Below are 55,155 nucleotides of genomic sequence, written 5' to 3'. Positions count from 1 at the left end.
AACGCCGCCCGCCTTGACGGTCGAACTCGGTTCAATTTCCTGACAGCCTGCAAGGAGTAAGATACTCGACAGGACTACGGTGGCGAGTTTGGCAATCTTCAATTGTGAATTCCTTGTCCGGTCATGGTTCTGAGAGTGGGTTAAAGGTTCCGCTCCTCAACGATAATCGGGCCTAACGAGCAGACACGGCAAGAGGATTTTTGGCTGTTGCTCCTTGCTGCCTCGCTTTGGTCGGCCGTTGTTATGCTGTTGAGCTGCCCGCCGCTTCCTGACAAGGCCGAGCGCCGACCTCGACCTTGTATGCACCTTCGCGGGTGTTGATCCCGAGGCGGTCAGGGAGAGGAGGCGGGCACGGTCCGACGTGCCCGCTGCACTAAATTCTACTTCCCAATAACCTTCTTAAACTGCTCGGCAAGTCCAAGGAATTTTTCTAGAACCTTGAAGTCACCATTCTCAAGAATCGTTTTATCGTGCTCCGGATCGTCGGGGCCGAAAATGCGCACGCTTAAAGATTTTTTCATTTCGTGTTGAGTGTCTTCTGGGAGACTAGCGATAAACGGATCAAAAGCTTGCACCTGCAAGAAGAACGACCTGGCTTTTCGTTCGTTGATCCGGTGAAGCGCGGCTTGCTTTGACGCATAAACCGCGAAGGACAAAAGCAATGCTGTCAGGGAAAGAGATTTTGCGATTTGAAGCCAGAAAAGAGGTGCGGGCGTGAGTGTTGGGGTGAAGCAAAAAATACTGAAAAGTATCCAAGTAATGGTTGCCGCGATACTGCCGATAGTGACTCTTCGCCAAAGCTGTGCTGCCTTGAACTCTCGATCTGCAATGTTCTTGTGTCCGCCGGTAACGCTATCCAGAGCAACCAATTCATAAAGTTTGATGATGCTAAGGTGTTTATCGTTCGAGTCTTCAATGATCTCTTGTAGAATCGCGCGAGTTTCTTCGTTCCTCCTGTCCGCCTTGGCTGTCTGATCCGATTGGAAATCATCCAGCCATTCTTTGGCGGTCTCTTTGATGAGATTGATGGTTTCTAAGAATTGGCTGTCGTTGCTATGTTGTCGAGTCGTGAACTCTGTTTTTTGTGCAGTAATAAGTGCGGAAATTTCTTCTTTCCAAGACTTGATGTTTTCTTCAAATTGGTCTGCGGATGTCTTCGCTGTTTCTTTAAGGCTTAATGCTTCATTGGTTGATTCTTTTATGTTTTCTTCAGTCTTCCAATAGAATTCTTCAAGTCGAGTTTGCTCAGCCCTTAGTGATCTCACGAATTTCTCATATCCGATTAAAGCTGACTCTCGGTCCGCAAGGCCTGATTGTGGGCTGATTGTGCTCGCTCGAAGTTGATTAATATAACTTAGGCTTGGGGTGATCTGGGTGTTTAGATCTCGAAAAATATTGGCGTCTTTAGTGCGGATGAGGTTCGTCATTGTTTGAATGACGCCCTGATTTTGGAACTGGCTTTGAATTTGATTAAGGATATCGAATGGCGCTATATCAGCATCTAGAGATGCGATTGTATCCCTTAGTAGATAAACGACCTTTGAAAATCTAGCTCGCTCGACTTCAATTACTGGATCTGTAATTGAAACTTCTAAGTCAATGCCTTCGATAAGCTTTTGGAGGGAAGTGTTGATTGGGTGCTTTGTAAGATCGTCTTGCCAGCGCTGCATGTTGTTAGGTGCCTCGTTAGTGATGCGGCATACTTACTGAAGGTTGTTCCGGAGACAACCGAATTCAATTTAGAGTGTGGGCCGGATGTTGGAGAAGCGGGGGGGGGGGCACCTTCGGACTTCCTGCCCCAGACAGGACCGGCGGGGTGAGGTTCGCGCAAGATCTGCGCTAAATAACTTTTCGAAGCCCGGTTAGCCCTATTCAGTCAAGCCCTGCCTCGTCGATCTTACCGTTCTCGACCCAGGAAAAGATGAAACCTTTGATCGGGTCCAGCAGGATCGTATTGAAGTTTGTCTGGTCCCAAAGTGGGTGGGCGGTAGGCTCACCGATTGTATTGACGACCCATCGCCTTTCCTGCGGGACGACGATGACGCGGCCCAAAAAATGGGTCATTAGGCTTCCGACGCATACCCCGTTATCCCAGCGCATCCCCTTTACATGGATGACGAGCACAACGTTCTTGTCGAGCGACAAATTCGGAGAATCCTCTGTTCTCTTCGGTCGCTCAATGACATTGAAACCGGCAAGCTCCAACTGATCAGCTGCATAAGCCTTCACTTCGCCGATGTTAGTCCAGCAGCCATTTTGGCTGTCGTCCAACACCTCCACCCAGGCTCCGCTGAAATCAGACGGTGCCCATAGCGTATTCAGCGCCATGCTGGGGGTGGCCACAGATACGAAGAGCGCACTCATCAGCGCAGGAACGGAATTCCACTTCAATGTTAGCCTCTTAGAAAACTGATTACTTGAACTATACCTCGCGACTCCGTGAGGGCAATCGGTTCTGCAAGAGCCGTAGGACGGGTCACAGTTTCGTCAGGCCCACGTGAACGATACAGATACGCACCCGGCGACCGCTCGCGCCCTGAATGTTTGTCCCTTCCCGGTCCGATCACGATGATCTAGAGGATGCGAGCCAGACAGATTTGCCTCGTTCGTAGAGCCCGAAGCGGTCGGATTGCTGTGACCCCCGACATTCATCCAGCTGATGCCGGAGTCCGGGGATCAGATCAGGATGCCGTTCCAACTTTCAATCTATGTTACATCGACCTCGTTCAAGGTAACATTTCTTGGCTTTGATGTCGCATTTCGGGCGTCGCATGTAACATTTCACGCCCAAAACACGCTGCAGATGGCTCGGATAGGGCTCGAAATGTTACATCGATCAGGCCAAGGGGAGCCACGAAATCCCTTATTTTGTTAAGTGCTATGTGCCTCACTTAACGCAGATGAAACATGAAACGCCTGATTTCGGGTTTTCTCCTGGGTAGGCGACGGCAACGGTCGAGTTGTCGTTCATCTGGAACGACCTCCTCGCAGAGAGGCCAAGGTTCACGGGCGGCGGAAACTGGGTTGCCGGAACCCCGCAAGCATCGCTGCGACCCGTTCTCTCGCCAGGAGAGAAGAGCAAATGAACCAACAACTGAACGGGCCAAAATCTAGGGCCCTCATTTGTCCGCATCTCATGTGGAGTTCTGGGGCGCTCGCTGGCAGGTCTCTTATGAGAAGTCCTACTCATCACCAAAGATGTCACGGACCGCAGCAGGCGCGCGCCCCGGAGCGCCTGCGACGTGCTCGGGCGCATGTGCGGGGCCGGCTGTGTCGGAGGGCTGTCGCGAAGGTTGAGGTCCGATCCCGAATCGAAGGCGTGGAGGGTTAGCTCGCTCGACTTGCTGGGCGCGGATCTGCCATATGTGGCCTATCCTCCAGAAGCAGATTTCGCAGAGATGGCGTTGGGGAAATCTACAAGCGTTTCCTGCCTGTAGGCCGCGCCATGAACGCGAACCCGTAGATCCCGCCACCTGTTACAGAACGAGTGGACCCTCTCTTCGATGATAGGGTCGGGGTTGAGTATGAAGAATGTTCGCGGACTGTAAGCCGTCGCTCGCACTGCGAGAGCGGGCATTCCAAACTCTTGAAGCCAGTATTCTACTTCGGCGTCATGGCCACCACGACGGCGTGTGTTGTGGTGGTAAATCACTGCGCAACGACCCTGAGCCAATGCCCTGACCTCGCCGATGGGTATCTGTTTTCCGAACTTGACGCTGCCCTTGCGCCGTTCACTGTTGTCAACAATGCCATTGTCCGGATCGGCGAATACGAGGTCACACCCGGACAAATCTGCCAAGACGCGCGCGAACCATTCCCGTCTCCAGGGACGCCTCTGATTTGCGGAAATTCCCGCGACGTCTAGGCACTCGTCCGATGAGACTGCATCACCAAGCAAGGGCAACAGTGACGAGATAGAGCGCGCATCGACCACTACCTCCTTAAGGTAATCAAAGAGGAGGCGATCAAGTGATCCGTATCGAGCTGGACTGGCGAGATAAGATACATGCCGTCCATCCTTGTTATGATCTTCGTCGGGAAAGCGATACCAAGCCACACCAAGCCTGCGTCCGAGTGAGAGTGCCCGCAGCAGCCCAAGCTTGACGAAATCGCCAACATCCCCTGCGTAACGATCTTGCATTAACTCCTCCCGTCGAGGTGGCCATCCGACTGTTCAATGCTTATGCGAGAACAAGAAGCTTTTCATCCGTCAGCGCTCTCTCTCCGTCCCAACAGTAGACACAAGGCGTATCAGGGTAGTCGAGACAGGCAGCTTGCGGGGTCTCGATCTGGGGCGCGCCGCGCATCTTGTAATGGCCGACCAGGACTGGCGGGTTCTCCTCGCCATAGAGGTCGAGGCCCAGTTCATTGGTGATCTCAGTCTCCGGTAGGCATTCGGGGTTCGGGACCGAAAGCGCGGCGGCTCGCCAGGTCGGGGCATCAGCACGCCACCACGCGATCCGAACTTGGGTTCGGTAATGCCCGCTGTTGTCGTGAAAGCCGATGCCCGCTGGTAGCGCAGTCTCAGGCCCGCTCAGGAGCAGATCAACGGCTCGCGCGAAGGGCGTCTCCTTTCGGGCGACCTCTTCGAGATCGTCCGGACGCAGCCGCCCGTCTGGACGGCGGGCGGCGATCGTTGAGATGGCCGTGTCGCTCCAGCGAGCGTGCACCAGTCGTAGTCCGCCGAGATCGCGCCAGAGGGGCAGGGTAAGGAACCATTCGGTCCAGTCCAGCGCGTCGTTACTGCCGATTCCAAAGCGCTCGATGAAGCTGCTGTGCTGCGCCCGGTTCTTGTCATCGCGCGCCCTGAGAGGCTGCCCGTTACTGTCGAGGCGGTGAAACAGGATCGCGTTGAGTTCGTGGTTGCCCATCACGGCGACGGCGTCATCGTCTTCGATGAGCCGACGCACTCGCGCCAGAACCTCAGCGTCGTCAGGGCGCGACACGGACTTCCCGGCGTCGATGAAGTCGCCCAAGAAAGCGAGGCGCTCGCTGGAGGCCCCTGTCGCCAAGCTGCGCGAGAGCCGCTCTGGGTCGGCGTGGATGTCGGGGATCACGGTGTAGTTCGACATGCAGATCTCCTTGTCGCAAACAGGAATAAGCACGGCCGCAGGACGCGTCCATGGCCGGGGGGATGATGTCAGTGAGAACTGGAGGTTAGGATTGGCGCGCGATGGCGGTTGGTCCTAACTAATGATCTATGCGCTAATCGGCCGCCGATCAAGGAAAGCCAAGCCAATGTGCGGACGTTTCGTCGATCCGAACCTGCGCGGGACCGAATTTGAGCATTCGGAGATCAAGATCGCGCCCTTCCCGCGGCGCTTCAACGTGAAGCCGACCGAGGACGTGCTGATCTTCGCCAAGGAACCGCTTGAGGCGATGTTGGCGCGGTGGGGATTGATCCCGTCCTGGCACAAGGGCGAGCTGCGGGACTGGAAGGCTAGGACCTTCAATGCCCGGATCGAGGAGGCGAAGGACAAACCAACCTTTCGTCAGGTCTGGCGCCATGGGCGCTGCCTGATCCCGGCAGCAGGCTACTACGAATGGTCAGGCGCGCCAGGCGCGAAGCAGCCGCATTTCATCAGCTCGGCCGGAAATGAAGAGACCCTCTGGTTCGCCGGGCTTGCCTCGCGCTGGCAGGGGCTTCTGACCTGCACGATGATGACCCGCGCCGCGACGCCCGAGATGACCTGGCTACACCCACGGATGCCAGTGATCCTGAACGCAGAGGAACGAGATGCATGGCTCGCTGGGACCGACGACACCGAGCTTGGTGGGCATGTTCAGCTTCACCAGCACGAGGTCGCCCGCTTTAGTCTTCATGACGATGGCCCTCAGCTAATTGAGGGGATCGGGTAGGTATGGCTTCGGTGGCTGAGTAGATCAGTCTCTCATAGTCGATCCTTGAGCGCTCTAAGTTGACCCCTTCTAGCTTTCACTTGATGGAGCCATACCCGCTCTTTCGCGATGGAGGACGAAGCCCGCACTGTGCGCGGCAGGATGGTTGGAAGGCGAAGTCTAGGGGTTGATCGACCGCAAGATTCTTGCGAAGTATGCTAATCGTATGATATGGTGTTATTAGCAAAGTGCAGAATTTCTGCAATCCAACCCCCCGTAAATCATCACCCCTGAAAAGACATCTATCAACATGACGAATAGCAAGGATTATCCTTCCAGAGCCGTAGGTTACATCCGCCTCTCAACGGACAAGCAGGCTTCAGACGACAACGAGTTTGAGAAGCAGGCAAAGAGCATACGAAACGCCTGTGAGCGCCGCGGGTTCAACCTCCTCACCATCTACGAGGATATCGCTTCAGGTGCCGATCCTCTTGGCGCTGTTCGTCGTGAAGGTCTGATGGACGCTGTTGCTCGCGCCAAAGCAGACGGAGCTGTGCTAGTCATTTCAGAGCCGACCCGCCTTTTTAGGAACGTCGAGGCTGCGCGGAGCTTTCTTGCGACACTCGACGTTCCGGTCTTTTGCGCCCGCGTTGGTCGCTTCATGAAGGCGCCAGCTCTTATTCGTGCTGTCGCCCGGGGTGAGGCATCCGTCCGGTCGATCCGGCAAGGCACGGTTGATGCAATGGCGCGCAAGAAGAGTGAGGGCGTCGAGTTCTCGAACAGCGACGTTCGGAAGAAGGCGGCGCAGGCATCTGCAAAGGCGAGGGCGCTGAAGTCCGACGAGATTGCTATGCAGGTTGCGAACATCTTGCAGTCCGACGCTGCATATCGTGATCTGTCGCACAGGGCTCTGGCTGACCTCCTGAACCGCCGTCGTATCCTGACCGGGTGGAAGCGTCCCTGGACGCAGAACAGCGTCAGAGACGTGCGTAAGAAAGCCGAAGCGTTGATCCTGGAGATGGGCCAAGATTACGACGACGACGGGCTGAATGATACTCCGGTCGCCGATAAGCCTATCCGTGCCGACGAGGTGACGAAGCCCCTGTCGAAGGTGCATGAAGTTGACGACGAACAGGCTAAACTGGCGAAGCTCCCCACCTATGGCCTCTTTTGATCTTTGGTCATCGCGTCAACGTGCGCGATCGACGGCGAAGAGATCGGCGGCCGAACAGGCTCTTCGCCGCGTTCCCCACTCGAACAAGATCCTGTTGCGGGGGCGGCGGCGGGGAACGGCAGCGAAGCGGGAGCCGTCGTCGGTCGTTGGCGTATTTGCATTTTCGTTGCCGACGATTCGGATGGGTGAGCCTTCTCTGCCCTCAGATCCCGAATACGTCTCGCTGTGAATGCGAACTAAAGAGGGGCAACAGGCTGAGTGGCCTCTAGTTTAGGCATCTCCGACACCAGTCTCGGCTTCGTTTCCTAGGTCCGCCGTTGGGCACGCCGATGCCGGTAGCCTCGTTTGGGGTATGATAGAGATCGAAGGCTCTCTAACGGCGAGGAGGACGCGAGGGCGCTGGTCAAGGCGAACTGAAGCGAAATCCCAATTTGGGCATATTTTGAACACCTTGCTCTTCCAGGGTCTCTCTCCGTTGACGAGCGCATCTTTGCGACGCAGCATCAAGCCATTGAAAAGGGGATGTTGATGCGACACTTCGCACTTGGTCTTCTGGTCGTCCTGTCGCTCAACACGGCTGCGCGGGCTTGGACCAGCGATGAGCTGATGGATACCTTCGACGCGAGAGACCTCACGTCGACAGAGATCCGGTTTCTTCAGGCGGCAATGGCGATCAAGAACACCTACGTTGGGATGATCGACGGCAAGTGGGGGGCGCGCAGCACACAATCGTTGCAGGCCTATATCCGCAAACGTGACTTGGATCTCGATCTCGAGAACCTGCCCAACATCGCGCCGGTCGCGCTCGCTCTCGATACAATCACCATCTTCGCTGACGAAGGTTGGTCGAGATACCATTTCGACTTTGCGGATCTGTCTTTTCTTTCGCCGAGGGAGACGATGTCATCGAGCGTCAGTTCCAACGGGCTCAGCTTGGATTTCAACGATTCCGTTTCGTCGCTCGCTATTTCACTGACATCTGGCGATGTAGACAGGACGGTGGCTTTCCATCGATATGCCCTCGATAACGCGGTCTCCGCTCCTTACACTGTCCGCAAAGACGCTGTTTTGATCACTTCCGCGCAGGTGACGGAGGGCAAGACGCTCTATGTGCGGTCCGACAAGATTACGAGCAGCGAGTGGTCCACCATCCTAGTCTCGGCCTTGGACCGTGATGCTGGGCGGATGGCCTTGGTCACGGGCTCGATCCTGCCGCATCGAGGTGGTGATCTGGATTTACCCAAAGGGGGTGAGCTCTACACCGGTGTGATGGCGTTCCTTGAGGACATGAAGAACTCGGATCCCACCTCCGAAGGGCCCGCGCCTGGCCAGGGAACTGTGGCGGCCCGTCCGCCCTCGGCGCCAGAGGAGAGCACGCAGGGAACTGGAACAGGGTTCGCGGTCGCGCCAAACGGAATGATCCTGACGAACAACCACGTCGCGGGGAATTGTCGCAACATCACGGTCGACGGCTCACCAGCGACCCTGATCGGAAAAGATGAAGCGTTCGATCTTGCACTGGTGCAGGTCGCAGGCGTGACCGATCTGCCGAGCGCTACGTTTGCCGAGCGTCCTGCACCGTTGAATGCGGATGTAACGATCGCGGGCTATCCGCTGACAGGGCTCCTCGGTGGTCTGAATGTGACGCGCGGGTCTGTCACGAGTGTGAAGGGGCTCGGCGGTGATGGTAGCCGGATGCAGATCTCTGCGCCGGTTCAGCCTGGGAATTCCGGTGGTCCTGTCGTCGATGCGCATGGTCAGGTGATCGGTGTCGTGGTCTCGAAACTCGACGCGAAATTCGTGCAGGACGAGGTCGGCGACATCCCGCAAAACGTCAACTTTGCCATCCGCGGTGAGATCGCGAAGCTGTTTCTCTACCAGAATGGGGTGACCCCGACGATCAGCGATCTTACTGACCAGGTCGCCCCAGAGAGCCTCGGGACACAACTCAAGAGTGTGACTCATCTGGTCTCTTGTGACTGAGGATGTTTCGGAAATCAGCGTTACACCAAGTGGTCGTTCGGGATCGAATTGCTGTTGCGCCCCCTGTGCTCACGGCGCATCCTACCGCCGTATTTCGAGGGTTCCATGAGCAACAACGACATCAAGAGCTTAGGCAGTTTCGTCTGGTCTATCGCAGAGCTTCTACGTGGCGATTTCAAGCAATCTGAATACGGCAAGCACGCACAACGATAAGCTCGGGAGGGGTAGTCGCGCTTAACGTTGAGATGATGAGATTTGTGAAGGCACTTTTGCCGTTGGAGATTCGAAATGAGCGATTTGAAAACTTTGTTCAAGCGAGTGGAATACGATCTGGAGGGGCTCCTCCACTTCATCGATCTAGGCGACATCGCACTGCCCGACATCCAGCGACCGTTCGTCTGGACCAACGCCAAGGTGCGCGACCTCTTCGACTCGATGTATCGCGGTTTCCCTGTTGGCTACTTCTTGTTCTGGGAAAGCTCGACAGAAACCGGAACCAAGCAGATCGGTATAGGCACGAAGCAGTATCAACAGGCGTCCCGTCTGGTGGTCGACGGTCAGCAACGTCTGACCTCGCTCTACGCGGTGTTCCGGGGCCAGAAGGTTCTCGACGCAAACTACAAGGAGCGTCAGATCGAAATCGCTTTTCGGCCACGTGACGGCAAGTTCGACGTCACTGACGCTGCGATCCGTCGGGACGTGGAGTGGATTCCGAATATCTCGGTGCTCTGGTCAAGCGGTAGGGCGTCATACAGCCTGGTTAGGGACTACCTGAAGCAGTTGAAGGTGAAGGTGGATCTGACCGAGGAAGAGGAGGAAGTGATTGCCCACAACCTCGATCGCCTTTTCGATCTGCGCAAATACCCGTTCACTGCGCTCGAGATCGCCTCGTCGGTAGACGAAGAGCAGGTCGCCGACATCTTCGTCCGCATCAATAGCAAGGGCGTGCCACTCAACCAGGCAGATTTCATTCTGACGCTGCTTTCGGTGTTCTGGGAAGAAGGTCGGCGCGAACTCGAAACCTTCTGCCATTCGGCGCGGACGAAGTCGACGATCGGTGGCAAGGCGTCTCCCTTCAACCACCTCATAAACCCGGACCCGGATCAGTTGCTACGCGTGTCTGTCGCTTTTGGGTTCGGTCGCGGTCGTCTCAAGAGTGTGTATCAAATTCTGCGTGGTAAGGACGCCGAAACCGGAGACTTTACGTCCGATAAGCGCGACGCTCAGTTCGAGGTGCTCAAGGCCGCGCAGGCAGAAGTCCTCGACCTGACTAACTGGCATCAGTTTCTGAGCGCGATCGTGGGCGCTGGATTCAGAAGCGCGGAGATGATCTCGTCGAACAACGCCCTTCTTTATGCATATGCGTTCTACCTCTTCGGTCGTAAGCGCTACGGCGTGCCTGAGCACGTCCTGCAGAAGCTGATCGGTCGCTGGTTCTTTTCGACCTCGCTCACCGGGCGCTACACCAGTTCCCCCGAGTCGGTGATGGATGCCGATCTGGCTAGACTACGGTCGATCACAACCTCCGAAGAGTTCTGTGATGTGCTCGACGGCATCATCGAGGGCAACCTGACCAGCGACTACTGGCAGATCACGTTGCCCGCGAACCTCGACAGCTCATCCGCCCGTAACCCCGAGTTGTTCTGTTACATCGCCTCGCAAAACCTGCTCGGCACGCGGGTTCTGTTTTCGCACAAGACGATCCGGGACCTGATAGACCCGGCGCTCCAGACCAAGAAGAAGCCTCTCGAACGTCACCACCTCTTCCCTCGGGCCTACCTTGAGGCGAACGGTATTGTCGATCTGCGCCACATCAACCAGATGGCGAATTTCGCGCTGCTAGAGTGGCCCGAAAACATCGACATAAGCGACGACGCTCCGAGCATCTACGCACCGAAAGTGCTCGCGCGTTTCGATGAAGATGCGCGCGGAAAGATGATGGAGGATCATGCTCTACATGCGGGATGGGAGAGCATGTCCTATGACGACTTTCTGGCCGCGCGACGTAGTCGGATGGCATCGATCATCAAGCAGGGCTTCGCAGCCTTGGCGTAGCGCGCAGTCGATGTGGCTAACCGTCCAGGGGCGGTGAACCTGGGTGGAGGATAGCGTTATCTCGGGGCGACTGCATCGACGCGGCCGCCGAGCCCGGCAATGCCTCTCAGCCTCGCGGAGAGCCGATTTGCCGCGGGGTGAGCTGCTGATGGGTGGGGCTGGCGCCTGTGAGGTGCGTAGGGGCGTCAGGCGGCCTTCCAGTCGCTCGTGGCGTGCCGCCAATCTCAATCGAACCTTGCTTGATCTTGGATTAGGCTATGGCATCGGATCTGCCGTGTGGCACAAAGATCGGTAGATCAAATTTCACCTTGTTCAGAGCCTCTGCCATCAGCGTGATAGGGGACGCGTGGATGTAGACTGACGCCACCTCTTGTGGCGCATGGCCGGAGATCATCTTGGACAGCTCGCGGGGAACGCCAGCGCGAGCCAGTTCAGTCGCTAGAGTATGGCGGAAGCTGTAGAAGACCTTCTTCCTGCTCTTAAGGCCGAGGTTTACAAGATAGGTGTTGTTGAACCAGTCATTGACCTTGTCGGTTCGTTCCGCCCACTCTGGAAACAAGAGCTTTTCGCCGCTCCTTCGCAACCCCTCGACGTATTCGAGGAAGCCGAATTTCACGAGGTCGTCGTGGATCGGGACGAGACGCTTGCTGCGCTGGTTCTTCGACGCTTCAGCGAGAAAGAAAACGGGGACACCCTGTTCTTCGTAGATGTTCTCGAGCTTCATGCGAGCCATTTCGGATGAGTTGCGAACGCCGGTGAAGAGCATGACCAGGAGTGCCCACTGGTTGAGGCCGTAATGCCTTGGTTCGGCGAAGATCTGGTCGCCGAAGATCTTCTTGAGCTCATCTTTCGTGAAGGGCAGGTAAGATGGCTCTAGGTGGACCTTGCTGCCGGTATCGACGCGGATGCCTTGGGCGGGGTTCGTCTCGATGTGGCCGTTGTTCGACGCCCACTGAAGTATGCTGGAAAGATGCGATAGCCACTTCATGTTGATGGTTTTCGGCGCCAGCGGCGGGAAGGGCTCCTTAAGCTTAGCATTGGCTTTGATCGCCTGCGGCAGCGTCAATCCTGGAAAACGCATGGTGTAGCGGTTCGGCGTCTTCAGTAGAGCCTGCTTGTAGTCGATCACGTTTTTCTTGGTTATTGAGGAAACCGCTAAATCGCTGCCCATGAACTCGTTGAACATACGCACCGAGTTCCGGTGCTCTGCCATTGTCTTTGGGGCGAGCGTGCTCCCGCCTGCCGAGCGTTCGTTGTGGAACGCAGTCAGCGCTTCGGAGAGGGTAATCCCGCCGCGTGAGCCGGGACCTTCCTGAGAGGAAGGGAAGGGGTCAGGTGCAGTCAGAAGAGGGTCTCTTGGCTGGCCGCCATAGTCGCCTCTGTCACGTTCGAGCGTGCGCTCTAGGGCCTCGATCTCAGTGCGCAGCAAGGCTTTGGACAAGTCATGCCACTCGGGGCTGTGCGGTTGCACCTCGAGCCTATGATCGGCAACGTATGCACGCACTGCATCTTCGATCCAGCGCGTTTCACCTGTGGTAAAGCTGGAACGGAGGGCCGCGAGGCGTTGCTTGCGAAGGTTGGCATAGTGGTCGCGAGCGCCAAGCATCAGCTCGTAATTTGTTGTTGAATTGATCATGGCGACCTCACCATGGCCGATGCCAATCTCACCTCTGCCGATCTTCTCGAGGAGTAGAGCATGTTCCGCAAGCATCTCAGACATAGTAGGCATGGCATCGCGCTGCTGCTGATCTGCCTGAAGTATGCGGTTGTAGTGATCTTTCGCAGCCGCCGAGAGTGGTAGCGCCCGTGCGTTGCCGCGGTTTTCGTGGATATCGCGCGCTGCGTCGATTCTTGCGAGGAAGCCGTCTATAATTCCATGAGCAATGCGCTCACGCTTACGTGTGTCTGATGGCAGGTCCTTCTCCACAAGTTCTCGCGCGCCGATAATGTCGCGAAGTTCCTCAGGCACGGTGATACGAACGATCCACTTTCCTCGAACATGTTGGACGTATTTCATGCCTGCCTCGGAGCCCTGTTTGTAGCGCATGTTGTAGCAGAACTTGTAGCGCATGTCCTTGGAACGCAAGGGTTCCATGGGAATTCAATGGGATATGTGAGGGTGGGGTGAGAGGCTGGACATCGACCCAAGCGGGGCTCGTTGCGGCTGCTTCCTTCCGGACCTGACCGGGTTGGCGAGGCGCTCGCCCGCGCCAACCTCTCGCGGGTCGATATAGGGGCATGTCACCGGATTCGCAAGCCTTCGACTGTGAAGCAGGGCAATCTCGGTTGGGAAGAAAGGGGGCGCTGCCCCCTCGGCGCCTTGCGCCTCACCCCCGAGGTATTTTGACAAGGAGAAATGCTGCGTTCTTCTTGGTGAAAATACCTCGCGGGGGTCCGGGGGTGCGAAACCCCCGGCCGCAAGGTCAGATCCCGAGGAGCGATGGGACTTCGCGCATGGCGGCGAAGATCTCTGCACCTTCGGCAGCCAACCTCGGATTGGGGCCATGCGGCGCAAAGCCCAGGCAACGCATGCCCGCAGCGCGGGCAGCGCGGGCGCCCGTCGGGCTGTCTTCGATAACGACGCTGCGAGAGGGATCAGCGCCCAGGCTGCGGGCTGCGATCAGATATAGATCGGGCGCAGGCTTCGGGCAGCCCAGATCCTGCCCCGAGAATAGGCGTCCCTCAAGCCTGGCCCTGATATCGGGGTGCTGCCCCAGGGTCGCCTCCATCTTGGCCATCCGGCCGTTGGAGCCTACTGCGTAGGGAATGCCATTTGCATCGAGCGTATCGAGGAGTTCGCGCATCCCCGGCATCAGTTTGGTTCCCATGCGCAGGCGCGCATAGAGCCGGTCGTAATAGCTTTCGACCCAATTTTCGGGGAGCGCAGCACCCAAGGCGCGGCCCTGACGGGCAACGCCTTCGATGGTGCCGCCTATGAACATCTGCTCGAGCTCAGGGATGCTGAGGTTGAGGCCGTGGGCAGCAAAATCCTCTTGAATCAGTGCGAAGGTCGCAGGCTCGCTGTCAACAATGACACCGTCGCAATCAAAGAGAACGGCCGAGGGCTTCATGCGGGCATCCGTGCTAGGGTGACAAGTGTGTCGCCATATTTGCGTTGGTCGATCTGTTCGAGCGGCGCGGGGACAGTGGGCGGCAGGTTCTCCTCCCAGACAATCATCGCACCCGGCGCGATCCAGCCGTTTTCAAGGCAGGAAGCCAGGGCGTTCTCGCCCAACCCCTTGCCATAGGGCGGGTCAAGGAAGATCAGGTCATAGCCTGCACCTCGGCAGGGGCCCATGTTCGTTGCATCGCGGCGCCACACATCGGTGACGCCCATGGCCCGCATCAGCTCGATATTGCGGCGCAACAGCGCGCGCGATGCCGTGCCGTCATCGACGAAAGCCACCCGTGCTGCGCCACGCGAAAGCGCCTCGAGCCCGAGCGCGCCGGTGCCGGCGAACAGATCGAGCACGCGCGCGCCGGGGACCGGGTTGCCATGGGTGCCGTTGATCAGCAGGTTGAAGATCGACTCGCGCACGCGATCCGTCGTCGGTCGCAGATGGGCGCGCGCGTCGCCTTCGCCCACCTCGGCCAGTTTCAGGCCGCGCTTCTCGCCTCCGATGATCCTCATTTCATCAGCGCCTTCAAGTCGGCCGCCGCGGCGATCGCATCTGGCGAGACCTGCTTGCCCCCCTCGATCAGTCGCTTGCCGATCATATAGGCGCGTGCATCGTTCAGCGCATCGACGGCGATCAGTTGCCCCGCGCGGAAGTACCAGAAGCTTTGGCCGTCACCGCCTCGCGCCACGACCTGATCGTAACCCGCGTTGAGGCCGGCGATCTGCAGCTTGGCGTCGAACTGGTCCGACCAGAACCACGCTTTCGGCGCGTAGGCACGGCCTGCGCCCAGCATGTTCTCGGCGACGGTTTCGGCCATGTCGATGGCATTGCCCACAGATTCCAGCCGGATGCGCCCGTTCCCTGTCGGGAAAGAGGCGCAATCCCCCGCCGCCCAGATCGCGGGGTCGGACGTGCGGCACTGGTTATCCACCTTGATTCCGTTTTCGACCTCCAGACCTGCCGCCTCGGCCAAGGCGCTGGTCGGGGTGACGCCGATCCCGACGATGGCGAAATCGGCCTCGATCAGGCGGCCATCGGCCAGCTCGGCGCCGGTCACGCGGTCGGTTCCAGTCAGGCGCGCGAGGCCGGTACCCTCGATGATCTCAACGCCATGAGAGATGTGTAACGCGCGGATCGCGTCGGCGGTCTCGGCGCAGGCCACGCGCCCGAGGATGCGCGGAGCGGCCTCGACCACGGTGACGGTCAGCCCAAGCTTTCGGGCGACGGCGGCGGCCTCAAGCCCGATATATCCCCCGCCGATCACCACAAGACGCCGCCCCGCGACGAACTCGGGCGCCATCGCGTCCACATCTGCCAAGGTGCGCACGACATGTACCGAGGGCAGGCGCCCGCCGATGCCTTCGGGCAGCCAGCGCGGCGCGGCGCCGGTGCAGAGCGCAAGCTGGTCATAGCCAAGCACCTCGTCACCCATCCGCACCTGCCGTGCGGCGCGGTCGATCGAGGTCACCCGCGTGCCGGTCATCAGGCGGATGTTGTTGGCCGCCCACCAGTCGTCAGCGCGCAGGGCCAGGCGCTCCAGCGGCATGTTGCCCAGCAGATAGGCTTTCGATAGCGGCGGGCGCTGATAAGGCGGCACGGGCTCATCGCCGATGATCGTCACATCCCCCGTGTACCCAAGCGCGCGCAGCTTCGCCGCCATCGAGGCCGCCGCCTGCCCGCCCCCCACAATCACGATGCCTGCCATACCATCACCTCTGGTCACTTTCCACGCCGACCCTATATCCTCCGGGCAAACCTGTGCAACGCGAAGGGAGAAACACATGGGTATTACGGTGGGGGACAAGCTTCCCGGCGCCACGCTGTTGAAAATGGGAGAGAACGGACCGGAGGCCGTGGATCTGGGCGCCAAGCTGGCAGGCCGCCGCGTTGTGCTCTTCGGTCTGCCGGGGGCTTACACCGGGCCTTGCACGACCGCCCATGTTCCCTCGTTCATCCGCACCAAGGACAAGCTGATGGCCAAAGGTGTGGATGAGATCATCTGCCTCGCGGTCAACGACCCCTTCGTGCTCAAGGCCTGGGGCGAGTCGACCGGCGCGACGGCGGCGGGAATCACCATGCTTGGCGATTCGGAATGTGCCTTCACCAAGGCGATCGGGATGGATTTCACCGCGCCGCCGATCGGCCTGATCAACCGCTCGTCGCGTTACGCGATGCTGGTCGAGGACGGTGTCGTCAAGGTTCTCAACAAGGAAGAGAACGGCGGCGTGTGCGAGACCTCTTCGGGCGAGACGATGCTCGAGTCGTTTTGACAAGGGCTGGCGGGGGCGGCGCGCGCCGCCCCCGGGCGCCTGCGCGAGCAGGCGCAATTCCCTCAGGCTTGGCCGCAAAGACAGGCGATGGGCTGTGAATGGTCGCGCTCGATCACCGCCTCGGACGGCAGTGCATCCAGCGCGCGGGCCAGTTCGACGTCGAGAATGCTCATCCCGCCGCAGCTATGCGTGCTGAGCGTGACATCCACGACATTGAACACATTACGCCAGTCTGGGTGGTGATTCATCTTCTCGGCGATCAGGGCCGCGCGGGACATGAACCCCCAAGCCTGCGAGAAATTCCGGAATTTCCAGACCTTGCGGATCGCATCCGCCTCCGGGTCGGCGCGCCAGCCGGTCTCTTCCAGCGCGGGCAGCAGGGCCTGCCGCTCGTCTTGAGAAAGAAGTTCAACCTTCGCCATGGCATCCTCCTTTTTTCATCACATAGCGCGCGCATGCTGCGCGCCAAGCCGCGCCTAACCGCTGCGAAAAGGGCCCAGATCGGTGAGCGCGGCTATATCCTCGTCCACCGCCGCGCGCTCGGCCTCTAGATAATCCGCGACGGCGCGGCGCAGGCCGGGATGCCCGATCCAGTGCAGCGAGTGGGTCTGCACCGGCAGGTATCCGCGCGCCAGCTTGTGGTCGCCCTGCGCCCCGGCCTCGACCCGCGCCAGCCCCTGCGCGATGGCCCAGTCCACCGCCTGATGATAGCAAAGCTCGAAATGCAGGAAGGCGTGGTCTTCTACGCAGCCCCAGTAACGGCCGAAAAGCGCCTCGCGTCCGATCAGGTTCAGCGCCCCGGCGACCGGCTCTCCGTCGCGCTCGGCGATCACCAGCAGCACATCGTCGCGCATCTCGTGCAGCAGATCGAAGAAGGCGCGCGTCAGGTAGGGGCGGCCCCATTTGCGGCTGCCGGTGTCCTGATAGAACGCCCACATCGCCTGCCAATGCCGAGGCTCGATCGCGTCGCCAGTCAGTGCCCGGATTGTGCCGCCGAAGCCCTGCGCCCGTGCGCGTTCCTTGCGGATCGCCTTGCGCTTTCGCGAGGACAGATCGGCCAGGAAATCCTCGAACGAACCATAGCCGCGGTTGAACCAGTGGAACTGCTGCCCAAGCCGGTGCAGGTAGTCCGCGCCGGGACCGAAGGCAGTCTCCTCCTCGGTGCAAAAGGTGACATGGGCTGAGGAGATCCCGGCATTCGCGGTGATCTGCGCCATCCCCGCCAGCAGCGCCGCGCGCCCCTCGGCCTCGTGACCCGGGCGGGTCAGCAGGCGCCGCCCGGTGACGGGTGTGAAGGGCACCGCGCATTGCAGCTTGGGATAATAGCGCCCGCCCGCGCGCTCGAAGGCATCGGCCCAGGAATGGTCAAAGACATATTCGCCCTGGCTGTGCGACTTGAGGTAAAGCGGCGCCACGGCGATGATCTCGCTGCCTTTCGAGGCAATCATCGGGCGCGGCTCCCATCCGGTGCCCGGCCCGACCGAGCCAGAGGTTTCAAGCGCGCTCAGGAAACGGTGGGTGGTGAACGGCTCGCGCGCGCGCCCGTCCACGGCCTCGGGACAGGCGCAAGCGTCCCAAACCTCTGCCGGGAGTTCGCGGACCCCGGATAAAAGCGTGATTTCAACTGCTTCGCTCATGCCTTTTCCTTTCGCCAAAGGTGGCATGACGTAGCGTTGCGTCAAGGGATCGGCGCGGCATATCCCTCGAAAGTAACATTCTGGGCAACCGTGCGCGCGCGGGCCTCAGCCTCGGATGAGCGGATGGTCCAGCACAGGATCGCGGCGCCTTGCGCTTTCAGTTCGGCCACGCGCGCGGCGCCCAGATCGGCCGCCTCGTGCGAGATGAAGCAGGCGCCAACGGCATCATAATCGGGGATCAGCGCCAGCCGCTCGCGCACAGCGGTGGGCAGCAGCGGCCAGTCCTCGGCGCGATAGGCCGAGGTGGTCAGGCCGACCGGAACCTCGGGCGCCGCCGCGTGGAAGGCCGCAACCGAATGCGGGTTGAAGGACATCACCGCAACCAGCCCCTTGTGGCCGCGCAGGGCCTCGGCCACGGCGCACTCCATCGCGCCGACATCGGTCCCCATCGCGCCGTCCTGATCCTTGAGCTCGATCAGCAGCGGCACGGCGCCGCCGACGATCTCAAGCACCTCGGCAAGGGTCGGGATGCCGTCGTCGGCATCGATCAGGCGTGTCGCGCCAAGCTCGCGCGCGGTGAAGGCCCGAACGCGTCCCGGCACGCCGGTCAGGCGGCGCAGGTCGTAGTCGTGGAACACCATCGGCACCCCTTCGGCCGAGGGCTGGATGTCGATCTCGATCCCGTAGCCCGCCGCGACCGCCGCGCGCACGGCGGCGCGGCTGTTCTCGGGGCGGCCCGCTGCTCGGTCATGCAGCGCGCGATGCGCGATCGGCGCGCGCAGGAATGCCTCTGGCAGCATCATGCGACCTCGAAGATCGCCTCGATCTCGACGGCGACGCCAAGCGGCAGCGACACCGCCGACACGGCCGAGCGCGCGTGGCGCCCTGCCTCACCGAAGACCTCGACCATCAGGTCCGAGCAGCCGTTGATCACCTTGGGTTGGTCGATGAAATCGGCGGTCGAGTTCACGAAGCCCACCAGTTTGACCACCCGTTTGATCCGGTCGAGATCGCCAAGCGCGGCCTTCGCCTGCGCGATCAGCGCCAGCCCGCAGAAACGCGCCGCCAGCGCGCCCTCGCTCACATCCATATCGGCGCCGAGGCGCCCCTTGATTAGCCCCTCGGGGCCGTTCGAAATCTGGCCCGAGACAAAAAGCTGGTTTCCGCTGCGCACGAAGGGCACGTAATTGGCCGCAGGCGCAGGCGCGCCGGGCAGTGTGATACCGAGTTCGCTCAGGCGGGTGTCGATGCGGGACATGAAAAACCTCCGTGCTGGTGTTGCACGGAGGTTAGGCGCAGGCGCAAGGGGCCTCAAGTGCCGTTATGCACGGCAATGGTTTGCGGGATCGCCGGGCCAGCCAGAACCTGCGAGAGTTTCGCGGTGGCGACGCGGAAGGCCTTGGTGATCGGCGTCAGCATGAGCGCAAGGAAGCTCATCTCCCAGTAGATGGTCAGCGGGATGACGGCGAAAATCATCAGGCCCTGCGCCTCGGCCATCGACTCGACCGGCAGAAGCAGGATCACCGCGGCCGAGGCGCCGATTTCGATCAGCAGGGCAACGGTCAGCAGGATATGCGCCATCAGCGCCTGGTTTATGCCCACCGGATGATAAAGCCAGTCGGGCACCCGGTGCCGCATTGCCAGACCCATGCTGGGGATCAGCGATCCGAACAACACTGCCGCCAGCAGAAAGATGTTTTCGCCCCGCATGATCGCCATCGGCATCAGCACGAACCCGGCCGCGAACACCCCGATCCCGTGCAGTCCCGTCAGGCGGGCGCTGGAGGCGTGCATCATCTCGGAGGTCTTGGACAGGAACTTCATGGCCGGAGTCCTTTCTATAGGGCTCCTTACACTTTGTTCACCAATCTGGGCGCGATCTGGGCAAGATCGGGGTAATTTCCGTTCCCGTCAGGCCACGAGCTGTTCGGCACGCTTGAGGTCGACCGAGACGAGTTGACTGACGCCCTGTTCCTGCATGGTCACGCCGAACAGGCGATCCATCCGGCTCATGGTCACCGCGTGGTGGGTGATTATCAAAAAGCGCGTATCGGTGCGGCGGGTCATCTCATCAAGCAGGTCGCAGAAGCGGGTGACGTTGGCGTCGTCAAGCGGCGCGTCGACCTCGTCGAGCACGCAGATCGGCGCGGGGTTCGCCAGGAACACCGCGAAGATCAGCGCCATGGCGGTCAGGGTCTGCTCGCCCCCCGACAGCAGCGACAGGGTCGAGAGCTTCTTGCCCGGCGGCTGGCACATGATCTCAAGGCCCGCTTCCAGCGGGTCGTCGGATTCCACCAGTTGCAGGTTCGCCGTGCCGCCACCGAAGAGGTGGGTGAACAGCGTGCGGAAGCTTTCGTTGACCTGCTCGAAGGCGGTCAGCAGGCGCTCGCGCCCCTCGCGGTTGAGGCCCGCGATGCCGGCGCGCAGCTTGCGGATGGCCTCTTCCAGGTCGGCCTTTTCCTTGACCAGAGTGTCGTACTCGGTCTGCACCTCGCGGGCGTCTTCCTCTGCGCGCAGGTTGACCGCACCGAGCGCCTCGCGCTGGCGCTTGAGCCGCGCGACCTCGACTTCGAGCGTCTCGGAATCGGGCATCTTGTCGGGGTCGGAGCCAAGCGTTTCTAGCAGTGCCTCTGGCGTCTGTTCCGTCTCTTCCATGATCCGCTCGGCGGCATAGGCAACGGTTTCACGCGCGGCATCCACGCGGGCCTCGGCGCGGGCGCGGGCCTCGCGGGCCTCGCCGGCCAGACGCTCGGCCTCGCGCTCGGCGATCTGCGCTTCGCGCAGCGCACCCTCGGCGGCAGAAAGCCGGTCGCTGGCGGCGGCCTTGCGGGCCTCGGCGGTGGCGATGGCCTCGTTCAGCTCCTCGCGCTTGGCGGCAAGCTCCTCGGGCACCGCGGCCGCGTCTTCCAGTTCGGCCTCGGTTTCCTCGCGGCGCAGTGCAAGTTCAGCCGAGCGCTTCTCGGCCGTCTCAAGGCGGTGCTTCCAGCCCGAGATTTCCTTGGTCACCTCCTGACGGCGGCGCAGCCGGGCCTCGCCCTCGCGGCGGATCTCGTCATGGGCCGAGCGGCGGGTGAGCATGGTCACACGCGCGGCCTCAACCGTCATCTTGATCGCATCCACCTCGGAGCGGGCGGAATCCAGATCGGGCAGGGCGGCCAGTTGGCCCTCGGCCTCGGCCAGGGCCATGCGGGCGGCGCTGGCGGCTTCCTCGTGGCGCTTCACCGCAAGGCGTGCGCTTTCCACCTTGCCAGCCGAGATCGAGCGTTCCGCCTCGGCCCGGCTCAGCGCGCGGCCAGCCTCGGCCAAGCGCTGGTCGGCGGCGCGGCGGGCCTCGCGGGCGCGGGCATCACCGGCCGAGGCGTCGGCCAGCTGACGGGTCAGCATTTCATGCGCCTGACGGGCACCCTCGGCGCGGGCGGCAACCTCTTCAAGGTCGCGCTTGAGTTCGACAAGGCGGTTGAGCTGTTGCAGGCGCAGGGCCGCCGCAGTCGGCGCATCCTCGGCCCCGGCGCGGAAGCCGTCCCACCGCCACAGATCGCCGGCCATCGACACCAGCCGCTGGCCGGGTTTCAACTGCGCTTGCAGCCGCGTGCCCTCATCGCGGTCGGCCACAAGCCCGATCTGCGAGATGCGGCGGCCAAGAACCGCGGGAACATCGACATGGGACGAAAGCGGCTCGATCCCGACCGGCAGGCCCTGCGCGGCGTCATATTCGGGCAGCAGGCCCCAGCCGGATTTCGCGCCAGCATCCACCTCGGGGGCGCGCAGATCGTCTGCCAGCGCGGCACCAAGCGCGGCCTCATAACCCTTGTCCACGCGCACGCGGTCAAGCAACTGCTTGCCGGTCGCGGCCTCGCGCTCAACCAGGCGGGCAAGGGCAGCAACTTCGGCGCGCAGCGCGCCAGCCTCGCCCTCGGCCTCGGATCGCATGGCGCGCGCGGCGCTTTCGCGCGATTGCACCTCGGCGCGGGCCTCTTCAGCGGCGGCGAGCGCCTCTTCGGCGATCTCGGTGGCCTCGGCGGCCTCTTCCTGCGCGGACTGTGCCGCCTCGAAGGACTCGCCCGCGTTATCGAGCGCGTCTTGCGCGGCCTCGGCCGCCTCGCTGGCGCGTGCGGCTTCGGCTTCCGATTTCTCGGCGGTGGTGCGGTTGTCGGCGACAAGCCGCTGCGCCGACTGGTGGCGCGCGGCCAGGCGGGCGACATCTTCGGTCAGCTCGCTCAGCGTGGCCTCGCGGTCTTGCAGAACCGAGGACGCTTCCGACGCCGCATCGGCGGCAGCAGAAAGCTTGTCCTCATGCCCCTCGGCGGCCTTGATCAGCTGCCCCATTTCCCAGTCGAGCCGTTCGATCGTCTCGCCAGCATCGCGGTTCAGACCCGCCTCGCGCTCCATGTCGCGGTCAAGTTGCAGGATGCGCGATTTCAGGGTTTCGATCCGCTGCGCGGCCTGCGTTTCCTGATCAGTCAACTGGTCGCGCTGCACGACAAGGCGCTGGAGGATCGCTCCCGCAATCGCCTCTTCCTCGCGCAGCGGCGGCAGGGCGTCTTCGCGCGCGGCACGGTCCTTGGCACTAGCACGGGCGGCGAGTTCGGCCTGCGCCGCGCCCTGCATCCGCTCGCGCCAGAGGCCCTCGGCCTCACCCCGCGCGGCCTCGGCCTCGCGCCAACGACGATAGAGCAGCGCGCCCTCGGCCTTGCGCAGGTCGTCGCCGATCTCGCGGTAGCGCGCGGCCTGACGGGCCTGACGGGCAAGCTGGGCAAGCTGCTGGCCCAATTGCTCGATCACGTCATCGACACGCAGCAGGTTCTGCTCGGCCCCGTTAAGCTTCAGCTCGGCCTCGTGGCGGCGCTGGTAGAGGCCCGAGATCCCGGCGGCTTCCTCAAGGATGCGACGGCGCGCCTTGGGCTTGGCGTTGATCAGCTCGGCAATCTGGCCCTGGCGCACCAGCGCGGGCGAATGCGCGCCGGTCGAGGCGTCGGCGAACAGCATCTGAACGTCGCGCGCGCGCACGTCCTTGGTATTGACCTTGTAGGCCGAGCCCGCATCGCGCGTGATCCGGCGCACGATTTCCAGCGTGTCGGCCTCGTTGAAGCCCGAAGGGGCGAGGCGTTCGGTATTGTCGATTTGCAGCGAGACCTCGGCGAAGTGCCGCGCGCCGCGCGTGGCGGCACCGGCGAAGATCACGTCCTCCATCCCGGCGCCGCGCATGGCCGAGGGGCGATTTTCGCCCATCACCCACCGCAGCGCCTCAAGCAGGTTCGACTTGCCGCAGCCGTTCGGCCCTACGACCCCGGTCAGCCCGTCATGGATCACCAGATCCGTGGGGTCCACGAAGCTTTTGAAGCCATTCAGTCTGAGGCGGGTGAAACGCAAGCCGGAGCCTTTCCGAATCCTGAAACAGGGCCGAGTGTCGGGCGCACAGGGCCATGAGTCAACGCCGTGCCCCATGATCTGGCGGGTTTGCGCGCCTTATCCACAAGATATGCGTGGATTTCGGCTTTCGGGGCTGCGCAATCGAGCTTAGCCTAGCGACGAGAAACCAAGGGAGGTCGCGCATGGTCGGGGCACTTGCCATCATTTTGCTGTTCCAGCTTGCGGGCGAGGTGATCTCGCGCGCGGGGCATTTGCCGCTGCCCGGACCGGTGCTGGGAATGGTCGGGCTGGTGGTGGCGCTGTCAGTGTCGACGCGGCTGCGCGAGCTGATCCGGCCCACCGCGCAAGGCGTGCTGCAAAACCTGTCGCTGTTGTTCGTGCCTGCGGGCGTGGGTGTGGTGGCGCATATGCCCACGCTGGCCAATTACGGGCTGGCGCTGGCGGTGTCGCTGGTGGTCTCGACGCTTCTGGCCATCGTGGTGGGTGCGGTGACCTTCACTTGGGTCGCGCGCCTCGTCGGGAGCCGCGCCGATGACTGATGCCGCGCTGATCTGGTCCTACCTTGCCTCGAAGCCGCTCCTGTGGCTTTGCGCGACGCTTTTTGCCTATTGGGCTGGGGATACGATTTTTCGCCGCTCGGGGCGCAAGCCCTGGGCTAACCCGGTGATGATCGCGGTGATCTTGCTGGCAGTTTTGCTGGGGCTGACCGGCACCGAATACCAGAGCTATTTCGAGGGCGCGCAGTTCGTCCATTTCATGCTGGGTCCGGCGACGGTGTGCCTTGCCGTGCCCTTGCAGGCCAACCTGGGCGCGGTGCGGCGGGCGCTGGTGCCGATCGTGGTGGCGCTGCTGGCGGGGTCGTTTACGGCGGTCTTCTCGGCGTTGGCGATTGCCTGGGCCTTCGGGGCGGATACCGCGCTTCTGGCCACGCTCGCGCCGAAATCGGCCACGGCGCCGGTGGCGATCGGGATCTCGGAATCGCTTGGCGGGGCGCCGACGCTGACGGCGGTGCTGGTGCTGCTGACCGGCATGATCGGGGCGATTTTCGTGACACCCATGCTCAATGCGCTTGGGCTGAAGGACTGGCGCGCACGGGGCTTCGCCACGGGGGTCGCGGCGCATGGCATCGGCACGGCACGCGCCTTTCAGGTGCATGACACGGCGGGGGCCTTCGCTTCGATTGGTATGGGGCTGAACGCGGTGCTGACCGCCTTCCTTGCGCCGCTCGTGCTGAGGATGTTTCTCTAGCCGCGTGTGCGCGGCGGGTGTGCCTTGTAGACCGGCAGTTTCCAGCCATAGCGCAGCGAACCCGCGCGCAGCGCAAAGGTGACCAACCCGCAGCCGATCAACGCAGGCAACCCGCTGAACCCAACCGCCGTCAGTATCAGCGCGGCGGCCGCGCCCGCGAAGGCGCAGCTTAGGTAAAGCTCACCCTGTTTCAGGGTCAGGGGAACCTCGTTGCACACCACATCGCGCATCAAGCCGCCGAAGCTGCCGGTGATGACCCCCATGATCAACACGATCACCGGGCCATGGCCAAGCGCCATGGTCACGGCGACACCCGCAGGGACCGCGACGGCCAGCGCGCAGGCATCGAGCCACAAGAGCGCGCGATAGCGGCTTTCCAGCAGATGCGCGGTGAAGAAAACCAAGACAGCGGCGGCCGCAATCAACAGGATGAAACCCGGCCGCCCGACCCAGAACACCGGATCGCGCCCCAGCAGCAGATCGCGCAGCGTGCCCCCGCCGACCGCCGTCAGCGTCGCAATGAAGATGAAGCCCACGAGGTCAAGTTGCTGGCGGGAGGCCACCAGCGCCCCCGTCAGCGCGAAGATCAGCACCGAGGCATAGTCGAGGATCGCCCCGACCGGCAGGCCCGCCAGCCCGCTCATGCCTTGACCTTGAAGGGCGCCATGCCGGCGCGCGCGAGTTCATCCGCGCGCTCGTTCTCGGCGTGGCCGGCGTGGCCCTTGATCCATTTCCAGGTGACCCGGTGGCGGGCCTGCGCCTCGTCAAGGCGCTGCCACAGATCGACGTTCTTCACCGGCTTCTTGTCAGCGGTTTTCCAGCCGTTGCGCTTCCAGCCGTGGATCCAGCTGGTCACGCCGTTCTTCACATAGGCCGAGTCGGTGGTGATGGTGATCGCCACATCGCGGCTAAGGCGCTCAAGCGCGTTGATCGCAGCCAGCAGTTCCATGCGGTTGTTGGTGGTGTCGGCCTCGCCGCCGGACAGCTCACGCTCCTTGACGATGCGCTCGCCATCCATCGCGCGCAGAAGCACTCCCCAGCCACCGGGGCCGGGGTTGCCCGAGCAGGCGCCATCGGTCCATGCGTAAAGATCGGGCATGGGTCAGGTGCGCTCCATCGCAAGGCGCAGGCCAAGCGCCGCGAAAGAGGCGGCAAAGGCACGGCGCAGCCAGGCCATGACGGCGGGGCGCGACAGCACCGCCTGCCGCCCCGAGGCCGCAAGCGCCGCGTAGGCCACGAAGACCGCGAAGGTCATCGCGGCAAAGCCGCCGCCAAGCGCCGCCATCACGTCGATCCCGTCGGTGGGCGCCATGAATTGCGGCAGGAAGGCCATGAAGAACATCGGGATCTTGGGGTTGAGCAGGTTCAGCGTCACGCCGCGCCGGACGATCCGGCCGATGCTTTCGGGTTCGGCCGCGCGCAACTCTAGCCCGCCCTGGCCCTTCAGCGTGCCCCAAGCCATCCACATCAGATAGCCCACGCCCGCGAATTTCACCGCCTGAAACAGCAGGGCCGAGCTGTGCAGCACCGCTGCAAGCCCCGCCATCGCCACGCCCAGATGCACCAGCGTCGCCATCGTGCAGCCGACCGAGGCCCAAAAGCCCGCGCGCAGCCCCTGACCCAGTGTGACCGAGAGCGTGTAGACTACGCCGATCCCCGGCGCGAGGCAGACGATCAGGACGGTCAGGAAATACTCGATGCTCATGATGCCTCCCTCAGAACGCGCGGAACCTTGAATTCGATATCCTCGCGCGCGGTTTCGACCAGTTCAACCGTCAGATCGTATCGGTCGCGGAAGGCGTCGATGACCTCGTTGATCAGCACCTCGGGAGCTGAGGCTCCGGCGGTCACGCCGACCGCGCGCACGCCGTTCAGCGCGCGCCAGTCGATGTCGGTGGCGCGCTGCACAAGCTGGGAGTAGCCGCAGCCTGCCGCACTGCCCACCTCGACCAGGCGGCGCGAGTTCGACGAGTTCGGCGCGCCGATCACCAGGAGCGCCTCGATCCGCGGGGCGATGGTCTTGACCGCGGCCTGACGGTTGGTGGTGGCATAGCAGATGTCTTCCTTGGCGGGGCCGACGATCTTGGGGAAGCGCGCCTGAAGGGCAGCCACGATGCCCGCCGTGTCATCGACCGAAAGCGTGGTCTGGGTGATGAAGGCCAGACGATCCGGGTCGCGCGGGGTCAGCGTGGCGACATCGGCGACGGTCTCGACCAAAAGCACCTCACCCTCGGGCAACTGGCCCATGGTGCCCAGAACCTCGGGGTGGCCGGCATGGCCGATCATGACCATTTGAAGCCCCTCGTCGTGGTGACGTTCGGCCTCGATATGAACCTTGGACACAAGCGGGCAGGTGGCGTCCACGAACACCATGTGGCGGCGGCGCGCCTCGGCGGGCACCGATTTCGGCACGCCATGCGCCGAGAAGATCACCGGGCGGTCATCGGGGCATTCGTCCAGCTCCTCGACGAAGACCGCGCCCTTGTCGCGCAGGCTGTCCACGACGAACTTGTTATGCACGATCTCGTGGCGGACATAGACCGGCGCGCCCCATTTCTCGAGCGCCATCTCGACGATCTTGATGGCGCGGTCCACGCCCGCGCAAAAGCCGCGCGGGGCGGCGAGATAAAGGGTCAGTGCTGGCTTCATCGGCATCTCCTGTTGTCCCACAGGTATGCGGCGGGCGGCCTCAGGTCCAGAGGGGATGTGTCAGCCCGCGCCCATGGCCTGGGCGGTCACCCATGCGACGGCGACGTAACGGCCGGTCTTGGCCAGCGCGACCATCGGGATGAAGATCCACAGGTTCATGCGCAACACGCCGGCGACAAGGCAGGCCAGATCGCCCCCCGGTGCCCAGCTGAGCAGCAACACCCAGATGCCCCAGCGTTCGAACCAGCGATGCGCGCGCTCCATCTGCTGCGGCGTGGCGGGGAACCAGCGCCGGTCGGACCAGTGGTTCGCGCCGCGCCCAAGCCCGTAGGTGATCAGCGCGCCAAGCGTGTTGCCGATACCGGCAACCACAAGCATCTGCCAGACCGGAGCTATGCCCGCCGTCTGCATGGCGACAAAGACGATCTCGGACTGCATCGGGATCGGCGACGCTGCCAGCATCGCCGAGAAGAACAGTCCCAACAGTGAGGCAGTCTCTTCCATCGTCTTCCTCAGGGCGCGGCAGGCACCCGGCGCGGCAGATATAGAAAGAGATCAGGCGTTGGTCGAGGTCTCGGTCTCGCGCGGCTCGCGCGGAGGGCGCCCGATTACATCGCGCAGCGCATCCAGCTCGATGAAATTATCGGCCTGGCGACGCAGCTCGTCTGCGATCATGGGGGGCTGAGAGCGAATCGTCGAAACGACCGAAACGCGCACCCCCTGACGCTGAAGCGCCTCGACGAGCGGGCGGAAATCGCCATCGCCCGAGAACAGAACCGCGTGATCGAGACGGGGCGCAAGCTCCATCGCGTTCACGGCAAGCTCGATGTCCATGTTGCCCTTGACCTTCCGGCGACCCATCGAGTCGGTGTATTCCTTGGCCGGTTTCGTCACCATCGCGTAGCCGTTGTAATGCAGCCAGTCGACCAGCGGACGGATCGGCGAATATTCCTCGTTCTCGAGCAGGGCAGTATAATAGAAGGCCCGAACCAGCTTGCCGCGGCGCTCGAACTCCTGTCGAAGCAGTTTGTAGTCGATGTCGAACCCGAGCGACTTCGCCGCTGCGTAAAGGTTCGAACCGTCGATGAACAGCGCAAGCCGTTCGTCTTTGTAAAACATCAAAAAGTCCTTTCCATCAGGCCTGCCGATGACGCCGTTGAGTGGTTGGCGCGGAAAATAAAATTGACCAATTACGCCGACAGAACACGATTTGCATGTTAGGACATAGCAACAGCAGCGGCGCGAGGATATCTACCTTTATGTATAGTAACACGTTTTTGGTTGCCGTAGGGTCAAATCTGCCTTCGCAAACAGGCTCCTCGGCGGAAACTGTCCGATCCGCGCTGACAAACTTACCAGCCGAAGGCCTGCATCTGGCGGCTGTAAGCCGCTTTCACCGCTCGCCTGCTTTTCCCGCCGGATCGGGGCCGGATTTCGTGAATGCTTGCGCGGTCGTGCGGGGCGAGATGGGGGCAGTCGAAGCCCTGGCGGCGCTGCATCGGGTGGAAGAGGCGCTGGGGCGTTCGCGCACCCACCGCTGGGAGGCGCGCAAGATCGACCTTGACCTGCTGGCGATGGGCGATGCGGTGCTGCCCGACCTTGCAACATTTACCCGCTGGACCAGCCTGCCGCTGGAGGCGCAGATGCGCGAGGTGCCCGATCAACTGATCCTGCCGCACCCGCGCATGGCGGATCGCGCCTTCGTGCTGATTCCCTTGGCCGAGATCGCGCCGCGGTGGCGCCACCCGGTCAGCGGAAAGACCGTTGCCGAGATGGCCGCAGCGCTGCCCGAGGCGGAAAAAGCGGCGCTACAAGCGTTTGACCCGGCGACCTCTGTGGATGAAACGCTTGTCAATACCTTTTGAAGCGCCTAAATAGGCCCCTCACACCTCCCAAGTCTGATTGGAGTTGCAGATGGCCCGCGTGACGGTTGAAGATTGCGTTGACAAGGTTCCGAACCGGTTCGAGCTGGTGATGCTCGCTGCCCACCGCGCGCGTGAAGTCGCCGCAGGTGCTGCCCTGACCGTGGATCGCGACAATGACAAGAACCCCGTCGTGGCGCTGCGCGAGATCGCCGAAGAGACCCAGAGCGCGGATGACCTGCGCGAGCGTCTGATCGAGTCGAACCAGACCCAGATCGAGGTCGACGAGCCGGAAGACGACGCGATGTCGCTGCTCATGGGCGGCGAGATGGATCGTCCGAAGGAAGACGACATGAGCGAAGAGCGGATGCTGCGCGCGCTGATGGATGCGCAGGGCCGCGGCTGATCGCACACAGACGGGCGCGAGGGGGGATCGCAGCGCGAAATGATCGACGTCGAAGACCTGATCGCGCTCGTTCGCAACTATAACCCGCGCACAAATTCCGAACTTATCCGCAAGGCCTATGCCTACGGTCTGAAAATGCATGAAGGGCAGTTCCGGCATTCGGGCGAGCCCTATTTCACGCATCCCGTCGCCGTTGCCGCCATCCTGACCGAGCAGCGGCTGGACGATGCCACGATCATCACCGCGCTCCTGCACGACACGATCGAGGACACGCGCTCGACCTATACCGAGGTCTCTGAGATGTTCGGCGCCGAGATCGCCGAGCTGGTCGATGGCGTGACCAAGCTGACCAACCTGCAGCTGTCGTCGAACGCCTCGAAACAGGCCGAGAATTTCCGCAAGCTGTTCATGGCCATGTCCAAGGATCTGCGGGTGATCCTGGTCAAGCTGGCCGACCGTCTGCACAACATGCGCACGATCAAGTCGATGCGTGTCGAGAAACAGGCCCAGAAGGCGCGCGAGACGATGGAGATCTTCGCGCCGCTGGCCGGGCGCATGGGTATGCAATGGATGCGCGAGGAGCTGGAGGATCTGTCCTTCAAGGTTCTTAATCCCGAGGCGCGCACCTCGATCATCCGCCGCTTCGTCAGCCTGCAAAAGGAATCGGGCGACGTGATCCCCAAGATCACGCATGATATCCGTCATCTGTTGGAAGAATCGCAGATCGACGCGGATGTTTTTGGTCGCGCCAAGCGCCCCTATTCGATCTGGCGCAAGATGGAGGAAAAGCAGCTCGCCTTCTCGCGGCTGTCCGACATCTACGGTTTCCGCGTGATCACCGCCTCCGAGATGGATTGCTACCGGGTTCTGGGGCTGATCCACCGCCGCTGGCGCGCGGTTCCGGGGCGGTTCAAGGATTACATCAGCCAGCCCAAGACGAACGGCTACCGCTCGATCCACACCACGGTCTCGGGGCGGGACGGTAAGCGGGTCGAGGTGCAGATCCGCACCCGCCAGATGCACGAGGTGGCCGAGGCCGGCGTTGCCGCTCATTGGTCCTATCGAGACGGGCAGCGCGCCGCGAACCCCTTTGCGGTCGATCCGGCGAAATGGCTCAACTCGCTGACCGAACGTTTTGCCGAGGGCGATCACGACGAATTCCTCGAGAACGTGAAGCTCGAGATGTATTCCGATCAGGTCTTCTGCTTCACGCCGAAGGGCGACGTGATCAAGCTGCCCAAGGGCGCGACGCCGATCGACTTCGCCTATGCGATCCATACGCGGATCGGCAACTCCTGCGTGGGCGCCAAGGTCGATGGCATTCGCGTGCCGCTCTGGACCCGGCTCAAGAACGGTCAGTCGGTCGAGGTGATCACCGCCGCCGGGCAGCGCCCGCAGCCGACCTGGCTTGATATCGTGGCGACCGGCCGGGCCAAGGGCGCGATCCGCAAGAGCCTGCGCGAAGAGGACCGCTCGCGTTTCGTCAAGCTGGGGGCCGAGCTTGCCCGCGTGGCATTCGAGCATGTCGGGCGCAAGGTCACCGACAAGGCGCTGCGCACCGCCGCCAAGACGCTGGGGCTGCCCGACGATATCGAGCTGCTGGCACGTCTCGGCTCGGCCGAGCTGACCGCGCGCGAGGTGCTGGAATCGCTTTACCCCGAGCTGATCGCCCGCGGCGCCGACACGATCGAGCCCACCCGCGCGGTGATCGGGCTTGGGGCCGACCAGAGCTTCCGCCGGGCGTCCTGCTGCCAGCCCCTGCCGGGCGAGCGCATCGTGGGCATCACCTATCGCGGGCAGGGCGTGGTCATCCACGCGATCGACTGCCCGGCGCTTGAGGAATTCGAGGAGCAGCCCGACCGCTGGGTCGATCTGCACTGGCAGCCCGGCCAGCACCCGCCGGTCTACTCGGCCTCGCTCAAACTGACGATTTCGAATGATGCCGGGGTGCTGGGACATATCTGCACCTTGATCGGGCAGCAGAAGGCAAATATCTCGGATTTGCAATTCATGGACCGCAAGCCGGATTTCTACTCGCTGATGGTTGAAGTCGAGATGCGGGATGTGGAACATCTGCACACGTTGCTCACGGCGCTTGAGGCCGAGACAGATGTGGCGCAGGTCCAGCGTTGGCGAGATCTGGCGCGCAAGCCCTGAGGCAGCCCTGACGGGCGGAAGGAAGAACGGTGGTTTTCAAACGGCGCGAAAAACGCCCCTTCCTCAGCGCCCTGCGCGAAGCGGTCTGGCCCCGCAGCGGCTGGACCCGCGCTTTTCACTACGTCAAACACCGCGTCAATCGCCTGCCCGATCAGCCGCACCGCATCGCGCGCGGGGTCTTCGCGGGTGTTTTGATCTCGTTCACGCCGTTCTTCGGGTTGCACTTCCTGTCTGCGGCGGCGGTCGCGCTTCTGGTCCGCGGCAATGTCATCGCCTCGCTTCTGGCCACGTTCTTCGGCAACCCGATTACCTTCCCGATCATCGCGGTCAGCTCGGTCAAGCTGGGCCAGTGGATGCTGGGGCGTGCGGTTGACGATGGCCATGCCGAAACGCTGGGGCAGACCTTCCTGGCCGCCGGGCATGACCTCAAGCACAATATCGTCGCCATTTTCACCCCCGCGCATAGCGAGTGGGGCGGGCTCGCACAGTTCTTCAGCGATGTATGGCTGCCCTATTTGGTGGGCGGGTTCGTTCCGGGCATCGTGGCGGGGCTGATCTGCTACTATATCTCGCTGCCGATCATCGACGCCTATCAGAAGCGCCGCCGCACGCGGCTCAAGGAACGGCTTGAGAAGATCCGCGCCAAAATCGCGCACAAGCGCGAAGAGCGCAAAGAGAACAGCCGCCAGGAACCGCCGACCGACGGCGCGTGAGCCGTCAGAATTCTTGGCAAAGCGCCCCGGATACCCTTCAAACCGTCTCGGCTCTCGCGCATACTCCGCGCGCAATCTTCGGAGGACATCATGCTCCATTCGCTTCGCCTCGGTGTGAACATCGATCACGTCGCCACCATCCGCAACGCGCGCGGCTCGGCCTATCCGGACCCGCTGCGCGCCGCCAAGCTGGCCGAGGCCGCAGGCGCGGACGGCATCACCGCGCATCTGCGCGAGGATCGCCGCCACATCCGTGACGCCGATATCGACGCGCTGATCGCCGATCTGGCCGTGCCGCTGAACTTCGAGATGGCGCCCACTGCCGAGATGCAGGCCATCGCGCTGCGCACCCGTCCGCATGCCTGCTGCATCGTGCCGGAAAAGCGCGAGGAGGTGACGACCGAAGGAGGGCTTGACGTCGCGGCCGACCTTGCGCGGCTGACCGATTATGTTGCGCCCCTGCGCGAGGCAGGCATTCGCGTCTCGATGTTCATCGGCCACGATCCGCGCCAGATCGAGGCCTCAGCCAAGATCGGCGCGGCGGTGGTCGAGCTACACACCGGCCATTACTGCGATCTGCATTATGCTGGCCAATTCGCCGAACGCGACGCCGAGCTGGAGGCCCTGCGCGCCGGTGCCGCCTATGCCCACAGCCTTGGGCTTGAGGTTCACGCAGGCCACGGCCTGACCTTCGAGACCGTCGGCCCCATTGCCGAGATCGAAGAGCTGCGCGAGCTGAACATCGGCCATTTCCTGATCGCGGAATCGGTCTTCATGGGGCTTGAGAATGCGATCAGGCAGATGCGCCACCTGATGGACACCGCGCGGGGCGAGTGAGCGGATGATCCTCGGCATCGGCACCGATCTGGCCAATATCGAGCGCATCGCCGCCACGCTCGAACGCTTCGGCGACCGCTTCCGCCATCGCGTTTTCACCGAGGCCGAGATCGCCAAGTCCGAGCGCCGCGCCGATACCGCAGGCACCTATGCCAAGCGGTGGGCGGCGAAAGAGGCGTGCTCGAAGGCGCTTGGCACCGGGCTGCGCATGGGCATCGCCTGGAAGGACATGGGGGTTACGAATCTGCGCTCGGGCCAGCCGGTGATGGAGCTGACCGGATGGGCGGCCGAGCGCCTGCGCGAGATGACGCCTCCGGACCACGAAGCCATCGTTCACGTGACCTTGACCGACGATCACCCCTGGGCGCAGGCCTTCGTGGTGATCGAGGCGCGGCCGCTTCCTTGACTTGGGCTGCGCGGCAGGCCAAGGAAGGCGGGACTTTCAGACCAAGGCGGGAAAAGCATGGCGAAGAAATCTGATGGCGGGATTGTCGAGACGATCAAGACGGTCTTCTGGGCACTGCTGATTGCGGGCGTGTTCCGCACCCTGTTCTTCCAGCCGTTCTGGATCCCCTCGGGCTCGATGAAGGACACGCTGCTGATCGGCGATTTCCTCTTCGTCAACAAGATGGCCTATGGCTATTCGGCGCATAGCTGCCCGTTCTCGGCCTGCCCGATCGAGGGCCGCCTGTTCGGCTCGGAACCCGAGCGCGGCGATGTTGTGGTCTTCCGCCACCCGACCCGCGGTGTCGACTTCATCAAGCGCGTCGTCGGCCTGCCGGGCGACCGCGTGCAGGTGATCGACGGCGTGCTGCAGATCAACGGTACGCCCGTGCAGCTGCAAGACGGCGGCCAGTTCACCGAGATTAAGGACTTGCAGGGCCCGCAAGGCCTGATGCCGCGCTGCGCCAATGACCCGGTCGGGCAGGGCGGCACCTGCATCAAAGAGCGCAAGATCGAGACGCTGCCCAATGGCGCGACCCACTCGATCCTGAACATCACCAACAATTGGGTGGCCGATAACACGCCGGTCTTTACGGTCCCCGAGGGCCAGTATTTCTTCATGGGCGACAACCGCGACAACTCGGAAGACAGCCGCTTCCCGGCTGCCGCGGGCGGGCTTGGCTTCGTCCCGGCTGACTACCTGATCGGCCGCGCCGACCGGGTGATGTTCTCCTCCGCAGGGCGCTCGCTCTTCTTCTTCTGGACCTGGCGTCCGGATCGCTTCTTCAAGGCGATCGAGTGAAGATCGGCGCGGATATCGAGGCCTTCATGGCGCGCCTCGGGCATCGCTTCGCGCGGCCCGAGGTTCTGGTGCGCGCGCTGACGCATTCCTCGATCGGCACGGCGACGCGGCCCGATAACCAGCGGCTTGAATTCCTGGGCGACCGCGTTCTGGGCCTGACCATGGCCGAGGCGTTGTTCCGCGCCGACAAGTCCGCCTCGGAAGGTCAGCTAGCGCCGCGCTTCAACGCGCTGGTGCGCAAGGAAACCTGCGCCGACGTCGCGCGCCAGATCGACCTTGGCGCCGTTCTCAAGCTCGGCCGGTCCGAGATGATGTCGGGTGGACGCCGCAAAGAAGCCCTCTTGGGCGACGCGATGGAGGCGGTGATCGCCGCCGTCTATATCGATGCGGGGTTTGAGACCGCCCGCGATCTGGTGCTGCGCCTCTGGGGCGACCGGATCGACGCGGTCGAGGAAGACGCCCGCGATGCCAAGACCGCGTTGCAGGAATGGGCGCAGGCGCGCGGCCTGCCGCCGCCGAAATACGTCACCATCTCGCGTGAGGGCCCCGACCACGCGCCCGTCTTCACCATCGAGGCGCAACTGGCCAATGGTGCAGTCGAACGTGCCGCCGCCAAAGCCAAGCGCCAGGCCGAACAAGCCGCCGCCAAGGCCCTTCTGGCACGGCTGGAGGCCCCGCAGGCCTGATCGCGCCGACCCGATATTCCGCTTGGTCTAGCAATCACCTGCACCAGCCCCCTATCCCTTTTGCGCCGGAATGGTGCGAAAACCGAATAATCTGGCCAGCCGCACGCATTTCCACTATGCCAGCCGCAAGAACCTCAAGGAGATCCAATGACGACTCGCTCGGGCTTTGTGGCCCTTATCGGTGAACCGAACGCTGGAAAATCGACCCTGCTCAACCGCATGGTGGGGGCGAAGGTCTCGATCGTGACCCACAAGGTGCAAACCACTCGCGCCCGTATCCGCGGTGTCTGCATGGAGGGCGATAGCCAGATCGTCTTCGTCGATACCCCCGGCATCTTCCGCCCGCGCCGCCGTCTTGATCGCGCCATGGTCTCTGCCGCCTGGGGCGGTGCCTCCGACGCCGATATCGTCGTTCTCCTGATCGAGGCACATCGCGGCCTGACCGAAGGAACGCGCGCCATCATCGCCGCCCTGAAAGAGCGCGAGGGGGGACAACCCGTCGCGCTGGCCATCAACAAGATCGACAAGGTCAAGGCCGAGAAGCTTCTGGAGCTCGCCGAGGCCGCCAATGCCGCGTTCCCGTTCGTCAAGACCTTCATGATCTCGGCCGAGCGCGGCTACGGCGTCGATGACCTGCGCGAATGGCTCGCCGGGGAATTGCCAGTCGGCCCCTGGTTCTACCCCGAGGACCAGATCGCCGACCTGCCCATGCGCCAGATCGCCGCCGAGGTTACGCGCGAGAAACTGACCCTGCGCCTGCACGAAGAAATCCCCTACCAGCTCACCGTCGAGACCGAGAAATGGGAAGACCGTAAGGATGGCTCCACCCGGATCGACCAGCTGATCTATGTCGCCCGAGAGGGCCACAAGGGTATCGTTCTGGGCAAGGGCGGCGAGACGATCAAGGCGATCTCCACCGCCGCCCGCGCTGATCTGAGCGAATTCCTCGGCCGCCCGGTCCACCTGTTCCTGCAGGTCAAGGTGCGCCCGAACTGGCTCGAAGAGGCCGAGCGCTATTCCGAGATGGGGCTCGACTTCAAGGACGGCGATTAAGATGCAGGCCCGCCTGACCTCGGAACTCTGGGTCCGGGCCTATCTGAAACGCCTCGAACTCGCCCATATCCCGGCCTATCTCGCGGCGCGCGGCCAACCCGACGCGGGCTCCGTCATGGTCAAATGCGCGACACTCGACGGACAGGCCAAACTCTGGCAGCGCAGCTTCGACCTCACCACTGGCGCGCGCAAATGGGTTCCTCTGACCGAAGGGCCCGAACCCGAGGTCGATGCTTCGATCCGCAAGCAGCGCAGCTTCGACCCCGACCTCTGGGTGATCGAGATCGAAAGCCGTGACGGTGCGACCCTTCTCGACCAGGACGGGCTGAGCGACTGACTTTCCCTTTCTTCTTGGCTGAAATACCTTCGGGGGGACCGGGGGGCAGACAGCCCCCCGCCTCTCCGACCCGAGACCGGCATGGACTGGCAAGACCGCGGCACAATCCTTTCCACCCGCCTGCATGGCGAAACCTCGGCGATTGTCGAGGTCTTCACGGCGGACCACGGCCGTCACGCGGGCGTCGTGCGGGGCGGCGTCTCGCGCAAGATGGCCGCCACGCTGCAACCGGGTAGCCATGTGTCGCTGGCCTGGCGCGCAAGATTGGAAGATCACCTTGGCAGCTTCACGGTCGAACCGCTGCGCTCGCGCGCAGGCGCAATGTCGGATCGGCTCGCGCTGATGGGATTGAACGCGGTCTGCGCCATGCTCGGCTTCGCGCTACCCGAACGCGAACCGCACCCGCGCCTTTATGCTGCGACCGAGCCGCTTTTCGACGTGATCGGCCTCGCGCATGAGGGCTGGCCCGTCGATTACCTACACTGGGAAATGGCGCTGCTCGAAGAGCTTGGCTTCGGGCTCGATCTCACCCGCTGCGCGCTCACCGGCGGGCGCGAGGATCTGGCCTATGTCAGCCCGCGCACCGGTCGCGCGGTCGCGCGCGAGGCCGCCGGAGACTGGGCGCCGCGCCTCCTCCCCCTGCCGCAATGCTTGCTCGGGCAAGGGCCAGCGACCTTGGTTGAAATCGTCCAAGGCCTGAAATTGACCGGACATTTCCTCGATCTCTTCGCCGCCGAACACAGCCGCCGCGCACTGCCCGAGGCCCGCAACCGCCTGATCGACGCACTCGCACGTCAGGGCTGAGCGCGGCTATCCAGAACCAGTTGCAGCAGCGCCAGATCGAGCCAGCGCCCGAACTTCTGCCCAACCTGTGGCATCGTCCCGACATGGACGAACCCAAGCTTGCCATGTAGCGCGATCGAGCCCGCATTCCCCGCTTCGATCGCGCCGACCATGACGTGATAGCCCGCCGCGCGGGCGTGCGCGATCAGTGCCTCCATCAGCGCGCGCCCACGTCCACTGCCGCGCAGATCCGAGCGGATATAGACCGAATGCTCGACCGTCCCGCGATAGCCATCAAAGGCGCGAAAGGGGCCGTAGCTTGCATAGCCCACGGTCTCGCCCGCTTCCTCCAGCACCAGAACCGGCAGACCTGCCGCCTGACGCGCCTGCATCCACTCCACCCGGTTCGCGGCGTCGATCTCGATCTCGTTCCAGATCGCGGTCGTGTTGCGCACGGCGTCATTATAGATCGCGGCGATGGCGGGGGCGTCGGCGGGCGTGGCGTTGCGGATCATGCAGGGGCTCCTTTGCCGTCACAGTGCCCAAACGCGCGACAGGCGCAACGCAAAACGAGGCCCGAAGGCCCCGTTGACTGCTCGATTATTGCAAGCTCAGCCCAGAAGACGACGGGCAATCACCTGCGCCTGAATTTCCGCCGCGCCCTCAAAGATGTTGAGAATGCGCGCGTCGCACAGGATGCGCGAGATGGTGTATTCCAGCGCGAAGCCGTTACCGCCATGGATTTGCAGCGCATTGTCGGCAGCCGCCCAGGCCACGCGGGCGCCGAGCAGCTTGGCCATGCCGGCCTCAAGGTCGCAGCGGTGGCCGTGATCCTTTTCCCAGGCCGAGAAATAGGTCAGCTGGCGGGCGATCATGATCTCGACGGCCATCATCGCAAGCTTGCCCCCGACGCGCGGGAACTCGATCAGCGACTTGCCGAACTGCTTGCGGTCGATGGCGTATTGCATCCCGATCTCGCAGGCCGATTGGGCAACGCCCACGGCACGCGCGGCGGTCTGGATGCGGGCGCTCTCGAAGGTTTCCATCAGCTGCTTGAAGCCCTTGCCTTCTTCGCCGCCCAGAAGGTTTTCACCCTTCACGCGGAAGCCGTCGAAGCCAAGCTCGTATTCCTTCATGCCGCGATAGCCCAAAACCTCGATCTCGCCGCCGGTCATGCCGGGGGTCGGGAAGGGGTTCTCGTCGGTGCCCGGGGTCTTTTCGGCCAGGAACATCGACAGGCCGCGATAGTCGGTCGTGTTCGGGTCGGTACGGGCGAGCAGCGTCATCACATGGGTGCGCTGCGCATGGGTGATCCAGGTCTTGTTGCCGGTCACGACCCAGTCATCGCCATCCTTCACGGCGCGGGTGCGCAGCGAGCCGAGGTCCGAGCCGGTGTTCGGTTCAGTGAAGACCGCAGTCGAGAGGATTTCGCCCGAGGCAAGACCCGGCAGCCATTTGGCCTTCTGCTCCTCGGTGCCGCCGCACAGGATCAGTTCCGCCGCGATTTCCGAGCGCGTGCCAAGCGAGCCCACGCCGATATAGCCGCGCGACAGTTCCTCGGTCACCACGACCATGGAGGCCTTGGACAGGCCAAGCCCGCCGTATTCCTCGGGGATGGTCAGGCCGAACACGCCCAGTTCGGCGAGCTCGTTGATGGTGTCCATCGGGATCAGCTCATCCTTCAGGTGCCATTCATGGGCGAAGGGGATCACGCGTTCCTCGGCGTAGCGGTGGAACTGGTCGCGGATCATCTCGAGGTCTTCGTCGAGGCCCGAGGTGCCAAACAGCGCACGGCCCTGGTTGTCGCGCATCATGGCGACCAGCGCCTGGCGCGCGGCGGGGCTGTTGCCCTCGGCGATCAGCTTGGCGGCCTCGGCGCCCGGCGTCCAGCTGACGCCCAGATCGGCAAGGCGCGCAACCTCGCCCTGGCTCATCGGAATGCCGCCCGAGATCTGCGCCAGGTATTCGCCAAAGCCGATTTGCAGGATCAGGCTTTCCATCGCGCCGAACTTGCCTTCTTCGGCGATGCGACCGGCCCAGCCGCGCAGCTGGATCAGCGATTGGTTATAGGTGGCCAGCCACGAAAGGGCATGGGCGGCGAACTGGTTTTCCTCAAGCGCGGCACCCGAGACCTTGCCGTCGCGGGTCACAAGGGCGCGCAGCGAGTTGGTCGCATCGGCAGTCAGTTTGGCGATTTCGGGCAGCGTGGCCTCGGTCAGCGCCAGCAGGTCGGTCATATGGATATTGGTCATGTCAGCCCCATCATGCGCCATGAATCGGTTCCTTTCTGCGGTTGCACAGTGCTTAGGGGTTTTGCAGTCGCAGCGCAATAAAAATTCGTATGGGCGGCAAAATGTGACTGAATGTGTCGCGCGCGGAATGGGCTGTCAGGCTGCTTTCCGCGCGCCAAGTGCCTGCAAAGCCCGTTCGCGCGTCAGTATGGGGCGGGTGGCGGCGCTGTGCTCGGGCAATGCCGTGTCGGCCAGCGCGCTCAGGGCAGCCAATGCAGGCTGACGGCACATGCGCCCGATGTCGAGGCTTTGGACAAGGCAGCCCTCGGCGATCATCAGCGCGGGCTGGTCCAGCAAGATCCCGTGCCAGTTCAGCACATTCGGGCGGTCCGGCTGAATGGCGTGGATGCCATCGACCAGATCACGCGCCTCGGCGATCGCGCTGCCCGCGCCGGGCAGGGCGATGCGCTGATGCGGCGCGACCCAGAGATCGTTGGCCGAACCGAAATGCGGTGCGCACAGCCGCACGGGGCGCAGATTACCAAGCGCGGGCAGGGCCACCCGACCCGACCAGAGCACCGGTTGCGCGCCGTGATGGGCGGTCTCAACCAGATCGCCGGGGCGCAGCGTGCCGACCGCGCGCCAGCCCTGCGGCGTGGCGACTTGCGTCAGCGGCGCCAGCGCGCCGGAGGGCCCAAGCGGGTGCCGATGATCGCCAAAGGCCAGCCAGTCGACCCGAGGCCCGACACGCGCCGCGCCTGTCCCGGCTGCCAGCGCCAGAAGATCCTCGCGCGGCATCGCAAGCGGCAGGCCGCCGACGCGGTGCCGCAAGGTGCCATCCGCCAGCGCCTCAAGCGCCAGAACGCTCTCGCCCGCGGCCACATCCCAAAGCCAGGTCAGCCGCATCGGCCCGCCGCAAGCCAGCGCATCGCTTGCATCGAGCGAGAGCGCATGAAACGCCATGCCCTGCCGCTGCATCACCGAAACCTGCCCATCCGCCGTGAAGCCAAGCGAGAAGAACCGCGCCTGCACCCCGCGCCCGGTTACATGGGCCAGCGGCAGGATATCGGCCTCGCCCGGGATCAGCGTGAACTCGACCATCAGGCTGCCGCGTGTAACCGAAGCCGGTAATGGGTGCTGGTCGAACACGATCCGCCCCCGTCCCGGAAGATGCGCCGCAATCCAACCCGCATGTGCTTGCATGACCGCCTCGTGCCTATTGCGCACCGATGGCGGAAAACACGCGCGCCGCCGACCCTTGCGGGGTGGCGGTCTGGTCTTGGGATGGGACGTTGCCCTGCTCGTGTCGCCCTGCCTCGGGGCTTGTTTTCTATCCCTCCAGTATGCCGCAGTTCGGCACAATTGAAAGCCCGATCTTCGCCGACCTCGGCTCGGGCGTTGTGCTTGCCCGCGCCCACGGCTAAGCCTTGAGCAATTCGAGAAAGGAGCCCGCCATGTCGCTCGATCCCGTCAAACTCACTGCGGATCTGATCCGCTGCCCCTCCGTCACCCCGTTCGAAGGCGGCGCGCTGCAACTGCTTGAGGGCGTTCTTGGCGCGGCGGGCTTCGCCTGCACCCGCGTCGATCGCAACGGAATCCCCAACCTTTTCGCTCGCTGGGGCGAGAAAGGCGCGAAAACCTTCGGCTTCAACGGTCATACCGATGTGGTGCCGGTGGGCGATGCGGCGGCCTGGACGCATGACCCATTCGGCGGCGAGATCCATGACGGCGTGCTCTGGGGGCGCGGCGCGACCGACATGAAATCGGGCGTCGCAGCCTTCGTGGCGGCCGCGGTCGATTTCGTGCTACAGACCCCGCCCGAAGGCGCCATCGTGCTGACGATTACCGGTGACGAAGAAGGCGTCGGCCATGACGGCACCCGCGCGCTGCTCGACTGGATGGCCACCGAGGGAGAGGCGATGTCGGTCTGCCTGGTCGGCGAACCCACTTGCCCCAACAGCATGGGCGAGATGATGAAGATCGGCCGCCGCGGCTCGATGACCTTCTATATCGAAGCCGAGGGCGTGCAGGGCCACTCCGCCTATCCGCACCGCGCCAAGAACCCGCTGCACGCGCTGGTGGACCTGTTGCACCGCATGACGGCGAACCCGCTCGACAATGGCACCGAGCATTTCGACGCCTCCACTCTCCAGATCACCACCATCGACTGCGGTAACCCGGCCAATAACGTCATCCCCGCCAAGGCCCGCACTACCGTCAATATCCGTTTCAACGACTCCCATTCCGGCGCATCGCTGACCCAATGGGGCGAAGGGCTGGCGCGCGTGGTCGAGGCAGAAACCGGCGTGCGCCTGAGCATCCGGACCGAGATTTCAGGCGAAAGCTTCCTCACCCCGCCCGGCCCCTTCGTCGAACTGGTCGCTCGCGCGGTCGAGGCAGAAACCGGCCTCAAACCCGAACTTTCGACCTCGGGCGGCACCTCGGACGCGCGTTTCGTCAAGGATCACTGCCCTGTGCTCGAATTCGGTCTGGTCGGCCAGACCATGCATCAGGTCGATGAACGCATCGAGGTCGCCCAGATCTCCCAGCTCAAGGCGATCTATACCCGCTGTCTGCGGGACTACTTCGCATGAAAATCGTCGTGACCGACGACCTCGCGGCCTGCCACGCGCTGCGCCGGACGGTTTTCATCGAGGAGCAGAACGTCCCGGAGGAACTCGAGATCGACGATCTCGACGACATTGCGATCCACCTTCTGGCCTTCGTGGATGACCGCCCGGTGGGCACCGCTAGGCTCTTCGCCAAGGGCGAAGCCGGCAAGATCGGCCGCGTCTGCGTCTTGCCCGAAGCGCGCGGTACCGGCCTTGGCGCGGCACTCATCCACGCGGCCTGTCAGCACCTGAAAGACCGCGGCTGCACCACGGCACGGCTTGGCTCGCAAATCCATGCGCTGCCCTTCTACGAAAAGCTTGGATTTGCGGCTTTCGGTCCCATCTATGACGATGCGGGCATCCCGCACCGGGACATGATGAAACGCCTCTGATTTTCAATGTGGCGAAAATATCCCGGGGTGCGGGGCAGCGCCCCGCTTCGCGCGTGACGCCCGCACAGGCCCATGATAGGCAAAGCCATGAACCAGTTGCCCACCAAAGAACAGATACTCGCATGGCTTGCCGACCACCCCGGCGCCGGTGCGAAACGTGACATCGCCAAGGCCTTCGGGATCAAGGGCGCCGCCAAGATCGAGCTCAAGCGCATCCTGCGCGAGATGACCGACGAAGGCCTGCTCGAACGCCGCCGCAAGTCCTACCATGACAGCGCCAAGCTGCCGCCGGTGTCGGTGCTCGAAATCCGCCCGGCCGACAGTTCCGGCGACCTCTGGGCACGCGCGATCGAGTGGGAGGGCGAGGGCCCCGAACCGGTCATCCTGTTCATCGCCAAGTCGGGCGACCCGGCTCTGGCTGCGGGCGACCGCATTCTGGCCCGCATCGCCGAGGTCTCGGGGCAGGGCTATGACTACGAGGCCCGCCTGATCCGCAAGATCGGCGAGGCCCAGCACCGCGTCGTCGGCATCTTCCGCAAGGGCGCCGAGGGCGGGCGCATAGTGCCCATCGACAAGGGCGAGCAAAAGGAATGGGTCGTGGGCGTGGGCGCCACACAGGACGCCCGCGATGGCGAATTGGTCGAGGCCGAGCAGATCGGCCCACGCGGCCGCATGGGCCTGCCGCGCGCCCGCGTGATCGAGCGCCTGGGTGACCCGACCGCGCCGCGCGCCGTCTCGCTGATCGCGATCCACCAGCATGGCATTCCAGACGACTTCCCCGATGCGGTGATCGCCGAGGTCGATGCCGCGCGCCCCGCCGACCTGGAGGGCCGCGAGGATCTGAGCGAGTTGCCCTTCGTCACCATCGACCCGGCCGATGCGCGCGACCGCGATGACGCCTGCCTTGCAATGCCCGACGATGATCCCAATAACGAGGGCGGCCATATCCTCTGGGTCGCCATCGCAGATGTCGCGCATTACGTCCGCCCCGGCTCGGCGCTGAACCGCGAGGCCCGCAAGCGCGGGAACTCGACCTATTTCCCCGACCGCGTCGTGCCGATGCTGCCCGACCGGCTTTCGGGCGATCTGTGCAGCTTGCACGAACATGTGCCGCGCGCGGTTCTGGCCGTGCGCATGAAGATCGACAGCGCGGGCCACAAGCTCAGCCATCGCTTCACGCGTGGCATGATCCGCTCGGTCGGCTCGCTCGAATATGCCCAAGTGCAGGCAGCGCGCGAAGGACGCCCGGACGAAAAGACCGCCCCGCTTGTCGATGAGGTCATCGCGCCGCTTTATGAATGCTACAATGCGCTGGTGCGCGCCCGCGCGGCGCGCCAGCCGCTCGATCTCGATCTGCCCGAGCGCCAGATCGTTATCGACGAGGCGGGCAAGGTCGCCTCGGTGCGCTTCAAGGAACGTCTCGACGCGCATAAGCTGATCGAGGAATTCATGGTGCTGGCCAATGTGGCAGCCGCCGAGGAACTCGAACGGCTGCGCCGCCCGCTGCTTTACCGCGTGCACGAGGAACCCTCCCCCGACAAGATCGAGGCGCTGCGCGAGGTTGCGCAGGCCTCGGGCTTCAACCTTGCAAAGGGTCAGGTGCTGAAGACCGCGCATCTCAACCGGCTTCTGGCGCAGGCCGAAGGCTCCGAGTTCGACGAGTTGGTGAACATCTCGACGCTGCGGGCCATGACGCAGGCCTATTACGCGCCGCAGAACCTTGGCCATTTCGGGCTGGCGCTGCGGTCCTACGCGCATTTCACCTCGCCGATCCGGCGCTATTCCGACCTGATCGTGCATCGTGCGCTGATCCTTGGCCACGGTTGGGGCAAGGACGGGCTGAGCGCGCAGGATATTGAAATCCTCGATGAGACCGCGCAGCATATCTCGGAGACCGAGCGCCGCTCGATGGCCGCTGAACGCGACACGACCGACCGCTACCTCGCGGCCTATCTGTCGGATCGCGTCGGCAGCGAGTTCACCGGGCGCATCTCGGGCGTGCAGAAATTCGGCGCATTTGTGAAGCTCGACGAGACAGGCGCCGATGGCCTGATCCCGGTGCGCGAGATCGGGCGTGAGTTCTTCCACTATGACCGTGACGCGCAGCAATTGACCGGTGCCGACAGCGGCACGGTGATCGGCATCGGCCAGCGGGTGCTCGTGCGCCTGCGCGAAGCGATCCCGATGACCGGGGGGCTGGAGCTGGAGCTGCTGGAGCTGGAAGGCACAACCCTTCCCGGCCCCGGCAAGGGCGGCAAGAAGCCCTTCCGGCGCGGCCGCAAGGTTGCCGCGATCAAGGCCAAGGAGCGCGGCATCGCCCGCAAGGTCAAGCGCACGCGCAAGAAGGGCTAAAGCAGGCCCTTGATTGGCAGCCAGGCAAGAATGGCGATCAGCCCGCGCTGCCACCATTGCGCGCCGGGTTCATGGCGGATGGCTTCCTCGCTGCCGTCCTCGGCCCGCCGGATCCAGATCAGATGGCCGCGGCGCAGCCCCACCCGCCACGCCAGATGCGGCACGGCCTGATCGAAGGTGCGGTGCAATTCCTCGGCCCAGGCGGGGTCATCGACGACCACGCCCATCTCGGTGTTGAGAAACAGCGAGCGCGGGTCGAAGTTGAACGTGCCGATGAAGACGCGCTTGCGATCGACCGAGAAGATCTTGGCATGCAGCTTGCTGCGCGCGAAAGGGGCGGTGCCGTGGCGGTTGCGCACGATCAGCCCGCGGCGCAACTGCACCTTGCCGTCGCCGGAATATTCGTAAATGCCGACGCCCGCGCGGATCAGCGCATGGCGCTGCCAGGCGTAGCCCGTATGCACGATGGGCGCGTCCGAGGCCGCCAGCGAATTGGTCAGCACCCGCACCCGGATGCCGCGTTTCGCCATCGCCCGCATTTCCTTGCCGTCGCGCCGCCGGGGCACGAAATAGGGCGAGATCAGATCGTAATTCTCCTGCGGACGGCCAAGCGCCATGCGCAGCGATGGAAAGAGGTGCTGTCGTTTGTGAGCGCGCCCCAGAACCTTCTCGGGCGGGTCGGTGATCAGGCGTACGGGCGCCTCGTGCAAGGACAGCGCCGAGGTGCCCAGATCCGCGGACGAAAGGCTTTCGGCAAGCAGGGCCGAGAACCGGGTCTCGCGCGCCGCCTGTAGCGCGGTTTCCTGCTCAGCGCGGCCTTTGGCCAGCCGCTCGGGCGTTTGCCGGAGAAGACCTGCGGCAGGCCAAGCGGGCTCGGAGGCCCAGTAGGTTTCAAACGCCTCCTGAGCGGCGCGCACCGCATGGCCTGCCACGAAGATATCCATATCCATGAACAGCCCGATCGAGGACAGGTCGTTGAAATACTCGTCCCCGATGTTGCGCCCGCCAAGGATCGCGGCCGCTCCGTCGGCGATCAGCATCTTGTTGTGCATCCGGCGATTGAGGCGAGGGAAGTCGAAGAGGTATCCCAGAAGACGCGGGAACCGCAGCGGGAAGGGGTTGAAAAGGCGCAGCTCGATATTCGGATGGGCGTCGAGAAACGCCAGCCGCGCATCGAGCCCCGCCGTTGCATTGTCGTCCAGCAGCAGCCGCACGCGCACGCCGCGATCTGCCGCGCGCAAGAGTGCCTCGAACAGGAGCGTGCCGGAATGATCGCCGCGCCAGAGATAATACTGCGCGCAGATCTCGGAACGGGCGGCATCGCAAAGCGCCAAACGCGCCGCGAAAGCCTCGAGCGCCTCGGGCAGCGGGGCGATGCCGGTGCTGTCCAGATCGGGCCAAAGCGACGCGAGAGGCCCCGAGGGAATAGGCGGCGCGCCGGGCAGATCCGCCGCGCGCGCCGGAAGGCGCGTCAACCGCCAGCCCAGAAGAGCTGCGCAAAAGAGGGCGATGAGAATTGCGGGTATCATGGGCGGACTATGGCACCTGCGGGCACAAACGCGAAGGGGCCGGGAATGATCCCGGCCCCTTCTGGGTTCACTGTCCGTTATCTATCAGCCGATGGCTGCGGCCTTCACGTCTTCGTCGATATAGGGGACGTATTGCGCGAAGTTGTCCGAGAACATCTTGACCAGTTTCGAGGCCTGCGCGTCGAAGGCGCCCTTGTCGGCCCAAGTGTCGCGCGGGTTGAGCAGCGTGGCATCCACGCCCGGGACCGAGACCGGAACCTCGAAGCCGAAGTTCGGATCCTTGCGGAACTCGACCGCGTTCAGCGAGCCGTCGAGCGCGGCGGTCAGCAGCGCGCGGGTCGCCTTGATCGGCATGCGTTTGCCGGTGCCGAAGGCGCCACCGGTCCAGCCGGTGTTCACCAGCCAGCACGAAGCGCCAAACTCGTGGATCTTTTCCTGCAGCAGCTTGCCGTAAACCTCGGGGCGGCGCGGCATGAAGGGCGCGCCGAAGCAGGTCGAGAAGGTCGGGGTCGGCTCGACCACACCCACCTCGGTGCCCGGGGTCTTCGAGGTGAAGCCCGACAGGAAGTGATACATGGCTTGCGCCGGGGTCAGACGCGCGATCGGCGGCAGGACGCCGTAAGCGTCGCAGGTCAGCATGATCACGTTCTTCGGATGACCGCCGAGGGCCGATTCCGACGCGTTCGAGATGTAGTGCAGCGGGTAGGCGCAGCGCATGTTGTCGGTGATCGAGTTGTCGAAGAAGTCCAGCTCAAGGGTTTCTTCGTCGAAGACCATGTTCTCGACCACGGTGCCGAACATCGAGCAGGTCGCGTAGATCTCCGGCTCGGCTTCTTTCGACAGGTTGATCGTTTTCGCGTAGCAGCCGCCTTCGAAGTTGAAGGTGCCCTTTTCCGACCAGCCGTGCTCGTCGTCACCGATCAGGATGCGCGACGGATCGGCCGAGAGCGTGGTCTTGCCGGTGCCCGACAGGCCGAAGAAGACGGCGGTGTCGTCGGGGTTGCCGATCGCGTGGTTGGCCGAGCAGTGCATCGCCATCACGCCCTTGCCGGGCAGGATGTAGTTCAGCAGCGTGAAGACCGATTTCTTGTTCTCGCCAGCATAGGCGGTGTTCGCGATCAGGATGAGCTTCTTGTCGAAGTTCAGCGCGATGACCGTTTCCGAACGGCAGCCGTGGCGTTCCGGGTTGGCCTTGAACGACGGGCAGTTGATGATGGTGAACTCGGGCGCGAAAGTGTCGAGCTCGGCGCGCTCGGGGCGGCGCAGCATGGTGCGGATGAAGAGGCCGTGCCAGGCCAGTTCGGTCACGACGCGCACATCCAGGCGGTGCTCGGCGTCGGCGCCGCCGAAGAGATCCTGCACGTAGTAATCCTTGCCCTTCATATGCTCGAGCATGTCGGCATAGAGGGTGTCGAAATTGGCGGGATCCATCGGTTTGTTGTTTTCCCACCAGATCGTGTCTTCGACGTCGGGGGTGCGGACAACGAACTTGTCCTTGGGCGAACGACCCGTGTGGGCGCCGGTCGTGCAGTAGAAAGCGCCACCCTTGCCAAGCGTGCCTTCGCCGCGCTTGAGCGCGCTTTCGATCAGCGCCGGCTCGAGCAGGTTGTAATAGACATTGCCCAGACCAGTGATGCCTTGATCTTCCAGGCGTTTCGCCGGGTTCACACGTCCAGTGATCATCTGTAGCTCCCGATGCCGTCGCGCGGCGTTCATTGGGTTCCTCCCGGCATCCCCGGCCAAAAGGGATACCGATCCGTCGCGGGTGGTCGCGTCGAATGCGGCCCCTATAGCATGACGGTTCTGCGAAGGAACAGAACGCTTTGCCGCAGTTAGCGCAACCATTGGCGTTTTAGCGCAACCAAGAACGCGAGGTGCGGCAATTTAGTCAATCGTAGGAATTTTTCGTCACGAATGATTCGGCTTGGGTGCCCGATTCGCACAAGCCGGTTGATTCCGTGAAACGGAAAGCAGAGAATGTTTCCAAAGTATAATGAATAGGCAGATATGAGGGCATGAGCATGTCGAGGATCGCGCTCGTCGACGATGATCGCAACATTCTTACCTCCGTTTCGATGACGCTTGAGGCTGAAGGATACGAGGTCGAAACTTTCAACGATGGCCAGGCGGCGCTTGAAGCCTTTGGCAAGCGGCTGCCGGACATGGCCGTGCTGGATATCAAGATGCCGCGGATGGACGGGATGGAGCTGTTGCAGCGCATCCGGCAGAAGTCCTCCATGCCGGTGATCTTCCTGACCTCGAAAGATGATGAGATCGACGAGGTTCTGGGGCTGCGCATGGGCGCCGACGACTACGTCAAGAAGCCTTTCAGCCAACGCCTGTTGGTCGAGCGCATCCGCGCGCTGCTGCGCCGACAGGAGGCGATCAGCACCGGCGAGGTCGCGGTGACCGAAGATACGAAGGTCATCGTGCGTGGCAATCTGACGATGGACCCGCTGCGCCACTCGGTCAGCTGGAAGGGCAAGGAAGTCACGCTGACGGTGACTGAATTCCTGCTGCTGCAGGCCTTGGCGCTGCGTCCGGGTTTCGTGAAATCGCGCGATCAGTTGATGGACGTCGCCTACGACGATCAGGTCTATGTGGACGACCGCACCATCGACAGCCACATCAAGCGCCTGCGCAAGAAGATGCGCGCGGCCGACGATGATTTCTCTGCTATCGAAACGCTCTACGGGATCGGTTATCGTTACAACGAAGAATGAGCATTTCGGGACGGATAGGGTTGGGCCAGGCCAGAGGCGGTGATACGGATGTCGTCCTCGGCGAGGACTGGACCGGTGCCGAAAGCACCGTCCATGACGACCTGTCCATGGGGCGGGCGCAGCGTGGTGTTGTATCGCTGAACCGCTCGCCGCTGGCGCGCAAGATCATCACCTTCAACCTCATGGCCATGGTCATGATGGTGGCCGGTGTGCTCTACCTCAACCCGTTCCGCGACAGCCTTGTTTATCAGCGTGAAAGCGCCATCGTGAATGAGGCCGGCCTGATCGCCGATGTCTTCGAGGCGCGGATGCCGAAAGAGGCGCCCGTCAACCTCGCGGCGGGTGACGGGATCGACCTGACCGACACGCTGGCCGGGATCACACTGCCCGAAGGCACGCAGCTTTACCTTTTCGACACCCGCGGCAACCTGCTGATTTCCTCGGAATCAGCTCAGACTGCCAGCCGCGGAACGGTCGAGGGGCTGGAACCCAACCAGCGCACCACGCTGATCACCGATCTGCTCAATCGCGGGTGGGATTTGCTGACGGGGCTCATGCGGCCGACGCAAAGCACCAATCCGTCGTTTGACATCGAGAAGATGCTCGGCGCGCTGGTGCCCAAGGTGGAGCCCGGCAAGACCCAGATCTCGACCAGCCGCGATCCGGCAGGTTCGACGATTTTCTCGGTCGCGACGGGGCTTTACCAGAATGACCGGATGGTGGGCCTGCTGGCGATCACCTCGGCTGCGGGCGAGATCGACGAGTTGGTGCGGGTCGAGCGTGAGCAGGTGCTGCAAATGTTCGTCGTGGCGATCATCGTCTCGATCGGGCTGAGCCTCGTTCTGGCCTCGACCATCGCCAACCCGCTGGCCGATCTGGCCGCTGCCGCCGAGATCGGCAGCGATCGCGGCGCGCGCAAGATGAGCCCGGCCCGCGTCCGCATCCCCGACCTGACCGCGCGGCCCGACGAACTCGGGCGGCTTTCGGCGGCGCTGCGGGGGATGGTGGCCGCGCTTTACGACCGGATCGACGCGAACGAGCAGTTCGCTGCCGATGTCGCGCATGAGATCAAGAACCCGCTGGCCAGCTTGCGCTCGGCGGTGGCCTCGCTGCATATGGTCAAGCGCGACGATCAGCGCACCAAGTTGCTTGATGTGATCGACCATGACGTGCGCCGCCTCGATCGTCTCGTCAGCGATATCTCCAACGCCTCGCGCCTCGATTCGGAGCTTGTGAAGGAAGAAGAGCAGCCCTTCGATCTGATGAAGATGGTGGGCAGCGTCAGCAAGCACCTGGGCGAACAGGCGGCCGAGAAGGGGATCGATTTCATCATCGACCTGCCGCGCGATCCCATCGTGATCAGCGGGCTTGAGGGGCGCCTCGCGCAGGTCTTCGTCAACCTGATCGGCAATGCGATCTCGTTCTGTGAGGATGGCGATGCGGTCCGTATCTGGGCGCGGCGCCGAGATAATCGTGTGCTGGTCGTCGTAGAAGATACCGGCCCCGGCATACCCGACGAGGCACTGACCAAGGTCTTCAAACGGTTCTACTCGCAGCGCCCGGTGGGTCAGTTCGGCGACCATTCGGGCCTTGGGCTTGCAATCTCGAAGCAAATCGTCGAGGCGCATGGCGGCGTGATCTGGGCCGAGAATATCCGGCCGACCGACGCCGATATCACCTCGGAGCCGCTAGGCGCGCGGTTCGTCGTCGGCCTGCCGCTCTGACCCCGGAGGTTCTGGGTGGAGGACGCGGGGCTGATCATTCTCCACGCCAGTTGCGTCGCGCTTGATGACCGCAATGCCGTTCTGATCTTGGGCCCCTCGGGTGCGGGGAAATCCACCTTGGCCTTGCAACTGATGGCCTACGGCGCGCATCTGGTGGCGGATGACCGCGTCGTTCTGCATAAGGACGGGCCCGATGTGATCGCCAGCGCGCCCGAGTCGATTGCCGGGCTGATCGAGGCACGCGGGGTCGGCATCCTACGTGCGCAGCCCCTCCCATCCGCCAGAATTCGCCTTGTGGTTGATCTGTCGCGCGAGGAAACCGAGAGACTGCCGCCGATGCGGGAAACAAACGTTTTAGACAGGTTTCTGCCCCTTGTGCTGCGACTGCAACATGGTCATCTTGATCTCGCTGTTCTGCAATGGCTGAAGGGTGGGAGACACGCGTGAGTGACGAGGGCAAGGCCACGAGGGAGGCTGCCAGCCGGGTTGTGCTGGTGACCGGTCCGTCAGGGGCAGGCCGCTCGACCGCGATCGCGGCGCTCGAGGATCTTGGCTACGAGACCATCGACAACCTGCCGCTCAGCCTTGTGCCGCGCCTGCTGGACGGGGCGCTTTCGCAGCCCATGGCGCTTGGCATCGACGTGCGCAACCGTGAGTTCTCGGCCATTGCGCTGATTGAGCTGATCGACCGGCTGACCCGCACGCCGACTGTGCGGCTTGAGGTTCTTTTCATGGATGCCCGGGCCGATGTGCTGCTGCGGCGCTATTCAGAGACCCGCCGCCGCCATCCGCTAGCGCCCGGCGATGCGCCCGAGGTCGGCATCGCGCAGGAGATCGACCTTCTGGCCCCCATCCGCGCGCGGGCCGATGTGCTGATCGACAGCTCCGACATGACGATCCACGATTGCCGCGCCGAGATCGCACGCCTTTTCGATATGGGGCAGCGCGACCGGCTGGCGGTCACCGTCCATTCGTTCAGCTACAAGCGCGGCGTGCCGCGCGGGCTTGATATGATGTTTGATTGTCGGTTCCTGGCCAACCCGCATTGGGTGCCGGAACTGCGCCCGCTGAACGGGCTTGATGCCGCGGTGGCCGGGCATGTCGCGGCCGATCCGCGTTATGAGGAATTCGTGAGCCGGGTGCGGGATCTCTTGCTTTTCCTGCTTCCGGCCCATGTTGAAGAGGGCAAGAGTCACCTGTCCGTGGGCTTTGGGTGTACCGGCGGGCAACACCGGTCGGTTGCCGTAACGGAAAGCATGGCCAAGATGCTTGCGGAAGCAGGGTGGCATGTGTCTAAACGACACAGGGAATTGGAGCGGCAGGCACAGGTTCTGCCCGGGATGAAAGAGGCTAGCGGCGCGTGATCGGGATCGTGATCGTGGCACATGGAGGTCTGGCACGCGAGTATCTCGCGGCGGTCGAGCATGTCGTCGGCCCTCAGGAAGGCATTCGCGCCATCACCATCGAAGACGACCATGACCGGGGCGCCAAGCAGGCTGAGATCCGGGCTGCTGCCGATGCGGTCGATGCGGGCGACGGGGTTGTCGTGGTCACCGATATGTTCGGCGGCTCGCCTTCGAACCTCAGCCTTCTGGCCTGTGAGGCCTGCGAGCGGGAAATCATCTACGGTGCCAACCTGCCGCTGTTGATCAAGCTGGCGAAATCGCGCAGTCTCGGCGTCCATGCGGCGGTTGAGGCGGCTCTCGATGCCGGTCGCAAATATATCAACAGCTACACGGCATACGGGACAGACGCGAAGTAATGGTTTCCAAGATCTTGAAGATCGTCAACGAAAAGGGGCTGCACGCCCGTGCCTCGGCGCGGTTCGTCGAGGTGGTCGAGTCCCATGACGCGCGCGCCGAGGTCGAGAAAGACGGCATGCGCGTGTCTGGCGATTCGATCATGGGGCTTCTGATGCTGGCGGCGTCGCGCGGAACCACCATCGCGGTCACCACCCACGGGCTTGAGGCCGAGCAGCTGGCCGATGCGCTTGAGGCGCTGGTCGCCAACCGCTTCGGCGAAGAAAACTAACCCTGCCAGAGCGGCAATGCAAAAGGCGCGCGAAATCGCGCGCCTTTGTCGTTTGTCGCGTATCGCTTAGCGCGTCGGAACGGGCTTTTCGCCACGATAATCGTAGAAGCCACGGCCTGATTTGCGGCCAAGCCAGCCAGCCTCGACATATTTCGTCAGCAGCGGGCAGGGGCGATACTTGGTGTCCGCCAGCCCGTCATGCAGCACGTTCATGATCGCAAGGCAGGTGTCGAGGCCGATGAAATCGCCCAGTTCAAGCGGCCCCATCGGGTGGTTCGCGCCCAGCTTCATCGCCTGGTCAATCGACTCGACGTCCCCTACGCCCTCGTAAAGCGTATAGACCGCCTCGTTGATCATCGGCACCAGGATGCGGTTCACGATGAAGGCGGGGAAGTCCTCGGCCGAGGCGGTGGTCTTTTTCAGCGAATGCACCACGGCAAGCATGGTGTTGTAGGTCTCGTCGTCCGTTGCGATGCCGCGGATCAGTTCGACCAGTTTCATGACCGGAACAGGGTTCATGAAGTGCAGGCCGATGAAACGCTCGGGGCGGTCGGTGCGCGAGGCAAGACGCGTGATCGAGATCGACGAGGTGTTCGTTGCCAGGATCGTCTCGGGCTTCAGATGCGGCAGGAGCGCGGCAAAGATCTGGTCCTTGACGGCTTCACGCTCGGTCGCGGCCTCGATGATAAGGTCGGTCTGGCCAAGGTCGGTCAGCGTCAGCGTCGTCTTGATGCGGCTGAGGGCGGCGATCTTGTCGGCCTCGGTGATCTTCTCGCGCGAGACCTGACGGTCGAGGTTCTTGGTGATCGTCGCGATGGCCCGGTCCAGGCCTTCCTGCGCGATGTCGTTCAGCAGCACCTCATAGCCCGACTGGGCAAAGACATGTGCGATCCCGTTGCCCATCTGGCCAGCGCCGACGATTCCGACTGATTGAATACCCATTTTCGCCTCTCGTTTGCGGTTGCAGAATGATAGCTTCGCTGCACCGCAGCGCAAGCGCAATCAGCCAGTTTCGCCGCGTAAAAGCGCGACATTTTCCCTTTAGCCCTTTGGCAAGGGTTGGCTGCGAACATGCCCTTGGGTGAGTCGAAACTTGGGTGGGAAAATGGCTTTCGAATATCCGGGCGAAGGTGCCCTTGATTACTTTCCGTGCCGCTACGGCCCGTCGAAACTGCTGTTTCGGGGGCCAAGGCGGGACCTTACCGAACCCTATCTGGCGGCCTTCGGTGGCGGCGAGACCTATGGAAAATTCGTCGAAAACCCCTGGCCGAGCCTAGTCGAGGCCAAGTTGGGCCTGCCGGTCATCAACTTCGGCTATCTGAATGCCGGGATCGACGTATTCTTCAACGAACCCGCCGTACTGGGGGCCTCGCGCCGCGCCAAGCTGACGGTGATCCAGCTGATGGGCGCGCATAACATGTCGAACCGCTTCTACTCGGTGCATCCACGGCGAAACGACCGTTTTCTGAAAGCGTCAAACCAGTTGCGCAGTCTTTTCCCCGAGGTCGATTTCGCCGAATTCAACTTTACCCGCCACCTGCTGAGCGTGCTGTATGAGTGCGCGCCGGAGCGTTTCAGCGCCGTTGCGACGGAATTGCGCACGGCCTGGGTTGCGCGCATGTCTTCGTTTCTCGAACGGATGGGCGGGCGCAAGGTGTTGCTCTGGCTGGGAGAGTATCGTGACCCGTCGGTGCACGATCCGCTAGGGCCAGAGCCGCTGCTGCTTGACGAAGGCCTTGTCGCCCTGATCAGCGGTTTCGCCGATGTTCTGGTGAAGGTTCAGCCATCGGTCGCGGCGCGGACCACAGGGGTTGAAGGCATGGTCTTCGGGCCGATGGAGGAGCTTGCGGCCAGCACCATGCCGGGGCCTGCCGTCCATCGCGAAATCGCCGAGGCGATCACGCCGGTTCTGGCGCGGATGCTCTGAGATAAGAAAAAGCCCCGCCATTGGCGGGGCTTTTGGTTCATATCGCTCGCGATCAGAGCTTCCCGGTGAGTTCCGGGACAGCCGCGAACAAATCCGCGACGAGGCCGAAGTCTGCGACCTGGAAGATCGGGGCTTCTTCGTCCTTGTTGATGGCGACGATGATTTTGCTGTCCTTCATACCCGCGAGGTGCTGGATCGCGCCCGAGATGCC

The 55,155-nt window shown here is 63.1% G+C and carries 56 protein-coding genes, 1 other RNA gene and 1 pseudogene (1 of these 58 only partly in view); 29 read left to right on the top strand and 29 right to left on the bottom strand.

The features are described from left to right. The 5 genes from LZA78_RS08040 to LZA78_RS08020 all read right to left on the bottom strand — a co-directional run. Positions 1 to 102: the 5' portion of a hypothetical protein gene (locus tag LZA78_RS08040; protein ID WP_233676420.1), read on the bottom strand. 474 nt of this gene lie to the left of the window's left edge; the window shows 102 of its 576 coding nt (coding positions 1-102); its start codon is at positions 100 to 102; the stop codon falls past the left edge of the window. 278 nt (positions 103 to 380) lie between these two features. Further along, positions 381 to 1,670, bottom strand: coding sequence for a hypothetical protein (locus tag LZA78_RS08035; RefSeq protein ID WP_233676419.1), 1,290 nt, complete (start codon positions 1,668 to 1,670; stop codon positions 381 to 383). A 202-nt stretch (positions 1,671 to 1,872) separates the two neighbouring features. Next, positions 1,873 to 2,391: a hypothetical protein gene (locus LZA78_RS08030; RefSeq protein ID WP_233676418.1), complete on the bottom strand. Its 519-nt coding sequence runs from the start codon at positions 2,389 to 2,391 to the stop codon at positions 1,873 to 1,875. A 979-nt stretch (positions 2,392 to 3,370) separates the two neighbouring features. Beyond that, a complete protein-coding gene (locus LZA78_RS08025; RefSeq protein WP_233676417.1) occupies positions 3,371 to 4,141 on the bottom strand; it encodes a hypothetical protein in 771 nt (256 codons plus the stop codon). Between the two features lie 40 nt (positions 4,142 to 4,181). Continuing rightward, on the bottom strand, positions 4,182 to 5,072 hold the full coding sequence (locus tag LZA78_RS08020; RefSeq protein ID WP_233676416.1) for a metallophosphoesterase: 891 nt from the start codon (positions 5,070 to 5,072) through the stop codon (positions 4,182 to 4,184). A 166-nt stretch (positions 5,073 to 5,238) separates the two neighbouring features. Here LZA78_RS08020 and LZA78_RS08015 point away from each other — a divergent pair, with 166 nt between their 5' ends. From LZA78_RS08015 to LZA78_RS08000, 4 genes are all read left to right on the top strand, one after another. Continuing rightward, positions 5,239 to 5,859, top strand: coding sequence for an SOS response-associated peptidase (locus tag LZA78_RS08015; protein WP_233676415.1), 621 nt, complete (start codon positions 5,239 to 5,241; stop codon positions 5,857 to 5,859). 289 nt (positions 5,860 to 6,148) lie between these two features. Beyond that, complete coding sequence (locus tag LZA78_RS08010; RefSeq protein WP_233676414.1) at positions 6,149 to 7,012, top strand: recombinase family protein; 864 nt, start codon at positions 6,149 to 6,151, stop codon at positions 7,010 to 7,012. A 528-nt stretch (positions 7,013 to 7,540) separates the two neighbouring features. Further along, entirely contained in the window at positions 7,541 to 8,995 is a 1,455-nt protein-coding gene (locus LZA78_RS08005) for a S1C family serine protease (RefSeq protein ID WP_233676413.1), read from the top strand. A 288-nt stretch (positions 8,996 to 9,283) separates the two neighbouring features. Further along, on the top strand, positions 9,284 to 11,050 hold the full coding sequence (locus LZA78_RS08000; RefSeq protein ID WP_233676412.1) for a GmrSD restriction endonuclease domain-containing protein: 1,767 nt from the start codon (positions 9,284 to 9,286) through the stop codon (positions 11,048 to 11,050). 250 nt (positions 11,051 to 11,300) lie between these two features. Here the strand turns inward: LZA78_RS08000 and LZA78_RS07995 are convergent, their stop codons facing one another. The 5 genes from LZA78_RS07995 to LZA78_RS07975 all read right to left on the bottom strand — a co-directional run bounded on the left by LZA78_RS07995 (position 11,301) and on the right by LZA78_RS07975 (position 15,874). Further along, the gene (locus LZA78_RS07995) at positions 11,301 to 13,121 is read right to left on the bottom strand and encodes a site-specific integrase (RefSeq protein WP_233676411.1); all 1,821 of its coding nucleotides are present in this window, start codon (positions 13,119 to 13,121) and stop codon (positions 11,301 to 11,303) included. Between the two features lie 51 nt (positions 13,122 to 13,172). Next, an RNA gene (gene ffs / locus LZA78_RS07990) (signal recognition particle sRNA small type) lies at positions 13,173 to 13,271 on the bottom strand. 202 nt (positions 13,272 to 13,473) lie between these two features. After that, complete coding sequence (locus tag LZA78_RS07985; RefSeq protein WP_233676410.1) at positions 13,474 to 14,121, bottom strand: HAD family hydrolase; 648 nt, start codon at positions 14,119 to 14,121, stop codon at positions 13,474 to 13,476. Next, positions 14,118 to 14,681: a 16S rRNA (guanine(966)-N(2))-methyltransferase RsmD gene (gene rsmD / locus LZA78_RS07980; RefSeq protein ID WP_233676409.1), complete on the bottom strand. Its 564-nt coding sequence runs from the start codon at positions 14,679 to 14,681 to the stop codon at positions 14,118 to 14,120. Before rsmD ends, LZA78_RS07985 begins: the two co-directional genes overlap by 4 nt. After that, positions 14,678 to 15,874 carry an NAD(P)/FAD-dependent oxidoreductase gene (locus LZA78_RS07975; protein ID WP_233676583.1) on the bottom strand — a complete coding sequence of 399 codons (1,197 nt, stop codon included), beginning with the start codon at positions 15,872 to 15,874 and terminating at the stop codon, positions 14,678 to 14,680. The genes rsmD and LZA78_RS07975 overlap by 4 nt, the downstream gene beginning before the upstream one ends. A gap of 76 nt (positions 15,875 to 15,950) precedes the next feature. On the opposite strand from LZA78_RS07975, the gene LZA78_RS07970 reads away from it, so the two are divergent. Beyond that, the gene (locus tag LZA78_RS07970; RefSeq protein ID WP_233676408.1) at positions 15,951 to 16,439 is read left to right on the top strand and encodes a peroxiredoxin; all 489 of its coding nucleotides are present in this window, start codon (positions 15,951 to 15,953) and stop codon (positions 16,437 to 16,439) included. Positions 16,440 to 16,501: 62 nt separating this feature from the next. Here the strand turns inward: LZA78_RS07970 and LZA78_RS07965 are convergent, their stop codons facing one another. The 6 genes from LZA78_RS07965 to smc all read right to left on the bottom strand — a co-directional run bounded on the left by LZA78_RS07965 (position 16,502) and on the right by smc (position 23,446). Beyond that, complete coding sequence (locus tag LZA78_RS07965; protein WP_233676407.1) at positions 16,502 to 16,861, bottom strand: 4a-hydroxytetrahydrobiopterin dehydratase; 360 nt, start codon at positions 16,859 to 16,861, stop codon at positions 16,502 to 16,504. A 54-nt stretch (positions 16,862 to 16,915) separates the two neighbouring features. Next, positions 16,916 to 18,076 (bottom strand): GNAT family N-acetyltransferase, encoded by a 1,161-nt coding sequence (locus LZA78_RS07960; protein WP_233676406.1) that lies wholly within the window; start codon positions 18,074 to 18,076, stop codon positions 16,916 to 16,918. Positions 18,077 to 18,117: 41 nt separating this feature from the next. After that, the gene (locus LZA78_RS07955; RefSeq protein ID WP_233676405.1) at positions 18,118 to 18,879 is read right to left on the bottom strand and encodes a glycerophosphodiester phosphodiesterase family protein; all 762 of its coding nucleotides are present in this window, start codon (positions 18,877 to 18,879) and stop codon (positions 18,118 to 18,120) included. Next, positions 18,876 to 19,334 (bottom strand): RidA family protein, encoded by a 459-nt coding sequence (locus LZA78_RS07950; RefSeq protein WP_233676404.1) that lies wholly within the window; start codon positions 19,332 to 19,334, stop codon positions 18,876 to 18,878. Before LZA78_RS07950 ends, LZA78_RS07955 begins: the two co-directional genes overlap by 4 nt. 53 nt (positions 19,335 to 19,387) lie before the next feature. Continuing rightward, positions 19,388 to 19,900, bottom strand: a complete 513-nt coding sequence (locus LZA78_RS07945) for a hypothetical protein (protein ID WP_233676403.1) — start codon at positions 19,898 to 19,900, stop codon at positions 19,388 to 19,390. Between the two features lie 87 nt (positions 19,901 to 19,987). Then, complete coding sequence (gene smc / locus LZA78_RS07940; RefSeq protein WP_233676402.1) at positions 19,988 to 23,446, bottom strand: chromosome segregation protein SMC; 3,459 nt, start codon at positions 23,444 to 23,446, stop codon at positions 19,988 to 19,990. Between the two features lie 182 nt (positions 23,447 to 23,628). Here smc and LZA78_RS07935 point away from each other — a divergent pair, with 182 nt between their 5' ends. Together LZA78_RS07935 and LZA78_RS07930 are read left to right on the top strand one after the other, a co-directional pair. Continuing rightward, positions 23,629 to 23,985, top strand: coding sequence for a CidA/LrgA family protein (locus LZA78_RS07935; RefSeq protein WP_233676401.1), 357 nt, complete (start codon positions 23,629 to 23,631; stop codon positions 23,983 to 23,985). Continuing rightward, positions 23,978 to 24,694, top strand: coding sequence for an LrgB family protein (locus LZA78_RS07930; protein ID WP_233676400.1), 717 nt, complete (start codon positions 23,978 to 23,980; stop codon positions 24,692 to 24,694). The genes LZA78_RS07935 and LZA78_RS07930 overlap by 8 nt, the downstream gene beginning before the upstream one ends. Here the strand turns inward: LZA78_RS07930 and LZA78_RS07925 are convergent. From LZA78_RS07925 to LZA78_RS07900, 6 genes are read right to left on the bottom strand one after another with little or no spacing between them, the layout of a single operon-like run. Next, positions 24,691 to 25,338 (bottom strand): trimeric intracellular cation channel family protein, encoded by a 648-nt coding sequence (locus LZA78_RS07925; RefSeq protein ID WP_233676399.1) that lies wholly within the window; start codon positions 25,336 to 25,338, stop codon positions 24,691 to 24,693. The two genes, LZA78_RS07930 and LZA78_RS07925, sit on opposite strands and share 4 nt — an antisense overlap. Continuing rightward, positions 25,335 to 25,793 carry a ribonuclease HI gene (gene rnhA, locus LZA78_RS07920; RefSeq protein ID WP_218630531.1) on the bottom strand — a complete coding sequence of 153 codons (459 nt, stop codon included), beginning with the start codon at positions 25,791 to 25,793 and terminating at the stop codon, positions 25,335 to 25,337. The genes LZA78_RS07925 and rnhA overlap by 4 nt, the downstream gene beginning before the upstream one ends. Positions 25,794 to 25,796: 3 nt before the next feature. Beyond that, complete coding sequence (locus LZA78_RS07915; protein ID WP_233676398.1) at positions 25,797 to 26,399, bottom strand: LysE family translocator; 603 nt, start codon at positions 26,397 to 26,399, stop codon at positions 25,797 to 25,799. Beyond that, positions 26,396 to 27,349, bottom strand: coding sequence for a 4-hydroxy-3-methylbut-2-enyl diphosphate reductase (gene ispH / locus LZA78_RS07910; protein WP_233676397.1), 954 nt, complete (start codon positions 27,347 to 27,349; stop codon positions 26,396 to 26,398). The genes LZA78_RS07915 and ispH overlap by 4 nt, the downstream gene beginning before the upstream one ends. A gap of 54 nt (positions 27,350 to 27,403) precedes the next feature. Further along, on the bottom strand, positions 27,404 to 27,847 hold the full coding sequence (locus LZA78_RS07905; protein WP_233676396.1) for a YqaA family protein: 444 nt from the start codon (positions 27,845 to 27,847) through the stop codon (positions 27,404 to 27,406). A gap of 51 nt (positions 27,848 to 27,898) precedes the next feature. Then, complete coding sequence (locus tag LZA78_RS07900) at positions 27,899 to 28,462, bottom strand: LabA-like NYN domain-containing protein (RefSeq protein WP_218630527.1); 564 nt, start codon at positions 28,460 to 28,462, stop codon at positions 27,899 to 27,901. Between the two features lie 95 nt (positions 28,463 to 28,557). On the opposite strand from LZA78_RS07900, the gene folK reads away from it, so the two are divergent. The 11 genes from folK (at position 28,558) to recO (ending at position 37,444) form a co-directional block, all read left to right on the top strand. Further along, positions 28,558 to 29,208: a 2-amino-4-hydroxy-6-hydroxymethyldihydropteridine diphosphokinase gene (folK, locus tag LZA78_RS07895; RefSeq protein ID WP_306798967.1), complete on the top strand. Its 651-nt coding sequence runs from the start codon at positions 28,558 to 28,560 to the stop codon at positions 29,206 to 29,208. Between the two features lie 49 nt (positions 29,209 to 29,257). Then, positions 29,258 to 29,611, top strand: a complete 354-nt coding sequence (gene rpoZ, locus LZA78_RS07890; protein WP_233676395.1) for a DNA-directed RNA polymerase subunit omega — start codon at positions 29,258 to 29,260, stop codon at positions 29,609 to 29,611. 39 nt (positions 29,612 to 29,650) lie between these two features. Continuing rightward, complete coding sequence (locus LZA78_RS07885) at positions 29,651 to 31,768, top strand: RelA/SpoT family protein (RefSeq protein WP_233676394.1); 2,118 nt, start codon at positions 29,651 to 29,653, stop codon at positions 31,766 to 31,768. Between the two features lie 29 nt (positions 31,769 to 31,797). After that, positions 31,798 to 32,481, top strand: a complete 684-nt coding sequence (locus tag LZA78_RS07880; protein WP_233676393.1) for a DUF2062 domain-containing protein — start codon at positions 31,798 to 31,800, stop codon at positions 32,479 to 32,481. 90 nt (positions 32,482 to 32,571) lie between these two features. Beyond that, complete coding sequence (locus LZA78_RS07875; protein WP_233676392.1) at positions 32,572 to 33,318, top strand: pyridoxine 5'-phosphate synthase; 747 nt, start codon at positions 32,572 to 32,574, stop codon at positions 33,316 to 33,318. Positions 33,319 to 33,322: 4 nt separating this feature from the next. Continuing rightward, the gene (acpS, locus tag LZA78_RS07870) at positions 33,323 to 33,724 is read left to right on the top strand and encodes a holo-ACP synthase (protein ID WP_233676391.1); all 402 of its coding nucleotides are present in this window, start codon (positions 33,323 to 33,325) and stop codon (positions 33,722 to 33,724) included. Positions 33,725 to 33,781: 57 nt separating this feature from the next. Then, complete coding sequence (gene lepB, locus LZA78_RS07865) at positions 33,782 to 34,564, top strand: signal peptidase I (protein ID WP_233676390.1); 783 nt, start codon at positions 33,782 to 33,784, stop codon at positions 34,562 to 34,564. Continuing rightward, positions 34,561 to 35,250, top strand: coding sequence for a ribonuclease III (rnc, locus tag LZA78_RS07860; protein ID WP_233676389.1), 690 nt, complete (start codon positions 34,561 to 34,563; stop codon positions 35,248 to 35,250). The genes lepB and rnc overlap by 4 nt, the downstream gene beginning before the upstream one ends. A gap of 147 nt (positions 35,251 to 35,397) precedes the next feature. Next, positions 35,398 to 36,303, top strand: coding sequence for a GTPase Era (era, locus tag LZA78_RS07855; protein ID WP_233676388.1), 906 nt, complete (start codon positions 35,398 to 35,400; stop codon positions 36,301 to 36,303). 1 nt (position 36,304) lies between these two features. After that, entirely contained in the window at positions 36,305 to 36,640 is a 336-nt protein-coding gene (locus LZA78_RS07850) for a DUF1491 family protein (protein ID WP_233676387.1), read from the top strand. Between the two features lie 81 nt (positions 36,641 to 36,721). Beyond that, complete coding sequence (gene recO / locus LZA78_RS07845) at positions 36,722 to 37,444, top strand: DNA repair protein RecO (protein ID WP_233676386.1); 723 nt, start codon at positions 36,722 to 36,724, stop codon at positions 37,442 to 37,444. Here the strand turns inward: recO and LZA78_RS07840 are convergent. The 3 genes from LZA78_RS07840 to LZA78_RS07830 form a co-directional block, all read right to left on the bottom strand. Further along, on the bottom strand, positions 37,435 to 37,938 hold the full coding sequence (locus LZA78_RS07840) for a GNAT family N-acetyltransferase (protein ID WP_233676385.1): 504 nt from the start codon (positions 37,936 to 37,938) through the stop codon (positions 37,435 to 37,437). The genes recO and LZA78_RS07840 overlap by 10 nt on opposite strands. A 96-nt stretch (positions 37,939 to 38,034) precedes the next feature. After that, a complete protein-coding gene (locus LZA78_RS07835; protein WP_233676384.1) occupies positions 38,035 to 39,696 on the bottom strand; it encodes an acyl-CoA dehydrogenase family protein in 1,662 nt (553 codons plus the stop codon). Between the two features lie 114 nt (positions 39,697 to 39,810). Continuing rightward, positions 39,811 to 40,857 (bottom strand): Hint domain-containing protein, encoded by a 1,047-nt coding sequence (locus LZA78_RS07830; protein ID WP_233676383.1) that lies wholly within the window; start codon positions 40,855 to 40,857, stop codon positions 39,811 to 39,813. A gap of 26 nt (positions 40,858 to 40,883) precedes the next feature. On the opposite strand from LZA78_RS07830, the gene LZA78_RS07825 reads away from it, so the two are divergent. From LZA78_RS07825 to rnr, 4 genes are all read left to right on the top strand, one after another. After that, entirely contained in the window at positions 40,884 to 41,078 is a 195-nt protein-coding gene (locus LZA78_RS07825) for a hypothetical protein (RefSeq protein ID WP_233676382.1), read from the top strand. 30 nt (positions 41,079 to 41,108) lie between these two features. Then, positions 41,109 to 42,248 carry a succinyl-diaminopimelate desuccinylase gene (dapE, locus tag LZA78_RS07820; RefSeq protein ID WP_233676381.1) on the top strand — a complete coding sequence of 380 codons (1,140 nt, stop codon included), beginning with the start codon at positions 41,109 to 41,111 and terminating at the stop codon, positions 42,246 to 42,248. Further along, a complete protein-coding gene (locus LZA78_RS07815) occupies positions 42,245 to 42,658 on the top strand; it encodes a GNAT family N-acetyltransferase (RefSeq protein WP_233676380.1) in 414 nt (137 codons plus the stop codon). Before dapE ends, LZA78_RS07815 begins: the two co-directional genes overlap by 4 nt. A gap of 87 nt (positions 42,659 to 42,745) precedes the next feature. Then, a complete protein-coding gene (rnr, locus tag LZA78_RS07810) occupies positions 42,746 to 45,010 on the top strand; it encodes a ribonuclease R (protein ID WP_233676379.1) in 2,265 nt (754 codons plus the stop codon). Here rnr and LZA78_RS07805 read toward each other — a convergent pair. Both LZA78_RS07805 and LZA78_RS07800 read right to left on the bottom strand, forming a co-directional pair. Further along, positions 45,007 to 46,539: a phospholipase D-like domain-containing protein gene (locus LZA78_RS07805; protein ID WP_233676378.1), complete on the bottom strand. Its 1,533-nt coding sequence runs from the start codon at positions 46,537 to 46,539 to the stop codon at positions 45,007 to 45,009. The genes rnr and LZA78_RS07805 overlap by 4 nt on opposite strands. Positions 46,540 to 46,623: 84 nt before the next feature. Next, a complete protein-coding gene (locus LZA78_RS07800) occupies positions 46,624 to 48,222 on the bottom strand; it encodes a phosphoenolpyruvate carboxykinase (RefSeq protein ID WP_233676377.1) in 1,599 nt (532 codons plus the stop codon). 338 nt (positions 48,223 to 48,560) lie between these two features. Here LZA78_RS07800 and LZA78_RS07795 point away from each other — a divergent pair, with 338 nt between their 5' ends. From LZA78_RS07795 to LZA78_RS07770, 6 genes are read left to right on the top strand one after another with little or no spacing between them, the layout of a single operon-like run. Continuing rightward, a complete protein-coding gene (locus LZA78_RS07795) occupies positions 48,561 to 49,262 on the top strand; it encodes a response regulator transcription factor (RefSeq protein ID WP_233676581.1) in 702 nt (233 codons plus the stop codon). After that, the gene (locus LZA78_RS07790) at positions 49,259 to 50,986 is read left to right on the top strand and encodes a sensor histidine kinase (RefSeq protein ID WP_233676376.1); all 1,728 of its coding nucleotides are present in this window, start codon (positions 49,259 to 49,261) and stop codon (positions 50,984 to 50,986) included. The genes LZA78_RS07795 and LZA78_RS07790 overlap by 4 nt, the downstream gene beginning before the upstream one ends. Before the next feature lie 15 nt (positions 50,987 to 51,001). Then, on the top strand, positions 51,002 to 51,433 hold the full coding sequence (locus tag LZA78_RS07785; protein WP_233676375.1) for an HPr kinase/phosphorylase: 432 nt from the start codon (positions 51,002 to 51,004) through the stop codon (positions 51,431 to 51,433). Then, on the top strand, positions 51,430 to 52,350 hold the full coding sequence (gene rapZ, locus LZA78_RS07780; RefSeq protein ID WP_233676374.1) for an RNase adapter RapZ: 921 nt from the start codon (positions 51,430 to 51,432) through the stop codon (positions 52,348 to 52,350). The genes LZA78_RS07785 and rapZ overlap by 4 nt, the downstream gene beginning before the upstream one ends. Next, the gene (locus LZA78_RS07775; RefSeq protein WP_233676373.1) at positions 52,347 to 52,748 is read left to right on the top strand and encodes a PTS sugar transporter subunit IIA; all 402 of its coding nucleotides are present in this window, start codon (positions 52,347 to 52,349) and stop codon (positions 52,746 to 52,748) included. The genes rapZ and LZA78_RS07775 overlap by 4 nt, the downstream gene beginning before the upstream one ends. After that, positions 52,748 to 53,017 (top strand): HPr family phosphocarrier protein, encoded by a 270-nt coding sequence (locus tag LZA78_RS07770; protein ID WP_233676372.1) that lies wholly within the window; start codon positions 52,748 to 52,750, stop codon positions 53,015 to 53,017. Before LZA78_RS07775 ends, LZA78_RS07770 begins: the two co-directional genes overlap by 1 nt. Positions 53,018 to 53,083: 66 nt before the next feature. On the opposite strand, the gene LZA78_RS07765 is transcribed toward LZA78_RS07770, so the two are convergent. Then, complete coding sequence (locus LZA78_RS07765; RefSeq protein WP_233676371.1) at positions 53,084 to 53,959, bottom strand: 3-hydroxybutyryl-CoA dehydrogenase; 876 nt, start codon at positions 53,957 to 53,959, stop codon at positions 53,084 to 53,086. Positions 53,960 to 54,122: 163 nt separating this feature from the next. Between LZA78_RS07765 and LZA78_RS07760 the strand changes: the two genes are divergently transcribed. Beyond that, entirely contained in the window at positions 54,123 to 54,944 is an 822-nt protein-coding gene (locus LZA78_RS07760) for a DUF6473 family protein (protein WP_233676370.1), read from the top strand. Positions 54,945 to 54,996: 52 nt separating this feature from the next. Here LZA78_RS07760 and LZA78_RS07755 read toward each other — a convergent pair. Then, positions 54,997 to 55,155, bottom strand: a pseudogene (locus tag LZA78_RS07755) (electron transfer flavoprotein subunit alpha/FixB family protein); the annotation flags it as partial.

It is taken from the genome of Rhodobacter flavimaris, assembly GCF_021378075.1.
GTDB classification, from domain to species: domain Bacteria; phylum Pseudomonadota; class Alphaproteobacteria; order Rhodobacterales; family Rhodobacteraceae; genus Rhodobacter; species Rhodobacter flavimaris.
This window is presented reverse-complemented; position numbering and strand designations above follow the sequence as displayed.

What these genes read in the sequence shown, in the direction of transcription:
- LZA78_RS08025 (WP_233676417.1), bottom strand. Translation starts at nt 4,141, where the DNA reads ATGCAAGATCGTTACGCAGGGGATGTTGGCGATTTCGTCAAGCTTGGG.
- rnhA (WP_218630531.1), bottom strand. Translation starts at nt 25,793, where the DNA reads ATGCCCGATCTTTACGCATGGACCGATGGCGCCTGCTCGGGCAACCCC.
- LZA78_RS08035 (WP_233676419.1), bottom strand. Translation starts at nt 1,670, where the DNA reads ATGCAGCGCTGGCAAGACGATCTTACAAAGCACCCAATCAACACTTCC.
- LZA78_RS07955 (WP_233676405.1), bottom strand. Translation starts at nt 18,879, where the DNA reads ATGATGCTGCCAGAGGCATTCCTGCGCGCGCCGATCGCGCATCGCGCG.
- LZA78_RS07800 (WP_233676377.1), bottom strand. Translation starts at nt 48,222, where the DNA reads ATGATCACTGGACGTGTGAACCCGGCGAAACGCCTGGAAGATCAAGGC.
- LZA78_RS08005 (WP_233676413.1), top strand. Translation starts at nt 7,541, where the DNA reads ATGCGACACTTCGCACTTGGTCTTCTGGTCGTCCTGTCGCTCAACACG.
- LZA78_RS07840 (WP_233676385.1), bottom strand. Translation starts at nt 37,938, where the DNA reads ATGATCCGCAACGCCACGCCCGCCGACGCCCCCGCCATCGCCGCGATC.
- LZA78_RS07760 (WP_233676370.1), top strand. Translation starts at nt 54,123, where the DNA reads ATGGCTTTCGAATATCCGGGCGAAGGTGCCCTTGATTACTTTCCGTGC.
- LZA78_RS07900 (WP_218630527.1), bottom strand. Translation starts at nt 28,462, where the DNA reads ATGTTTTACAAAGACGAACGGCTTGCGCTGTTCATCGACGGTTCGAAC.
- LZA78_RS07885 (WP_233676394.1), top strand. Translation starts at nt 29,651, where the DNA reads ATGATCGACGTCGAAGACCTGATCGCGCTCGTTCGCAACTATAACCCG.
- rsmD (WP_233676409.1), bottom strand. Translation starts at nt 14,681, where the DNA reads ATGAGGATCATCGGAGGCGAGAAGCGCGGCCTGAAACTGGCCGAGGTG.
- LZA78_RS07825 (WP_233676382.1), top strand. Translation starts at nt 40,884, where the DNA reads ATGGCGGAAAACACGCGCGCCGCCGACCCTTGCGGGGTGGCGGTCTGG.
- LZA78_RS08015 (WP_233676415.1), top strand. Translation starts at nt 5,239, where the DNA reads ATGTGCGGACGTTTCGTCGATCCGAACCTGCGCGGGACCGAATTTGAG.
- LZA78_RS07875 (WP_233676392.1), top strand. Translation starts at nt 32,572, where the DNA reads ATGCTCCATTCGCTTCGCCTCGGTGTGAACATCGATCACGTCGCCACC.
- LZA78_RS07985 (WP_233676410.1), bottom strand. Translation starts at nt 14,121, where the DNA reads ATGAAGCCCTCGGCCGTTCTCTTTGATTGCGACGGTGTCATTGTTGAC.
- LZA78_RS07765 (WP_233676371.1), bottom strand. Translation starts at nt 53,959, where the DNA reads ATGGGTATTCAATCAGTCGGAATCGTCGGCGCTGGCCAGATGGGCAAC.
- LZA78_RS07915 (WP_233676398.1), bottom strand. Translation starts at nt 26,399, where the DNA reads ATGAGCATCGAGTATTTCCTGACCGTCCTGATCGTCTGCCTCGCGCCG.
- rnr (WP_233676379.1), top strand. Translation starts at nt 42,746, where the DNA reads ATGAACCAGTTGCCCACCAAAGAACAGATACTCGCATGGCTTGCCGAC.
- LZA78_RS07950 (WP_233676404.1), bottom strand. Translation starts at nt 19,334, where the DNA reads ATGTCCCGCATCGACACCCGCCTGAGCGAACTCGGTATCACACTGCCC.
- LZA78_RS07905 (WP_233676396.1), bottom strand. Translation starts at nt 27,847, where the DNA reads ATGGAAGAGACTGCCTCACTGTTGGGACTGTTCTTCTCGGCGATGCTG.
- LZA78_RS07930 (WP_233676400.1), top strand. Translation starts at nt 23,978, where the DNA reads ATGACTGATGCCGCGCTGATCTGGTCCTACCTTGCCTCGAAGCCGCTC.
- LZA78_RS07925 (WP_233676399.1), bottom strand. Translation starts at nt 25,338, where the DNA reads ATGAGCGGGCTGGCGGGCCTGCCGGTCGGGGCGATCCTCGACTATGCC.
- LZA78_RS07975 (WP_233676583.1), bottom strand. Translation starts at nt 15,874, where the DNA reads ATGGCAGGCATCGTGATTGTGGGGGGCGGGCAGGCGGCGGCCTCGATG.
- LZA78_RS07795 (WP_233676581.1), top strand. Translation starts at nt 48,561, where the DNA reads ATGTCGAGGATCGCGCTCGTCGACGATGATCGCAACATTCTTACCTCC.
- LZA78_RS07850 (WP_233676387.1), top strand. Translation starts at nt 36,305, where the DNA reads ATGCAGGCCCGCCTGACCTCGGAACTCTGGGTCCGGGCCTATCTGAAA.
- LZA78_RS07830 (WP_233676383.1), bottom strand. Translation starts at nt 40,857, where the DNA reads ATGCAAGCACATGCGGGTTGGATTGCGGCGCATCTTCCGGGACGGGGG.
- rpoZ (WP_233676395.1), top strand. Translation starts at nt 29,258, where the DNA reads ATGGCCCGCGTGACGGTTGAAGATTGCGTTGACAAGGTTCCGAACCGG.
- LZA78_RS07970 (WP_233676408.1), top strand. Translation starts at nt 15,951, where the DNA reads ATGGGTATTACGGTGGGGGACAAGCTTCCCGGCGCCACGCTGTTGAAA.
- era (WP_233676388.1), top strand. Translation starts at nt 35,398, where the DNA reads ATGACGACTCGCTCGGGCTTTGTGGCCCTTATCGGTGAACCGAACGCT.
- LZA78_RS07945 (WP_233676403.1), bottom strand. Translation starts at nt 19,900, where the DNA reads ATGAAGTTCCTGTCCAAGACCTCCGAGATGATGCACGCCTCCAGCGCC.
- LZA78_RS08010 (WP_233676414.1), top strand. Translation starts at nt 6,149, where the DNA reads ATGACGAATAGCAAGGATTATCCTTCCAGAGCCGTAGGTTACATCCGC.
- LZA78_RS07790 (WP_233676376.1), top strand. Translation starts at nt 49,259, where the DNA reads ATGAGCATTTCGGGACGGATAGGGTTGGGCCAGGCCAGAGGCGGTGAT.
- LZA78_RS07935 (WP_233676401.1), top strand. Translation starts at nt 23,629, where the DNA reads ATGGTCGGGGCACTTGCCATCATTTTGCTGTTCCAGCTTGCGGGCGAG.
- dapE (WP_233676381.1), top strand. Translation starts at nt 41,109, where the DNA reads ATGTCGCTCGATCCCGTCAAACTCACTGCGGATCTGATCCGCTGCCCC.
- recO (WP_233676386.1), top strand. Translation starts at nt 36,722, where the DNA reads ATGGACTGGCAAGACCGCGGCACAATCCTTTCCACCCGCCTGCATGGC.
- LZA78_RS07805 (WP_233676378.1), bottom strand. Translation starts at nt 46,539, where the DNA reads ATGATACCCGCAATTCTCATCGCCCTCTTTTGCGCAGCTCTTCTGGGC.
- LZA78_RS07835 (WP_233676384.1), bottom strand. Translation starts at nt 39,696, where the DNA reads ATGGCGCATGATGGGGCTGACATGACCAATATCCATATGACCGACCTG.
- LZA78_RS08020 (WP_233676416.1), bottom strand. Translation starts at nt 5,072, where the DNA reads ATGTCGAACTACACCGTGATCCCCGACATCCACGCCGACCCAGAGCGG.
- LZA78_RS07995 (WP_233676411.1), bottom strand. Translation starts at nt 13,121, where the DNA reads ATGCGCTACAAGTTCTGCTACAACATGCGCTACAAACAGGGCTCCGAG.
- LZA78_RS07960 (WP_233676406.1), bottom strand. Translation starts at nt 18,076, where the DNA reads ATGAGCGAAGCAGTTGAAATCACGCTTTTATCCGGGGTCCGCGAACTC.
- acpS (WP_233676391.1), top strand. Translation starts at nt 33,323, where the DNA reads ATGATCCTCGGCATCGGCACCGATCTGGCCAATATCGAGCGCATCGCC.
- lepB (WP_233676390.1), top strand. Translation starts at nt 33,782, where the DNA reads ATGGCGAAGAAATCTGATGGCGGGATTGTCGAGACGATCAAGACGGTC.
- folK (WP_306798967.1), top strand. Translation starts at nt 28,558, where the DNA reads ATGTTAGGACATAGCAACAGCAGCGGCGCGAGGATATCTACCTTTATG.
- LZA78_RS07815 (WP_233676380.1), top strand. Translation starts at nt 42,245, where the DNA reads ATGAAAATCGTCGTGACCGACGACCTCGCGGCCTGCCACGCGCTGCGC.
- LZA78_RS07965 (WP_233676407.1), bottom strand. Translation starts at nt 16,861, where the DNA reads ATGGCGAAGGTTGAACTTCTTTCTCAAGACGAGCGGCAGGCCCTGCTG.
- LZA78_RS07770 (WP_233676372.1), top strand. Translation starts at nt 52,748, where the DNA reads ATGGTTTCCAAGATCTTGAAGATCGTCAACGAAAAGGGGCTGCACGCC.
- LZA78_RS08000 (WP_233676412.1), top strand. Translation starts at nt 9,284, where the DNA reads ATGAGCGATTTGAAAACTTTGTTCAAGCGAGTGGAATACGATCTGGAG.
- ispH (WP_233676397.1), bottom strand. Translation starts at nt 27,349, where the DNA reads ATGCCGATGAAGCCAGCACTGACCCTTTATCTCGCCGCCCCGCGCGGC.